The organism is Thalassospira tepidiphila MCCC 1A03514, assembly GCF_001662875.1.
Lineage (GTDB): Bacteria > Pseudomonadota > Alphaproteobacteria > Rhodospirillales > Thalassospiraceae > Thalassospira > Thalassospira tepidiphila.
Genome location: NZ_JPVZ01000001.1, coordinates 57672 through 115342 on the forward strand (window position 1 = coordinate 57672; position 57671 = coordinate 115342).

The 57671-nt window shown below is 55.3% G+C and carries 55 protein-coding genes (1 of these 55 only partly in view); 37 read left to right on the forward strand and 18 right to left on the reverse strand.

Translation table 11 applies throughout. The features are described from left to right. Positions 1–102 precede the first annotated feature (102 nt). Positions 103–861: a bifunctional 2-polyprenyl-6-hydroxyphenol methylase/3-demethylubiquinol 3-O-methyltransferase UbiG gene (ubiG, locus tag TH4_RS00255; protein WP_064779488.1), complete on the forward strand. Its 759-nt coding sequence runs from the start codon at positions 103–105 to the stop codon at positions 859–861. Between the two features lie 15 nt (positions 862–876). Here the strand turns inward: ubiG and TH4_RS00260 are convergent, their stop codons facing one another. Continuing rightward, a complete protein-coding gene (locus TH4_RS00260; protein WP_064779489.1) occupies positions 877–1311 on the reverse strand; it encodes a DUF1178 family protein in 435 nt (144 codons plus the stop codon). A gap of 125 nt (positions 1312–1436) precedes the next feature. Between TH4_RS00260 and TH4_RS00265 the strand changes: the two genes are divergently transcribed. Then, on the forward strand, positions 1437–1961 hold the full coding sequence (locus TH4_RS00265; RefSeq protein ID WP_064779490.1) for a class I SAM-dependent methyltransferase: 525 nt from the start codon (positions 1437–1439) through the stop codon (positions 1959–1961). 149 nt (positions 1962–2110) lie between these two features. Further along, on the forward strand, positions 2111–4024 hold the full coding sequence (locus TH4_RS00270; RefSeq protein ID WP_064779491.1) for a PhoX family protein: 1914 nt from the start codon (positions 2111–2113) through the stop codon (positions 4022–4024). A gap of 81 nt (positions 4025–4105) precedes the next feature. On the opposite strand, the gene TH4_RS00275 is transcribed toward TH4_RS00270, so the two are convergent. Beyond that, positions 4106–4648 (reverse strand): YHS domain-containing (seleno)protein, encoded by a 543-nt coding sequence (locus TH4_RS00275; protein ID WP_064779492.1) that lies wholly within the window; start codon positions 4646–4648, stop codon positions 4106–4108. Positions 4649–4873: 225 nt separating this feature from the next. Here TH4_RS00275 and TH4_RS00280 point away from each other — a divergent pair, with 225 nt between their 5' ends. Continuing rightward, positions 4874–5257 (forward strand): VOC family protein, encoded by a 384-nt coding sequence (locus tag TH4_RS00280; RefSeq protein WP_064779493.1) that lies wholly within the window; start codon positions 4874–4876, stop codon positions 5255–5257. Positions 5258–5277: 20 nt separating this feature from the next. Here the strand turns inward: TH4_RS00280 and TH4_RS00285 are convergent, their stop codons facing one another. Further along, positions 5278–6102 (reverse strand): carbon-nitrogen hydrolase family protein, encoded by an 825-nt coding sequence (locus TH4_RS00285; RefSeq protein ID WP_064779494.1) that lies wholly within the window; start codon positions 6100–6102, stop codon positions 5278–5280. Positions 6103–6336: 234 nt separating this feature from the next. Between TH4_RS00285 and TH4_RS00290 the strand changes: the two genes are divergently transcribed. Both TH4_RS00290 and TH4_RS00295 read left to right on the forward strand, forming a co-directional pair. After that, the gene (locus tag TH4_RS00290; protein ID WP_008891707.1) at positions 6337–6996 is read left to right on the forward strand and encodes a GntR family transcriptional regulator; all 660 of its coding nucleotides are present in this window, start codon (positions 6337–6339) and stop codon (positions 6994–6996) included. 152 nt (positions 6997–7148) lie between these two features. Then, entirely contained in the window at positions 7149–8486 is a 1338-nt protein-coding gene (locus TH4_RS00295) for an NAD(P)H-dependent oxidoreductase (RefSeq protein ID WP_064779495.1), read from the forward strand. An 85-nt stretch (positions 8487–8571) separates the two neighbouring features. Here the strand turns inward: TH4_RS00295 and grxC are convergent, their stop codons facing one another. The 3 genes from grxC to TH4_RS00310 form a co-directional block, all read right to left on the reverse strand. Continuing rightward, a complete protein-coding gene (grxC, locus tag TH4_RS00300) occupies positions 8572–8829 on the reverse strand; it encodes a glutaredoxin 3 (protein ID WP_008891709.1) in 258 nt (85 codons plus the stop codon). 126 nt (positions 8830–8955) lie between these two features. Continuing rightward, positions 8956–9723 (reverse strand): ComF family protein, encoded by a 768-nt coding sequence (locus TH4_RS00305; protein ID WP_064779496.1) that lies wholly within the window; start codon positions 9721–9723, stop codon positions 8956–8958. Positions 9724–9783: 60 nt separating this feature from the next. After that, entirely contained in the window at positions 9784–10695 is a 912-nt protein-coding gene (locus TH4_RS00310; protein ID WP_064779497.1) for a LysR substrate-binding domain-containing protein, read from the reverse strand. Between the two features lie 131 nt (positions 10696–10826). Here TH4_RS00310 and TH4_RS00315 point away from each other — a divergent pair, with 131 nt between their 5' ends. The 7 genes from TH4_RS00315 (at position 10827) to TH4_RS00345 (ending at position 17625) form a co-directional block, all read left to right on the forward strand. After that, a complete protein-coding gene (locus TH4_RS00315) occupies positions 10827–11444 on the forward strand; it encodes a glutathione S-transferase family protein (protein ID WP_064779498.1) in 618 nt (205 codons plus the stop codon). Between the two features lie 122 nt (positions 11445–11566). Beyond that, a complete protein-coding gene (locus TH4_RS00320; RefSeq protein WP_064779499.1) occupies positions 11567–13672 on the forward strand; it encodes a pyridoxamine 5'-phosphate oxidase family protein in 2106 nt (701 codons plus the stop codon). A 97-nt stretch (positions 13673–13769) separates the two neighbouring features. Next, positions 13770–14669 carry a methyltransferase domain-containing protein gene (locus TH4_RS00325; RefSeq protein WP_064779500.1) on the forward strand — a complete coding sequence of 300 codons (900 nt, stop codon included), beginning with the start codon at positions 13770–13772 and terminating at the stop codon, positions 14667–14669. Positions 14670–14692: 23 nt separating this feature from the next. Continuing rightward, the gene (gene sfsA, locus TH4_RS00330) at positions 14693–15406 is read left to right on the forward strand and encodes a DNA/RNA nuclease SfsA (protein ID WP_064779501.1); all 714 of its coding nucleotides are present in this window, start codon (positions 14693–14695) and stop codon (positions 15404–15406) included. A gap of 110 nt (positions 15407–15516) precedes the next feature. Beyond that, complete coding sequence (gene map, locus TH4_RS00335) at positions 15517–16323, forward strand: type I methionyl aminopeptidase (RefSeq protein WP_063088941.1); 807 nt, start codon at positions 15517–15519, stop codon at positions 16321–16323. A gap of 152 nt (positions 16324–16475) precedes the next feature. Next, positions 16476–17192 carry a RadC family protein gene (gene radC / locus TH4_RS00340; RefSeq protein ID WP_064779502.1) on the forward strand — a complete coding sequence of 239 codons (717 nt, stop codon included), beginning with the start codon at positions 16476–16478 and terminating at the stop codon, positions 17190–17192. Between the two features lie 37 nt (positions 17193–17229). After that, on the forward strand, positions 17230–17625 hold the full coding sequence (locus TH4_RS00345) for a VOC family protein (RefSeq protein ID WP_064779503.1): 396 nt from the start codon (positions 17230–17232) through the stop codon (positions 17623–17625). A 166-nt stretch (positions 17626–17791) separates the two neighbouring features. On the opposite strand, the gene TH4_RS00350 is transcribed toward TH4_RS00345, so the two are convergent. Together TH4_RS00350 and TH4_RS00355 are read right to left on the reverse strand one after the other, a co-directional pair. Next, positions 17792–18655: a MipA/OmpV family protein gene (locus TH4_RS00350; protein WP_245227655.1), complete on the reverse strand. Its 864-nt coding sequence runs from the start codon at positions 18653–18655 to the stop codon at positions 17792–17794. A 129-nt stretch (positions 18656–18784) separates the two neighbouring features. Beyond that, complete coding sequence (locus tag TH4_RS00355; protein WP_064779505.1) at positions 18785–19999, reverse strand: AraC family transcriptional regulator; 1215 nt, start codon at positions 19997–19999, stop codon at positions 18785–18787. A 692-nt stretch (positions 20000–20691) separates the two neighbouring features. Here TH4_RS00355 and TH4_RS00360 point away from each other — a divergent pair. From TH4_RS00360 to TH4_RS00380, 5 genes are all read left to right on the forward strand, one after another. Beyond that, positions 20692–22326, forward strand: coding sequence for a peptide ABC transporter substrate-binding protein (locus TH4_RS00360; protein WP_064779506.1), 1635 nt, complete (start codon positions 20692–20694; stop codon positions 22324–22326). Between the two features lie 78 nt (positions 22327–22404). Continuing rightward, positions 22405–23328: an oligopeptide ABC transporter permease OppB gene (gene oppB, locus TH4_RS00365; protein WP_064779507.1), complete on the forward strand. Its 924-nt coding sequence runs from the start codon at positions 22405–22407 to the stop codon at positions 23326–23328. 2 nt (positions 23329–23330) lie between these two features. Continuing rightward, positions 23331–24236 carry an oligopeptide ABC transporter permease OppC gene (gene oppC / locus TH4_RS00370; RefSeq protein ID WP_120224564.1) on the forward strand — a complete coding sequence of 302 codons (906 nt, stop codon included), beginning with the start codon at positions 23331–23333 and terminating at the stop codon, positions 24234–24236. Positions 24237–24255: 19 nt separating this feature from the next. Then, complete coding sequence (locus TH4_RS00375) at positions 24256–25230, forward strand: ABC transporter ATP-binding protein (protein WP_064779508.1); 975 nt, start codon at positions 24256–24258, stop codon at positions 25228–25230. Next, on the forward strand, positions 25227–26240 hold the full coding sequence (locus TH4_RS00380) for an ABC transporter ATP-binding protein (protein WP_280806643.1): 1014 nt from the start codon (positions 25227–25229) through the stop codon (positions 26238–26240). Before TH4_RS00375 ends, TH4_RS00380 begins: the two co-directional genes overlap by 4 nt. An 89-nt stretch (positions 26241–26329) precedes the next feature. Here TH4_RS00380 and TH4_RS00385 read toward each other — a convergent pair whose 3' ends face one another. Then, positions 26330–28090 (reverse strand): HD family phosphohydrolase, encoded by a 1761-nt coding sequence (locus tag TH4_RS00385; RefSeq protein ID WP_064779509.1) that lies wholly within the window; start codon positions 28088–28090, stop codon positions 26330–26332. A 352-nt stretch (positions 28091–28442) separates the two neighbouring features. Here TH4_RS00385 and purB point away from each other — a divergent pair, with 352 nt between their 5' ends. Both purB and TH4_RS00395 read left to right on the forward strand, forming a co-directional pair. Next, on the forward strand, positions 28443–29753 hold the full coding sequence (purB, locus tag TH4_RS00390; RefSeq protein WP_064779510.1) for an adenylosuccinate lyase: 1311 nt from the start codon (positions 28443–28445) through the stop codon (positions 29751–29753). Between the two features lie 163 nt (positions 29754–29916). After that, the gene (locus TH4_RS00395) at positions 29917–30537 is read left to right on the forward strand and encodes a YbhB/YbcL family Raf kinase inhibitor-like protein (protein WP_064779511.1); all 621 of its coding nucleotides are present in this window, start codon (positions 29917–29919) and stop codon (positions 30535–30537) included. A gap of 53 nt (positions 30538–30590) precedes the next feature. On the opposite strand, the gene TH4_RS00400 is transcribed toward TH4_RS00395, so the two are convergent. Then, positions 30591–31490, reverse strand: a complete 900-nt coding sequence (locus tag TH4_RS00400; protein WP_064779512.1) for a LysR substrate-binding domain-containing protein — start codon at positions 31488–31490, stop codon at positions 30591–30593. A gap of 99 nt (positions 31491–31589) precedes the next feature. Between TH4_RS00400 and TH4_RS00405 the strand changes: the two genes are divergently transcribed. Then, positions 31590–32513 carry a DMT family transporter gene (locus tag TH4_RS00405; protein ID WP_064779974.1) on the forward strand — a complete coding sequence of 308 codons (924 nt, stop codon included), beginning with the start codon at positions 31590–31592 and terminating at the stop codon, positions 32511–32513. A gap of 52 nt (positions 32514–32565) precedes the next feature. Here the strand turns inward: TH4_RS00405 and TH4_RS00410 are convergent, their stop codons facing one another. The 3 genes from TH4_RS00410 to TH4_RS00420 form a co-directional block, all read right to left on the reverse strand. Continuing rightward, a complete protein-coding gene (locus TH4_RS00410) occupies positions 32566–33261 on the reverse strand; it encodes a CTP synthase C-terminal region-related (seleno)protein (protein ID WP_064779513.1) in 696 nt (231 codons plus the stop codon). A 122-nt stretch (positions 33262–33383) separates the two neighbouring features. Then, entirely contained in the window at positions 33384–34061 is a 678-nt protein-coding gene (locus TH4_RS00415) for a response regulator (protein WP_008891727.1), read from the reverse strand. A gap of 165 nt (positions 34062–34226) precedes the next feature. Beyond that, positions 34227–34544: a DUF1476 domain-containing protein gene (locus TH4_RS00420; RefSeq protein ID WP_008891728.1), complete on the reverse strand. Its 318-nt coding sequence runs from the start codon at positions 34542–34544 to the stop codon at positions 34227–34229. Positions 34545–34708: 164 nt separating this feature from the next. Between TH4_RS00420 and TH4_RS00425 the strand changes: the two genes are divergently transcribed. The 5 genes from TH4_RS00425 (at position 34709) to purL (ending at position 39822) form a co-directional block, all read left to right on the forward strand. Next, positions 34709–35488, forward strand: a complete 780-nt coding sequence (locus TH4_RS00425; protein ID WP_064779514.1) for an NRDE family protein — start codon at positions 34709–34711, stop codon at positions 35486–35488. Positions 35489–35710: 222 nt separating this feature from the next. Continuing rightward, positions 35711–36475, forward strand: a complete 765-nt coding sequence (gene purC / locus TH4_RS00430; RefSeq protein ID WP_008891730.1) for a phosphoribosylaminoimidazolesuccinocarboxamide synthase — start codon at positions 35711–35713, stop codon at positions 36473–36475. A 124-nt stretch (positions 36476–36599) separates the two neighbouring features. Next, positions 36600–36839 (forward strand): phosphoribosylformylglycinamidine synthase subunit PurS, encoded by a 240-nt coding sequence (gene purS / locus TH4_RS00435; RefSeq protein ID WP_008891731.1) that lies wholly within the window; start codon positions 36600–36602, stop codon positions 36837–36839. A gap of 86 nt (positions 36840–36925) precedes the next feature. After that, positions 36926–37615 (forward strand): phosphoribosylformylglycinamidine synthase subunit PurQ, encoded by a 690-nt coding sequence (purQ, locus tag TH4_RS00440; protein ID WP_064779515.1) that lies wholly within the window; start codon positions 36926–36928, stop codon positions 37613–37615. Continuing rightward, complete coding sequence (gene purL / locus TH4_RS00445) at positions 37612–39822, forward strand: phosphoribosylformylglycinamidine synthase subunit PurL (protein ID WP_064779516.1); 2211 nt, start codon at positions 37612–37614, stop codon at positions 39820–39822. The genes purQ and purL overlap by 4 nt, the downstream gene beginning before the upstream one ends. A 75-nt stretch (positions 39823–39897) precedes the next feature. On the opposite strand, the gene TH4_RS00450 is transcribed toward purL, so the two are convergent. Further along, the gene (locus tag TH4_RS00450; RefSeq protein ID WP_064779517.1) at positions 39898–41082 is read right to left on the reverse strand and encodes an Mrp/NBP35 family ATP-binding protein; all 1185 of its coding nucleotides are present in this window, start codon (positions 41080–41082) and stop codon (positions 39898–39900) included. A 332-nt stretch (positions 41083–41414) separates the two neighbouring features. On the opposite strand from TH4_RS00450, the gene hflK reads away from it, so the two are divergent. The 4 genes from hflK to TH4_RS00470 all read left to right on the forward strand — a co-directional run bounded on the left by hflK (position 41415) and on the right by TH4_RS00470 (position 45428). Next, positions 41415–42542, forward strand: a complete 1128-nt coding sequence (hflK, locus tag TH4_RS00455; RefSeq protein WP_064779518.1) for an FtsH protease activity modulator HflK — start codon at positions 41415–41417, stop codon at positions 42540–42542. Further along, positions 42542–43414, forward strand: coding sequence for a protease modulator HflC (gene hflC, locus TH4_RS00460; protein WP_064779519.1), 873 nt, complete (start codon positions 42542–42544; stop codon positions 43412–43414). The genes hflK and hflC overlap by 1 nt, the downstream gene beginning before the upstream one ends. 115 nt (positions 43415–43529) lie before the next feature. Further along, positions 43530–43721, forward strand: a complete 192-nt coding sequence (locus TH4_RS00465; RefSeq protein ID WP_008891737.1) for a DUF2065 domain-containing protein — start codon at positions 43530–43532, stop codon at positions 43719–43721. A gap of 213 nt (positions 43722–43934) precedes the next feature. Further along, positions 43935–45428 carry a DegQ family serine endoprotease gene (locus TH4_RS00470; RefSeq protein ID WP_064779520.1) on the forward strand — a complete coding sequence of 498 codons (1494 nt, stop codon included), beginning with the start codon at positions 43935–43937 and terminating at the stop codon, positions 45426–45428. Positions 45429–45506: 78 nt separating this feature from the next. Here the strand turns inward: TH4_RS00470 and serB are convergent, their stop codons facing one another. After that, complete coding sequence (serB, locus tag TH4_RS00475) at positions 45507–46397, reverse strand: phosphoserine phosphatase SerB (RefSeq protein WP_064779521.1); 891 nt, start codon at positions 46395–46397, stop codon at positions 45507–45509. A gap of 206 nt (positions 46398–46603) precedes the next feature. Between serB and miaA the strand changes: the two genes are divergently transcribed. The 4 genes from miaA (at position 46604) to ilvC (ending at position 51240) form a co-directional block, all read left to right on the forward strand. Then, the gene (gene miaA / locus TH4_RS00480; protein WP_064779522.1) at positions 46604–47572 is read left to right on the forward strand and encodes a tRNA (adenosine(37)-N6)-dimethylallyltransferase MiaA; all 969 of its coding nucleotides are present in this window, start codon (positions 46604–46606) and stop codon (positions 47570–47572) included. Between the two features lie 152 nt (positions 47573–47724). After that, positions 47725–49488, forward strand: coding sequence for an acetolactate synthase 3 large subunit (locus TH4_RS00485; RefSeq protein ID WP_008891744.1), 1764 nt, complete (start codon positions 47725–47727; stop codon positions 49486–49488). 106 nt (positions 49489–49594) lie between these two features. After that, positions 49595–50104: an acetolactate synthase small subunit gene (ilvN, locus tag TH4_RS00490; RefSeq protein WP_008891745.1), complete on the forward strand. Its 510-nt coding sequence runs from the start codon at positions 49595–49597 to the stop codon at positions 50102–50104. Between the two features lie 116 nt (positions 50105–50220). Next, the gene (ilvC, locus tag TH4_RS00495) at positions 50221–51240 is read left to right on the forward strand and encodes a ketol-acid reductoisomerase (protein WP_008891746.1); all 1020 of its coding nucleotides are present in this window, start codon (positions 50221–50223) and stop codon (positions 51238–51240) included. Positions 51241–51317: 77 nt separating this feature from the next. Here ilvC and TH4_RS00500 read toward each other — a convergent pair whose 3' ends face one another. Then, the gene (locus tag TH4_RS00500; protein WP_064779523.1) at positions 51318–52511 is read right to left on the reverse strand and encodes an MFS transporter; all 1194 of its coding nucleotides are present in this window, start codon (positions 52509–52511) and stop codon (positions 51318–51320) included. A gap of 222 nt (positions 52512–52733) precedes the next feature. On the opposite strand from TH4_RS00500, the gene TH4_RS00505 reads away from it, so the two are divergent. Then, a complete protein-coding gene (locus TH4_RS00505) occupies positions 52734–53642 on the forward strand; it encodes a pseudouridine-5'-phosphate glycosidase (RefSeq protein ID WP_064779524.1) in 909 nt (302 codons plus the stop codon). 65 nt (positions 53643–53707) lie between these two features. Here the strand turns inward: TH4_RS00505 and TH4_RS00510 are convergent, their stop codons facing one another. Beyond that, positions 53708–54352: a pyridoxamine 5'-phosphate oxidase family protein gene (locus TH4_RS00510; RefSeq protein WP_064779525.1), complete on the reverse strand. Its 645-nt coding sequence runs from the start codon at positions 54350–54352 to the stop codon at positions 53708–53710. Between the two features lie 89 nt (positions 54353–54441). On the opposite strand from TH4_RS00510, the gene pdxR reads away from it, so the two are divergent. Further along, complete coding sequence (gene pdxR / locus TH4_RS00515) at positions 54442–55992, forward strand: MocR-like pyridoxine biosynthesis transcription factor PdxR (protein ID WP_245227657.1); 1551 nt, start codon at positions 54442–54444, stop codon at positions 55990–55992. A 118-nt stretch (positions 55993–56110) separates the two neighbouring features. Then, entirely contained in the window at positions 56111–57589 is a 1479-nt protein-coding gene (locus tag TH4_RS00520; RefSeq protein ID WP_064779527.1) for a cryptochrome/photolyase family protein, read from the forward strand. A gap of 37 nt (positions 57590–57626) precedes the next feature. Here TH4_RS00520 and TH4_RS00525 read toward each other — a convergent pair whose 3' ends face one another. Beyond that, a protein-coding gene (locus TH4_RS00525) for a CYTH and CHAD domain-containing protein (RefSeq protein ID WP_064779528.1) crosses the window boundary here: on the reverse strand, positions 57627–57671 show its end. 1503 nt of this gene lie beyond the right edge of the window; 45 of the gene's 1548 nt are visible here — the last part of the coding sequence; its start codon lies off the right edge, out of view; its stop codon occupies positions 57627–57629.

A 57671-nucleotide genomic window follows, 5' to 3' on the forward strand; every position in this document is an offset into this window, starting at 1 on the left:
AAAATAAAAACCTGCATCAAGAACAAGTTGCTTCGACACGTGAGCGCGCGTAAACAATTCAGAAGATAACTTGATTTACTGACACGCCTTCGGAGCCACACCATGTCGGACGCATCCGCACCCACCAGCCGCACCGCCAATGCCGATGAAATCGCACGTTTTTCTGCGATGTCTGAAAAGTGGTGGGATCCAAATGGTGTGATGAAGCCGCTGCACAAATTCAATCCGGTGCGCCTGCAAATCCTGCGCGACAATATCTGTGCGCATCTTGGCCGCGATCCGGAAACGATTGAGCCGCTTAAAGGCATCGAAATCATCGATATCGGTTGTGGGGCTGGTTTGTTGTCCGAGCCGCTTGCGCGCATGGGGGCAAAGATGACCTCGATTGACGCGTCCGAAAGCAATATCGAAGTCGCCAAAATCCATGCCGCACAATCCGGTCTTGAAATCGACTATCGCTGCGCAACACCGGAAATGCTGGCCGATGAGGGCAAGCAGTTTGATATCGTTTTGAACATGGAAGTCATCGAACATGTCGATGACCCGCAATTCTTCATGCAGGCCTGTGCATCGGTGCTCAAACCGGGTGGCTTGATGTTTGTCGCCACACTGAACCGCACGATCAAGTCACTGGCCCTGGCCAAGATCGGCGCGGAATATGTTCTGCGCTGGCTGCCTGCGGGCACCCATGACTGGCGGAAATTTGTCAAACCATCGGAAATGTCGGGCTATCTGCGTGGTGCCGGTCTGGACCTTCAAGATATCACCGGGGTGGCTTATAACCCGTTCAACGACACATGGTCGCCCGCCCCGCGTGATCTTGATGTGAATTATATGGTGATTGCCAAAAAGCCTGACTGATCTTCTTGGATCGCGTCAGTTCTTTTTGGTTCCGTCATCCCACGGCAACGCCATGACATCGATGCCTTCATCGACCAGCTCGGCTGTTTCCTTAAGCGACGCCTGACCATAAATGCCGCGCTTTTCGGTTTCGCCGTAATGGATTTTGCGGGCTTCTTCGGCAAACTTGTTGCCGACATTTTCGCAATTGCTTTCGACCTGTTTGCGAATTTCGGCAATTGCGGCCTGGGTCGCTTCGGCGATTGCCTTTTGCTGTTGTTTTTCAGCAGCGGCTTCTTTTTGCCGCGACGTGCGCAAACGCGGCGCCATCAGGGCCTTGCCAACATTTGACGTTCCACACACCGGGCAGGACAAATCCCCGCTGGCGGCCTGCGCGTCATATGTTGCGCCGTCCTTGAACCAACCTTCGAATTCGTGATCATGTTCGCATTTAAGCTGAAATAGAATCATGATGGTACGTGTATAAGCCAAACCAGTAGCAAAACGATAACACTATCAGATACAGATCATATGGCGCGCATCGGCGGGGATCGCCAGCCTGCGGGCGCCACACTCAATAACCAAGATTTACAAAAATGTCATCCCAATTGCCATCAAGCTGGGTCACACAGCACTGCCCCACGCCACACCCTGCCCGCAATCGCGCGCTTGACCTTGCCTGCGGCAAGGGACGGCACAGCTTCTGGCTGGCGGATCAGGGCTGGCAGGTGACGGCAATCGACCGCGACCTCTCGCAAACCGATACCGATACGAACCCTGCGATCAACTGGATCGAAGCCGATCTTGAAACCGGCAGCTGGCCATTGGGCGATAAACAGTTCGATCTGATCGTTGTTACCAATTACCTGCATCGGCCGCTGTTTGAATATCTTCGCGACGCCGTCCGACCGGGCGGCACCCTGATCTATGAAACCTTTATGGTCGGGAACGAGGCATATGGCCGTCCGCGATCACCGGATTTCCTGCTGCGCGCCGATGAACTGGCAGACACATTTTCCGACTGGACGATCACAGCCCATCAGCAAGGACCGGTGCGCGCCATAAGCGACAATGAAATTACGGCGATAAAACAATCTATTGTAGCGCAGAAGCCTGGATAAGGCCGATCAGTTGAACAACACAGATGACTGAAACAAATCCGTAACATACTGTTTTTGCAAAAAGAAACACAACTTTCACAATTAAAATGTGTCGTTTCTGGCATCTTCCCTGCTGCTGTTTCAGGCATAGGCGTTAAGAGAGAAAAGCCATGAACGATAAATACGAAATCATCGAAGATAGCGACGATATCCCGTCCAACCCGACCAACAATCCGTGCATCGACGATCTGATCAATGCACGCTTTTCCCGCCGCGGCTTTTTCAAAGGCCTGATGGCGACGTCGGCTGTTGTGGGCGCAGGCATTGCGACTAGAGGCGTTGCCAAGGCGCAGTCGCCATCCACCCTAACCTTCAAATCCATCCCGCAGAAAATCACCGAAACCCATGCTGTTGCTGACGGTTATGACGCCAGTGTGCTGATCCGTTGGGGCGACAAGGTTGTCGCCGATGCACCGGCATTCGTTCCGGGTCAGGTCGATGCCAACGCGCAGAACAAGCAGTTCGGTTATAACTGCGACTATGTCGGCTACATGCCGCTTCCGGTTGGTTCCCAGAATTCCGACCATGGCCTGCTGTGCGTCAGCCACGAATACACCAATGCCGAATTGATGTGGTCGGGCCTCAAGGACGCGATGGACGCATCCGAAGAACAGGCACTGCATGAAATTGCTGCCCACGGTCATTCGGTCATCGAAGTCAAGAAAACCGGTGGCAAATGGCAGGTTGTTGACGGGTCCGATTATGCCCGCCGCATCTCCCCGATTGACACCGAAATGCAGATTACCGGCCCGGCTGCTGGTCATGACCGCCTTAAAACCAACACCGACCCGACCGGCACCCGTGTTATCGGGACGCTGAACAACTGTGCGGGCGGTAAAACCCCGTGGGGTACGGTTCTGATCGCCGAAGAAAACTTCAACGGTTACTTTGGCGGCGATATCGCCAAAACCAGCGAAGAACGCAACTACAAGCGTCTGGGCATCAGCCAGGACAGCTGGTACTCGTGGGTTAAATATTTCGACCGCTTCAATGTTGAAAAAGACCCGAACGAGCCGAACAAATTTGGCTGGATGGTTGAAATCGACCCGTACGATCCGACCTCGATGCCGAAAAAGCGCACCGCCCTTGGCCGCTTCAAGCACGAAGGTGCCACCGTCATCATCAACAAGGACAACTCCGTTGTTGCCTATTCCGGTGATGATCAGCGCTTTGACTATCTCTACAAATTCATTGCGGCAAACAAATACAATCCGAATGATCGCGCCGCGAACATGGACCTTCTGGAAAACGGCACCCTGTTTGTCGCCCAGTTCCACGAAGATGGCAGCCTTGACTGGATGCCGCTGATCTTTGGCGAAGGCCCGCTGACCGCTGAAAACGACTTCCACAGCCAGGCGGATGTTCTGATTGAAGCACGCCGTGCGGCCGACCTTCTGGGCGCAACCCAGATGGACCGCCCCGAAGACGTCGAACCGAACCCGGTCAACGGCAAGGTCTATGTCATGCTGACCAACAACTCCAAGCGCAAGGAAGGCAACGCAGCAAACCCGCGTGCGGCCAACCCGCATGGTCACGTGCTGGAACTCACCCCTCCGGGTGGTCGCGGCAAGGATGCCGATCACACCGCTTCGCGCTTTACCTGGGACATCATGATTGCTGCTGGCAACCCGGCGGTTGCCGATGACAAGGCGGTTTACCATCCGGCGGCAGAATCCTGGGTTTCCTGCCCGGACAACATGGCAATCGACCATCGTGGTCGGTTGTGGATTTCCAGCGACGGCGCACCGAAGTCCGACATTCCTGATGGCATGCATGCCACCGACGTTGATGGTCCAGGCCGTGCGCTGACCAAATTCTTCTTTGCGTGCCCGGTTGGTGCGGAAATGTGTGGTCCGGAATTCACCCCGGATGGAAAGACGCTGTTCCTCGCCGTTCAGCACCCGGCAGACGGTTCGTCCTATGACGCGCCAAGCACCCGCTGGCCGGACTTCCAGGCAGCAATGCCGCCGCGTCCGTCGGTTGTGGCTGTGACCAAAAATGACGGCGGTGAAATCGCGGGCTAATCCCCTGCGTCACTGTCCTGAAATGCAAAACGCACCGGCCAGTTTGCCGGTGCGTTTTTGCTTGTCTGCGCGCCCCCAATATTACTTGATCGGGGCTGCCATATCATAGGTGCCGTCATTATCTGAAATCGCCATCCAGCTTTTGTCCGACGCGGACTTGCTTTCAAGATCGGTCCAGTTGCCTTTGGCGGCACTGATATTGCCTGAAATATCCTCGTTCCAGAAACCAACGACGGCGGGGGTGATATTCAGATAAAGTTTCCCGTCGACAATCCGCCACAGGTTCGGATTGGCCGGCACTTTGCCGCCCTTTACAACCCCATATGCGCAATGACCGTCAAAGGCCGGCGCGTATTTCGCCGGATCGGCCAGAAACATGTCGCGGTTTTCCTCAGACGCAAATGCCCAGGTCGCACCATTATATTCAGCCGTAATGTCGGCCCGGCCCGGAACGGCATGGGGCTGCATCATGCCGACATCCTTTTGCGGCAAGTTGAAATAGGCCACCGCGTCATAGCCGCTGATCGCAAAGCCGGTTTCATCGACGTATTGCTCGCCCGCAAAAGCGGCACCCGACAGGCCAAAAACAAATGCGGTACCGATCAAAAACTTTTTGAACATCATCCCTGTTCCTCCGTTTGAAAATCCCTGATGAACCGAGTTTGCCCGGGAAGGGCTTCAAAGCGAAATGACGTTGCGACACTGTTTCGTGAGATTGCGTGAGCCTGTGAAAAACCGCTCAACGCTTCCTATATCAATCAAAGAGAATTACCCCTTGACCTCAACTATAGTTGAGGAATTACCAAGATGGGAAATCGGAAAACAGACATCCCAAAACAAGGATAAGCCATGACTGCTTCATTTCTCGAACACGTGAATTTTACGGTCGCCGATCCGGCGAAAACCGCAGAAAACCTTCACAACTGGTTTGGCTGGCACACCCGCTGGCACGGGGAGGCCATCCATGGCGGGCTGTCCTACCATGTTGGCAATGACACAAGTTATGTCGCGATCTATGCCCTTGGCACACCAAAGGACGGCCAGGAAAACTCCTATGCCACCATTGGCGGTCTGAACCATATCGGGATTGTCGTCGATGACCTTGATGCGACCGAGGCAAAGATCAAGGCCGACGGTATCGAGACCTTCAACCACGCCGATTACGAACCCGGTCGCCGGTTCTATTTCCGTGATGAAAACGACATCGAATTCGAAGTGGTCAGTTACGCCTGACCACTTCGATCAAGACCTGGCTAACAGGGCTTATATTCCCGATCATTGCCAAGTGATGGCACCATCCGGCGGATTTCATCAACGCGCGTCAGATCAATCTCGGCGGTGATGAAACCCGGATCGGTGCCACCATCGGCCAGAACCTGCCCCCACGGATCAATGATAAGGGAATGACCAAATGTCTGGCGCCCCCCCGGATGATCACCGCACTGGGCCGCCGCAATCACAAAGCATCCGTTTTCAATCGCACGCGCCTTCAAAAGGGTATGCCAGTGCGCCTGCCCAGTTGTGCGGGTGAAGGCCGCCGGAATGCTCAGGATATTTGCACCCGCCTTGGCGTAATCGCGAAACAGATGCGGGAACCGCACGTCATAACAGATCGTTATCCCGACCTTGCCAAATTCGGTTTCGGCCAGTCGGGCCGCATTGCCGGGACGGAATGTTTTGCTTTCGCGGTAACTTTCGCCATTCGCCAGATCGACGTCAAACATGTGGATCTTGTCATAGGACGTGATGACCTTGCCATCCGGACCAATCACGAAACACCGGTTCGCAACGCGATCTTCATCCGGCACTTTGACATGCAGCGATCCGACAATCAGGGTCGATCTCAGTTCTTCGGCCAGGTCGCAAAAGAAAACCAGACCGGGATGCTCATCTTCGGGAAAGGCAGCGGCGCGGACATTTTCGCCGCCAAACGACATCATCGACACGTTTTCAGGAAAGGCGATCAATCTGGCCCCGGCAGCATGGGCATCGCGGGCATAGGTTGCCGCCCGTGCAAGGTTATCAGACATCACATCGCGTGAATTGACCTGCACGCAGGCCGCAATGAAACGGGTCATGACGCAGTCTCCTTTTTATCATTATCCGTCTTCATGATGCGGCTCATCCCAGCCTGCCGCAATAGACAATTGGGATAGCGCAGCGGCGAACAAGGCCCGCAAAAAGACCTCCGCCTTAGCGCACACATTGCGCATTTCCCCATCAACAACCGACATCACGCACATCCCAAATTCAGTCTTTTCATCCTCAAAATTAGTGTATACAGTATTCCGTACACCTAACGAGGATCGAAGATGGAACCTCTTTCCGGCCGAAAAAGTCTGACTGACGAAGTGCATGACCGTTTGGTTGATGCCTTGTGTTCCGGTGCTCTCCCTCCCGGGACACCTTTGCGTCAGGAAGCTATTGCCGAGGAACTCAATGTCTCGCGGCAACCAGTGTTGCAAGCTCTGGGGTTGCTGCGTCGTGACGGACTGGTCGAACCGATGGGACGGCGCGGATATCGCGTTGCGCCTGTCGACAGCGACCTTGTCCGTCACGTTTATGACCTGAGAGAAGCATTTGACGGGCTTGCAGCCCGTCTTGCTGCTGAAACCAAGGCACCGGATCGGGAATCGGCTTTGCGGGCTGCCATTATACAGGGACACCACGCTCTGGGCAGCGGCGACACCGCAAACCTTGTTGCAGCCGACGTCGCATTCCATCAAACGATCTACCGTTTGTCGGGTAACCCCCTGTTGCCCGAAGCATCAGCCGCAGTCTGGCTTCAGATCAGACGCGTGATGCATGCCTACCTGCAGATCGGGTACCCCCGTGATCCGATCTGGACGGAACATCAGGCCATCGCCGATGCAATCTGTGTCGGCGATGGTCCTCTTGCCGAAAAACTGGCGCGCGATCATGGCCGCAATGCACGTGATCGCCTGATTTCCCGAATGGAAAAGCCAAGCTGACCTTCCCCTCGCTGCCACCAACAGCCCGCCTTTTCCTCGACCCTCGCACCACCAATCCTCATCGACTTCAAAAAATCTGCCAATGACCCGTCCGCGTCGCCAAAGGCAGAACCATATAAGAACGACAAGTTTCCTGTCTGGGAGGAACATCCATGAACCTTGATACAAAGCTCCGCAAACGGGCCGATGAAGGCAACCCTGTCCGGGTTGGCATTATCGGTGCTGGCAAGTTCGGATCGATGTTTTTAAGTCAGGCCGGCCATCATCCGGGCTATCACGTTCTGGGTATTGCCGATCTTAGCATTGATCGCACCAAGGCCGCCCTGCGCCGTGTCGGATGGTCTGATGACCAGTTCACCGCAAAGGATGCTGCATCGGCCTATCGCGACGGCACCACATGGCTGACCGAGGATGCAGATGCCCTGGTTGCCGCCGACGGTCTTGAAGTCATCATTGATGCCACCGGAAGCCCCGCCGCCGGTATACGCTTTGCGCTTAAGGCCATCGAACACGGCCGTCATATCGTCATGGTCAATGTCGAGGCCGATGTGCTTGCCGGTCCCCTGCTTGCCAAACGGGCTGAGGCCGCAGGCCTTGTCTATTCCATGGCCTATGGCGATCAACCGGCGTTGATTTCGGAAATGGTCGATTGGGCACGTGCGATTGGCCTGCCGGTAACGTGTGCTGGCAAGGGCACCAAATATCTTCCAATCTATCACCATGTCACGCCTGATGATGTCTGGCATCACTATGGCCTGACACCCGAACAGGCACAGGCGGGCGGCATGAACCCGCAAATTTTCAACAGCTTCCTGGATGGTACCAAATCGGCCATCGAAATGGCGGCCGTGTCCAATGCCTGTGATCTTGTGCCACAGGATTGCGGATTGCAGTTCCCGGCCTGTGGGGTGGATGATTTGCCCCGCCTTCTCTGCCCGCGTGAAAGTGGTGGCATCCTCGATCGCAAAGGCACGGTCGAGGTGGTTTCAAGCCTTGAACGCGACACCCGCCCGGTGTTTCGCGATCTGCGCTGGGGCGTTTATGTGACCTTTGAGGCCCCCAGCGATTATGTCGCGCGCTGCTTTAACGAATATGGCCTTCTGACCGATCCAAGCGGACAATATTCGACCATGTATAAGCCCTATCACCTGATCGGGTTGGAACTTGGCATTTCGGTGTCGTCTGCCGCCCTGCGCGGCGAAGCCACCGGCACCTCACGCGCCTGGTCGGGCGATGCGGTTGCCACCGCCAAGCGTGATCTTAAACCCGGTGAAATGCTTGATGGCGAGGGCGGCTATACGGTTTACGGCAAACTGATGCCTGCCCTGACGTCAAAGTCGCGTAATGCCCTTCCGATCGGGCTGGCGCATCATTTGAAAATCAAACGGCCGGTCGCCATGGATCAAACCCTGACCTGGGATGATGTCGAATTTGATGCCAAGGACCCGGCAATTGCCTTCCGCAAGGAAATGGAAACCACCTTCGGCTAACATCACAATCATCAGACAAATAAAAACCCCGGCCAAACTGGCCGGGGTTTTGTATGACAATTGCCGTTAATCAGCCAATTGGCGATCAGGCAGACAGCTTGGCTTCGAGCTTATCAGCAGCTTCCAGCGCCATCAGTTCGTCACAGCCGCCAATATGTTCGTCATTGATGAAGATCTGCGGCACGGTATGACGGCCATTGGCACGGTCCATCATTTCCTTTTTGCGACGCGGTTCCATCATCACATCGATCAGCTGGTATTTCGCACCCTTTTCCTCAAGCAGCTTTCGCGCACGCTTGCAATACGGGCACCATTCGGTGGCATAGACTTCAACTTTTGCCATGTTGCAATCATCCTTCTTCTTGCAGCCGATCATGCCCAAAGCCCCGCTGAACAGGGGATTACAGCATATGATACGGTGCGGAATTACATTCAGATGAGCGCTGTATATCAGAATTAATGTAATGCGTCATCGCACGACACGTGCAACCGTGATCACAGATACGTGCATAACGCCTGATTGCTTTAACGCCCGGACACAGGCATTGGCCGTCGCCCCGGTTGTCAGAACATCGTCAACCAACACAACCCGCGCGCCGGCAAGATTGCGTTTCTCAGCGCGCGCTTCATCGACAACAAATGCCCCGCCAACTTCGCGTTTACGTGAAGACGGCCCAAGTCCGCCAAGGCTTCTTGTATTGCGCTGACGGGCCAAAACCAGTCCGTCCCAAGGCACACCTGTCACGCGCGAAAGCTTTGCTGCCAAAAGGCCCGACTGGTTATAGCGCCGTTTCAAAAGCCGTCGTCGATGCAACGGCACCGGCACGATCAGATCGGCCTGATCCCAGATCCCCCTGCCCGCCTGATAGGTCCAGCGCGCAAGAAGCGGCGTCAGGTCACCGCGATCCGCATGCTTGAACCGCAACAGGTATTCGCGGCTGTTATCATCATACACCAGCGCCGCCCGTGCCTGATCAAAGGCCGGTTTCTTTTGCAGACAATTGCCACACAAAATCTGTCCGCTTTCATCAGGATCACCCCCGATGTTAGCGCTATCATCAAGTTCAAACGGATAGCCGCAACAAGCACATTGCGGGGCCGTGATAAACCTTAAACCTGCCCAACACTCGGCACAGACAGCATGGGTGGTATCGGTCACATCGCCACAGCCCCCGCACCGCGGTGGTAAGATGGCGTTAACGCCCATGGTTGCGACGGTGCGGACCCATTCGATCATCTGCAATGCTATCCACGATCACCTTAAGGAACGGGCAGCATAGCACACGCAAGGATTGAATTAGCCAAAATCAAATAACGGATTTTTCCGCAAGGTGTCCGCCGCCAGATCAATAAAGGCCCGAACCTTTGCCGGGGCATGGCGGCCCTCGGGATGGACCAGATGAATTGGGACCGGATCGGGATCATAATCGCCAAGCACGGCCACCAACCGCCCGTCCGCAAGATACGGGGCCGCCTGATAGGACAGCATGCGCACAATTCCCCAACCTTCAAGGGCGGCATTTCGGGCCGCCTCAATCGAATTGGTTTGCCATCTGGCATCCGGGGAGAAGCCGATCTTGCGCCCGCCATCCGGGGATCTGAATTGCCAATCAAGCCGCGCGGACGATCCGGTCGTGGCAATGATGCGATGCGCGGCAAGCTCAGACGGCTGTTGCGGCGTTCCGTATTTCTGAAAATACACTGGTGAAGCGCAAAGTATCTGGCTGACCTCTCCAACCCGCACGGCACTAAGCGATGAGTCGGCAAGATCACCGATACGCACCGCAAGGTCGATGCCTTCCTCGACAATATTGACGATGCGATCAAACAGCAAAAGGCGCGCGCGCATGTCGGGATATTCATCCAGATATGCGCCAACAATCGGGGCGACATGCATCTGGCCGAACTGAACCGGGGCGGTGATGGTCAACATACCGCTTGGTTTGGCATAGGCCCCACCAGCGGCGGCTTCGACTTCTTTAAGGTCGGCCAGCAACCTTTTGCAGTCTGCATAATACCGTGCACCGGCCTCTGTCACCGTGACCGACCGGGTTGTGCGCGTCAGAAGGCGTGCGCCTGTCACATCCTCCAGATACGCGACCGCGCGGGTGACCGCAGGCGGACTTTGACGCAATGCGCGCGCAGCAGCGGCGAAGCTGCGCGCCTCGACCACATGCACAAACACATTCATTGCTTCGAAACGGTCCATCTTACGCCCCGTGATTATTCCACTTAACGGAATACTAAATTTCCAAATAACGGAATTCCATCATTAAATAGAAATAATCACAATATCCTCCGTTTTCGCCCCATGCGAACCAGTAACTCGGAGGATGTTTCATGAAATTGCATTATTTCGCGCTGTCGGGACACGCCCATCGCGCCCACCTTTTCCTTAGCCTGCTTGGCATTGATCACGAACTGGTTCATGTCGACATGGTCAATGGCGAACACAAGTCCCCGGAATTCCTTGAACTGAACCCGTTCGGGCAGGTTCCTGTGCTTGAAGATGGCGACCTTGTCATCGCGGATTCCATCGCAATAATGGTCTATGCCGCCAAAAAGGTCGGCGCGACCAAATGGCTCCCCGAAGATGCGGCAGATCTGGCACTGGTTCAGCGCTGGCTTTCGGTTGCTGCGGGTGAAATTGCCTACGGCCCGTGTGCAGCACGTCTGTTGACGTTGTTTGGCGCAAAGTTTGATGCAAACGATGTCATTGCCCGTGCGCATGGCGTGCTGAAACTGATCGATGATCGCCTGTCAAACCGCGACTGGATTGCGCTTGATCATCCGACCGCCGCCGATATCGCGCTTTACAGCTATATCGCCAACGCCCCCGAAGGCAATGTCGCGCTTGATACCTACACGCATGTCCTTGCATGGCTGAACCGTATTGAAGCACTGCCGGGGTTTGTCCCGTTTGAAATGTCTTCGGTCGGTCTTCGGGCGGCTTCGTGATGATGTGGGCCGGTCATTGATCCCTGCGCGTAACGCGCAAGAACTTTAAGCGCGCCGGCCCCGTCTGACCTGCCTGCCCCGCTTCTCCTCGATACCGTCTTTCCAATGGACAGGAGCACGAGATGAACACGGCCAACACTACGACATCCACGCCAGTAATGCCGCCAAAAGACAGTGAGGCCTGGCACCAAGGTGAAATCGAGATGCAGGAACGCGTCGCTGTTCGCCAACAAATGGCGGATGTCGGCAAACGGGTTCTGCGTGATCACCTGATCGATCAACATCGCCAGTTTTATCCGCAACTGCCCTTTGCCGTGTTCGGAACTGTCGACGAGAACGATGATGTCTGGGCAACATTGCGCGCCAATCATCCCGGTTTCCTGTCGGCATCTGATCCCTATCACCTGTCCGTCAACTTGCCACGCGACGCTGATGACCCTGCCGATGCCGGGATGGGCGACGGCAAACCGATTGGCATGATCGGCATCGAATTGCATACGCGTCGCCGCAACCGGTTGAATGGACGCATTACCGCACAGACTGATACGAAATTTGACATTCGGGTCGGGCACAGCTTTGGCAACTGCCCGCAATATATTCGTCTGCGCGATTTCGAATTCGTCCGCGACCCGATGTCGGCACCGACATCCAAACCCGAAATATCCCGCGAACTTGATGACCGGGCGCGAGCACTGATTGCTAAGGCCGATACCTTTTTCGTTGCGACCTATGTTGATCGTAACGGCGGGCACCGCGAAGTTGATGCATCCCATCGTGGTGGCAAATCGGGCTTTGTTCATGTTGATGCCGATGGCACGCTGACAATTCCTGACTTCGCCGGAAACCAGTTTTTCAATACGCTGGGCAATATCCTTTGCAACCCCAAGGCGGGACTTGTCTTTACCGATTTTGCGACCGGTGATGTCCTGCAAATTACCGGTGACGCAGAAGTCATCACCGAAGGCCCGGAAATTAGTGCTTTCAAGGGTGCCGAACGGCTGTGGCGTGTTTTCCCGCGCAAATCAGTCTGGCGGGCATCGGCATTGCCAATCCGCTGGCGCCCGCAGGAAGAAGGCATGTCCCCCAACAGCCTTCTGACCGGGGATTGGGAAAGTGCCGAGAAGAAGCTCGCCGCGATGAGCGCCGCGCAACAATGGCGCTCGTTCAAAGTTGTACGGATGACGGAAGAAAACCATCTGATCAAATCCTTCCACCTCGAACCGGTTGATCAGGGCGGCATACTGTCATTCAACCCCGGCCAACATTTGCCAATCCGGGTGAACGTGGCGGGCCATGACAAACCGTTAATCCGAACCTATACACTTTCCAGCGCACCGTCAGATGCGCACTATCGGATCAGTGTCAAACGCGAAGGCATCGTATCCGACCATCTTCATGACAACCTGAATGTTGGCGACACGCTTGAGGCACGCGCCCCTGCTGGTGATTTTTCCCTGCTCCCGGATATCAAACGACCGATGGTTTTGATCGCAGGCGGGATTGGCATTACGCCCATGATGTCGATGATGCGCCATGCGGTTTACGAGGGATTGCGCACACGCAATTTCCGCCAGATCTGGCTGTTTTATGCAGCACGGAGCATTGCTGACCGTGCCTTTGATGGAGAAATTGTCGAACTGGTCAAAGCCGCCCAGGGCAACATCCGGATCATCCGGGTTCTTGGTGATCCCGATGGCGCAACACCGCGCAAGGATTACGAAGCCTCGGGTTATATCGACATGAACTTGTTGCGGGCCGTTTTGCCATTTGATGATTTTGACTTCTACCTGTGCGGCCCGCCCCCCTTCATGCAAGGCCTTTATGACGGGCTGCGCGGGCTGAACATCGCCGACAAACGCATTCACGCAGAGGCATTTGGCCCCGCGTCATTAACCCGCAGCCGGGATAGCGATGACGACGTTCCCGAATTGCCCGGCGCAAGCAGCAAGGCCACCAAGGTCGAGTTTGCCCAATCAAACCAGTCGGCAGTATGGCAACCGGATGCAAACAAGACGTTACTCGAACTGGCCGAGGATGCCGGTCTCACGCCTGAGGCAAGTTGCCGGGGCGGGAATTGCGGCACATGCCGCACCAAAATCACCCAGGGCAGCGTGACCTATACAAACCGGCCCAGCGCAAAAGTCGGCGCAGACGAAGCGTTGATCTGTTGCGCTGTCCCTGCCGAACCGGAAGATGGCGAACCAACACCACTGGTTCTGTCGATATAGGCTGAATGGATTTCAGGTTCTTCGATTGCAAGGGCGGGATCAAAGCTCTATCTAGATCGTAACTTTTACAACGATTTTAGCCGGAGCTTCCCGCCCCATGGCCGATCCGATCACCGTCTTTGATCGAGACATCCTGAAACTCCGCCGCGACCGCGCGGCGACCAAGGCACAGGATTATAATTTCCTGTTTGCCGAAACCGCCGAACGCCTTGCCGATCGCCTTGATGACACCACGCGCACATTCCCGCTGGCGGTTGATCTTGGCTGTCATAGTGGCGAATTGGGCCAGATCATCGGCACCCGCGGCGGCATCGAAACGCTTTATCAGTCCGATATTTCGCGGGGCTATGCCAAGGCCGCACAGGCCAACAACGGCAAAGGCACGCTGGTCGCGGACGAGGAATTCCTGCCCTTTGCCGAAGGATCGCTTGATCTGATCCTGTCCAACCTGTCGCTTCACTGGGTCAATGACCTGCCCGGCATGTTGCTTCAGGCGCGTCGTGCGTTGAAACCCGATGGGCTGTTTCTGGCCTGCTTGCTGGGTGGTGAGACGCTTAAGGACTTGCGCGAAGCTCTGATGACGGCGGAGGCCGAGGAAGAAGGCGGCGTATCCCCGCGCGTTTCACCGTTCGTCGACGTCAAGGATGCCGGGGCGCTTTTGCAGCGCAGCGGCTTTGCCCTGCCGGTGGTCGATGCCGATGATATCTATATCGACTATCCCGATGCGCTGAAACTGATGCGCGATCTGTCAGGGATGGGTGAAAGCAACCTGATCGCCAAACGATCCAAGAAATTCACTAAACGCAGCACCCTTGCGCGGGCAGCAGCGATTTATCACGAACGCCATGCCCGCCCTGATGGCCGCATCCATGCCAAGTTTCAGGTGATCTATCTGACCGCCTGGGCCCCGGATGAAAGCCAACCCAAACCGCTGCGCCGTGGAACGGGTCAGGTCAGTCTGGTTGATTTTCTCGGTGATGATGCGAAGAAGCAATAACTTCCCAAATTGAAAGGGCGCAGATGCAGCTCCCAAGCCCCCTGATCCACGGCAAGCTGATCAAACGTTACAAACGGTTTCTCGCCGATGTTGAGCTTGATAATGGCGAAGTGATTACGGCCCATTGCGCCAATCCCGGCGGGATGATCGGGCTGAAGGAGCCGGGCATTGATGTCTGGCTGTCGCAATCAGACAATCCCAAACGCAAACTGAAATACAGCTGGGAGCTCTGCCAGATCGGCGATGCATGGATCGGCATCAATACCGCCCACCCCAACGCCATTGTCGAAGAGGCAATCCTTGCCGGGAAAATTCCCGAACTGGCGGGCTATGAAAGCCTCAAGCGCGAGGTTAAATACGGCAAGAATTCGCGGATCGACATTCTGCTGTCAGATCCCGACCGCGGCCTTTGTTATGTCGAGGTCAAAAACGTCCACCTCAAACGCGACGAAGACGTTCCGGGTTTGGCCGAATTCCCAGATGCCGTCACCGCACGTGGTGCAAAGCACCTTGATGAAATGGCCGATATGGTTGCCGAAGGCCATCGGGCGGTGATGTTTTATCTGATCCAGCGCACCGATTGTGATCGCTTTACCTTGGCCACCGACATCGACCCGCATTACGGCGAACGGTTCAAGGCTGCGCGTGCCAACGGGGTTGAGGCGATTGCCTATGATTGTTCGATTGATACCAGTGCGGTGACGGTGCGCGACACATTACCGATCACCGGCTTATAAGCATCAAACCCCGCGCATATCAGCCAATCCTTGCCAATTCTGGCCGGTGGCTTTATGTCATTGGGCTATACATCGAATATAGATATTGCCGAGTTTAAGGAGATTTTCGGGTGGCGAACGGAACAGTCAAAATTCACGGCCCCGAAGCATTTGAAGGCATGCGCGCCGCTGGCAAGCTGGCAGCTGAAGTGCTTGATATGATTACCCCGCATGTGGTTCCGGGTGTCACCACCGGTGAGCTTGATCGCCTGTGTGATGAATATATCCGCGATCATAATGCGATCTCGGCCTGCCTTGGTTATCGCGGTTTTCCGAAATCCACCTGCACATCGATCAACCATGTGGTCTGCCATGGTATTCCGGGCGACAAGAAACTCGCCAATGGCGACATCATGAATATCGATGTCACGGTCATTCTGGATGGCTGGTATGGCGATACATCGCGCATGTATATCGCTGGCACGCCCAAGGTCATGGCGCAGCGTCTTGTCGATGTGACCTATGAGGCGCTTTGGCGCGGCATCAATGCCGTCAAACCGGGGGCAACCCTTGGCGATATCGGCCATGCCATCCAGTCCTATGCCGAAAGCGAGCGTTTTTCGGTGGTGCGCGATTTCTGCGGTCACGGGCTTGGTCAGGTGTTCCATGATGCGCCAAATATCCTGCATTACGGCAAGCCAGGCGAAGGTCTGGTGCTTGAGCCCGGCATGATCTTTACGATTGAGCCGATGATCAATCAGGGAACCTATGCGTGTAAAATTTTGCCCGATGGCTGGACAGCCGTGACGCGAGACCGCAAACTGTCTGCACAGTTTGAACATTCGCTCGGCGTGACGGATGACGGGTTTGAAATATTTACCCGATCCCCGGCCGGTCTGGAAAAGCCGCCCTACGATCTCAGCAAAGCTGCCGAGTAACGGGCACCTAACAAGGGGAAGCAGATTTGAGCGAAAAACAGGATCGCAAAGCTGCTTCCACTCCTGCCCAACAGACCACATCAGAAATAGATGATGGCACGCGGGTCTTTTTCGATCAGGCCCGCACAGCGCATGCAGCAGGTACAGCTGCCATGTCTGGCACTGACGCACCTCATTCCCCCGACGCCAAATCCGCAAAACCCCATTATCACGGCCATCGCCAACGGCTGCGTGATCGGTTTATCAAGGGGGGTGCCACCGCCCTTGCCGATTACGAGTTGCTTGAACTGATGCTGTGTATGGCGATGCCGCGGGGCGACGTCAAACCACTGGCAAAATCGCTGATCGCGCAATTTGGCAGCTTTGCCAATGTTCTGGCTGCCCGCCCCGAAGACCTTAAAACCGCCAAGGGACTTGGCGAAGCCGGGATTGCCGCCATCAAGATTGCCGAGGCAAGTGCCCTGCATCTATCACGTGAACGGGCGATGGAATTGCCGGTGATCGCCAGTTGGGAACAGCTTATTGATTATTGCCGGGCCCGGATCGGGCACCTTAAGAACGAAGAACTGCACCTGCTGTTTCTTGATCGCAAGAACCGGCTGATTGCCGATGAATGCCATCAACGTGGCACAGTCGATCACACCCCGGTCTATCCGCGCGAAGTCATCAAGCGTGCGCTTGAACTGCATGCCTCCGCCCTTATTCTGGTGCACAACCATCCAAGCGGCGATGCCACCCCGTCAAAGGGTGACATCGACATGACCCGCAAGATTGTTGATGCGGCCAAGGCGATGGACATCACCGTTCATGATCACATTATCATCAGCCGGGCGGGATATAATTCCTTTAAGACGCTGGGCCTGATATAGCTGCCATCCCTGATCCATTTCCCACCACGAGATAGCCATGCCCCATATCGGTTTGTTCGCCCTTGTCGTGCGCGACTATGACGAAGCCATCGCATTTTACACCGAAAAAGTCGGCTTTGAGTTGATTGAAGATACCGACATGGGCTGCGGGAAACGGTGGGTGGTGGTCTCCCCGAAGGGAGCTAGTGAAACACGTGTTTTGCTGGCGAAGGCAGGCAATGACGACCAAGTCAGCGCGATTGGCAATCAAACCGGCGGTCGGGTTGGCTTTTTCCTGAACACAGATGACTTTGAGCGCGATCACAAACGCATGGTTGATGCAGGGGTTCATTTTCTTGAAGCTCCCCGCGATGAGCCCTATGGCACGGTCGCCGTGTTTGAGGACCTCTATGGCAACAAATGGGATTTGCTGCAACTGAAGGTATCAGGGTGAAACTGGCTGCTATCCCGATACCCGCCACCGATCGGGAATAAAATCGCGGAAAAGGTAACGGACCGGCAGTTGGTTGCAATAGTGGGGGATGCCGGTCCGTCTCGTCGGCAAAGCCTGATTGCTTGCCGACAAGTTCGAGGTAAGATGACAGGGAGACGGTTCAGGGTCAGAAGGTGTAGACCAGCACCAGCCCAGCACTGAGCACATAGTCCTCATCAATGATCGGACTGTCGGTATATTCGTCGAGCAGGAATTTCACGTCAGTGGTCCCGACGACGGCAAAACTTTCGGTCACCGGATAGGTCACACTGAAATCAAGATGCGGGATAAAGGTGGCGTCGGGGGAATAGAAGCCACGATCACTGCGCACTTCATTACGGCGCACGCCGACGTTGTAGTCAACCAGGTCTTCGCTTTGCCAGGTCACACCACCGCCGACATTGAAGCTGAACTTCTCGTATTCGGTTGGCAGGTAATAAGCAACATCCACCTCATGCCCGCCATGAGCATTGTTGAGATCGGTCTGATAGCTTGCCTGAAGCTCGCCGTGCCAAACACGCAACGATCCGCCGATACCGGCTTCGTATGCCATATCGCGTTTTTCAAGCCCGTTCAGATAGCTTGAGTCACCCGGATCAAATGGCTCCATACGAAGTCCGCCAATGACCGAAACGCTGGCAAAATCATTCATCCAGACTTTGGCATCAATGCCGTCAATACCGATACGAAGACGTTCGGCATCATAGGCCAGTACCGGAAGCGCGTCTAAATCTGTACTATCGGCCCCGCGATAGGGATTGCTGCTGATCTGGCCGAAGGCACCGATCTGCCAATTGCCGCCAAGCCAGGGTTTAAGTGGGTCTTCGGTCTGCGGATTTACCTGTTCGCGGATGATTTCCCTTTGTCCAGGCGTTGCCGTCTGGGCGTGCGCGCTGCTGGCAAGCATGATGATGATGGCTGCCGTACAGATGCCAAGTCCGCCCAGCACCATTGCATCCCCCAAACGACGAGAACAAAAATGCGATACCATAATGTCTAAACATCCCAATTGTGTTGTTGATGTCGCGACATTGCCCGAGCGTGCGAAAGAAGGCGTCCGGTTTTATAGCCTTGTACTTACAATCCGTGCCAAACAGGTACTAATGCGCATTCATACGCCTTAACTATTTGATTTTGCGAAATTGTTCTGACGATAGTTACTTGGTGTATGACCGGTGATTTTCTTGAAAGCCTGATTGAAGGTCGATTTCGAATTGAAGCCGACCTCGGTTGCGATATCGAGGATCGTGCGATTTGGTTCCTCGACCAGCAGGCGAGAAGCCTCGTCAACCCGGACTTCATTGACGAAATCAAAGAAGCTTTTGCCCAGATGCTGGTTCAAGACAAAGGAAAGCTGGTTGGGCGTTGCCCCGACAGCAGAAGCCAGTTTGGGCATGGTGAGCAATGGATCAAGCATCACTTCACGGTCTGCGACGATCCTTGCAAGGCGGGTGCGAATGCGGGCGATGCCGGGGTCATCAACAATTGCACGCGACATCGGGGTCTGCTGGGCGTCGGTCCCTTGGCCGGTTTCCTGACGTTCAGGCAGATTGTCCTGGGCGCCGTCTTCGGTTTCCGCTTGCACAAAGATCGCCGGGTTCTGCGCGATAACCTGACACATGCGGAAGAACACAACCACAAACCCCACCTTGACACCAAGCGACAGCCATTCCGCGTGAAAGACAAACAGATCCAACAAATTGGTCAAGGTGAAGACGGTAAACAGCACCGTCATCCCGACAAGAAGCTCGATAATCCAGCGACGCATTCGTTCACTGTCGGCTTGGAGTTGCCAATTGGCTTGTCGCAAATAACGCCGCGCGAGCCGCCATATCCCCGTCATGTAACCGACAAACGACACGCAAAACAGGATGACAATCGCCAGGAGAACCAAATTGGCAAGCCCTTGCGATGAAAACGCAATCTGCAACCCGACATCACGCACATGATCCTGATTGGCGACCATCCGCGTACTTTTTAGGTAAACCATAAGCCCGATCGCTGCGGTCACCGGGATCAATACCAGAAAATGCCGGTAGGGCCGGGAAACCGGATTGCCGGAAACTTCCCGAAAATACAAATATATCGACGGTATAAAGGCAAAAAAGAATGGCGCAAAAACCGGCACAAGATACAGGTTCACAATCGGACTGATGAACGGGTCGAACGTATCGTCGATAAAACTCATACCAACCGAAAATCCGAACACCATGAGCCAGCGATTGGCGCGAAAAGAGCGCTTTCCTTCGTCCATCAACAGGACAATCAGGAAAATCGCCTGCGATACGCCAAGAACCGAAACGATCAGAAAAAGAATGTCGAATGTTTCAATCATTCCTGCGCCTTCAGTGGCGGTTTCTGTTGGTGGGATATGCTTGGCCGAGCAGAACGCAAGAGCCGCAACGAACTCTACGGAAATACGCGACTATCAGCCACGCTGCAACCAAGACTTCCTTGAGGGGACTCAGCAACATGGGTGCAGGCACTTCGATCAAAACAGCCCGATTCATGCAATACCGCCTTGATCGCACTGTTCTTCAAGCGCTTATTTTCACCCATGTTCTTGGTTGGCTCCACGCGTTCGTAAAATCGCGATCAGATATCACCACCAGGCCTGCAAAAGAGTTCGCTGTCCAATATCTGCTGTTTTCAAATCCGTCCTGCGACCGCCATATGGGCCGGGTTTCTTGCGATTCGGTCGCATCTTGTGATGTGCGAGGCGGTCGAATGGGAACGGTGTCAGCGCAGATCACCACTTTTGCGCGATCATCCACCGAAACCATACCGTCCTGACGGTTTTCGGACGATTGGTGTTAAGAATGCCAAACACCGTAACAAATTCGACATAAATCCCCATACGCACAACAATTAACGATTGAAAACGTTTTCCCGCGCAAGCATTAATCTATCTTCCCCGTTGTGTAGAATCTGCCTTGCAGTAAGCGCATACCCGGATCAGTATTTTCACGTACGTACTTTCTGGGAGGTACGTAACGAAAAATCAAAATGACAAGGGAGACATTTTAGATGTCAGACAACGCGATGACTGCAAAAGGTCTCGTGAACGGGTTGTTAAAATCCTCACGTGCTTTTGTGTTGGGTACCGCCTTGATTGCCGGTTCGATGACGATGTTGTCGACCAGCCAGGCGCAGGCTGAAAAGATCCTGCGAATTGGTAACGACGGCGAACCGCAGTCAATGGATCCACATTTCATCTCTACCGTTCAGACCAGCCGCATCTCCGATGATATGTCGCTGGGTCTTCTGACATATGGCCCGGATGGCCAACCGGTTCCCGGTGCGGCCGAAAGCTGGACCGTTTCCGAAGACGGGATGACTTACACCTTCAAAATCCGCGACCATAACTGGTCGGATGGCACCCCGGTTACGGCACAGGACTTTATCGCCGGCTGGGAACGTCTTCTTGATCCGGCACTGGGTGCGGAATACGCATCCCTGCTTTACATCATCGAAGGTGCTGAGGAAGTCAACACTGGCAAGGATGGCGCGAAACTCGCAGCCAAGGCCATTGATGACCATACCCTCGAAGTCAAACTGACCGCACCTGCCCCCTATTTCCTGGCGCAGCTGACCCACCAGACCGCTTTCGCCATTCCGCGTCATGTCGTTGAAAAATACGGCAAGGATTGGGTAAAGCCGGAAAATATCGTTGTGAACGGCGCTTATAAACTTGTCGAATGGGTGCCAAACGTTCACACCAAACTGGTCAAGAACGAAGAATTCTATGACGCTGCAAACGTTCCGATCGACGAGGTGATCTATTACACCTACGAAGATCGCACGGCGATGCAGAACCGTTTCCGCGCCGAAGAACTGGACGTTGCGCGCGACATCGCATCCGAACAGATTTCCTGGCTGCGTGACAATTTGGCCGACAGCCTGCGCATCGCGCCCTATGCCGGCATCTATTACTACGCGATCCGCACCGACAAAGAGAAATTCCAGGACCCGAACGTCCGCAAGGCACTGTCGCTTGCGATCAACCGCGAAGCAATCACCGACGCGGTTCTGAAAACTGGCGAACTTCCGGCTTATTCCTTTGTTCCGCCGGGAACCGGTAACTATACCGAGCCTGCATATGTTTCCTGGAAAGACCTCTCGTATGGTGACAAGGTCGCCGAAGCCAAGAAACTGATGGAAGCAGCCGGTTATACCGCTGAAAACCCGCTTAAATTCACGCTGCGTTACAACACATCTGAAAATCACAAGCGTATCGCGATTGCGGTTCAGAACATGTGGAAACAGATCGGCGTCGATGCAGAGCTTTTTAACACCGAAGGTAAAATCCACTATGCCGACCTGAAAGTCGGTGACTTTGAAGTCGCCCGTGCTGGCTGGATTGCCGATTACAACGATGCGCAGAACTTCCTGTTCCTCGGCGAAGAACGCACCGGCCCGCTGAACTATGCCGCGTTTGATAACGCCCGCTACAACGAATTGATGCTGGCTGCCGAGAATGAAGGCGACCTGAAAAAGCGTGCTGAACTGATGCATAGCGCAGAAGCCATCATGATGGAGGCACAGCCCTACATCCCGATTTACTACTATGTCTCGAAACAGCTGGTCTCACCAAAGATCAAGGGCTGGATCGATAACGCCCCGGATCGTCACCTGACCCGCTGGCTCGACATCGCCGAGTAAATCCTGCCTTCGTGTCGCAGGCTGTGTGGTGTTCCTCCCGCCCGCAGCCTGTGACCACCCCGACGGGGATGAGAGAAAATGTTATCTTACGCCATTCGGCGCCTGCTGATCGCGATCCCGACATTGTTCATCGTGATCACAGTCGCCTTCTTCATGATGCGTATCGCACCGGGCGGCCCGTTCGATCAGGAACGCGCATTACCGCCGGAAATCGAAAAGAACATCAAGGCTGCCTATGACCTTGATAAGCCGCTGGTCGAACAATACGCGATCTATATCGGCAAGCTTTTCCAGGGCGATTTCGGACCATCAATTAAAATCCGCGACTTTTCGGTTGCCGAACTGATCATAGCAGGCGCCCCTGCCTCGATGCAGCTGGGCCTGAGTGCGATTGCCATTGCGCTTGTGTTTGGCGTCGCGTTTGGCACCTATGCCGCCATTCGACAAAACAGCGCGGTTGATTTCGTTGTCATGGGTGTTGCGATGATCGGCATCGCCATTCCGAACTTTGTCATGGCGCCGTTATTGTCGCTGGTATTTGGGCTTTATCTGTCGATCCTGCCGACCGCCGGCTGGGGGGATGGGGAACTTGAATACAAAATCCTTCCGATCATCGCACTTGCCCTGCCCCAGATTGCCTATATCGCACGTCTGACCCGCGGGTCGATGGTCGAAGTTCTGCATTCGAATTACATCCGAACCGCACGCGCCAAGGGCCTTCGCGAGACGCTTGTCGTCAATCGCCACGCCATCAAGGGCGCGCTGTTACCGGTTGTTTCCTATCTTGGTCCGGCAACGGCGGCCGTCATGACCGGCTCGGTCGTGATCGAAAGCATCTTTGGCGTGCCCGGTATCGGCACCTATTTCATCAAGGCAGCGCTGAACCGCGACTACCCGCTCGTGATGGGGGTGGTGATTGTCTATGCGGTGATGATCATTCTGCTGAATTTCCTGGTCGACATGATTTACGGCCTTCTTGATCCCAAACTGAAGTCACGCTGATAATGAATAAATCTGAAAAAACAGCTCTGCTGCAATCAGCCGGTGCGGCCGAAGAAATCGAAGGTCGCAGCCTCTGGCGCGATGCCCGCATCCGGCTATTCCGCAACAAGGCCGCTGTCGGCTCCATGATCATTCTGGGCATTATTACGTTACTCGCGATCTTTGCCCCGCTTCTAAGCCCCTATGCCTATGACCAGATCGACTGGGGCTATATCCAGGAAGGTCCGAACTGGGAGAACGGCCATATCTTTGGCACCGATGGCAATGGCCGCGATTTGTTTATTCGGGTGCTTTACGGCGCACGTGTATCGCTCGCGGTCGGGCTTCTCGCTACCACGGTTTCGCTGATCATCGGCGTTACGTACGGCGCAGTTGCCGGATATTTCGGCGGCAAGATCGACAGCATCATGATGCGGTTTGTCGATGTGCTTTATTCCCTGCCCTTCATGTTCTTTGTCATCATGTTGATGGTGGTGTTTGGCCGAAACATCTTCCTGATCTTTGTTGCGCTTGGCGCGGTTGAATGGTTGACCATGGCACGTATTGTCCGCGGTCAGACATTGTCGCTACGTCGGCGCGAATTTATCGAAGCTGCCCATGCAACGGGTGTTTCGAACTTCAAGATCATTTTCCGCCACATCATTCCCAACGTTCTGGGCCCGGTCATTGTCTATATGACCCTGACAATCCCGCAGGTGATCCTGACCGAAAGCTTCCTGTCCTTCCTTGGACTGGGCGTGCAGGAGCCGCTGACAAGTTGGGGCGTTCTGATTTCCGAAGGGGCCAAGGTGATCGAGGCATCAACATGGATGCTGATCTATCCGGCTGTGTTCCTGGCACTCACCCTGTTCTGTTTTAACTTCATCGGTGACGGTCTGCGCGATGCGCTTGATCCGAAAGACAGGTGAGGGAGGGCAAGGAAAAACCATGACCACAAATCATATTCTGACTGTCGAAAACCTGACCACGCGCTTTCAGACCCCGGATGGCGAGGTCGAGGCCGTCAATAACGTCAATTTCCACATCGATCCGGGCGAAACGCTTGGTGTTGTCGGGGAGTCCGGATCGGGCAAGACACAGATTTTCCTGTCGCTGATGGGATTGCTTGCCAAAAACGGCGCATCCACCGGGTCGGTCCGATACAAGGACAAGGAAATCCTCAATCTGCAGCCCCGCGAATTAAACAAAATTCGCGGTGTGTCGATGTCGATGATTTTTCAGGATCCGATGACATCGCTAAACCCGTTTCTGAAAATCTCCCGGCAGATGACGGAAGTTCTGGTCGAACATCGTGGCATGTCGGAAAGCGACGCTTTGGCGCGCGCAATCACCATGCTTGACCGTGTCGGAATTCCCGGCGCGGCCCAGCGCGTTCACATGTATCCGCATGAGTTTTCCGGGGGCATGCGCCAGCGCGTGATGATCGCCATGGCGCTGCTATGTGACCCGGAAGTTCTGATTGCCGATGAACCGACCACCGCCCTTGATGTGACGGTGCAGGCACAGATCCTTGATCTGTTGCGCGATCTGCAAACGGACTTCAACACAGCCACCGTCATGATCACCCATGATCTGGGTGTGGTTGCGGGTCTTTGTGACCGGGTGATGGTGATGTATGGCGGGCGTGTTGTCGAAACCGGATCGGTTCGCGACATCTATTACGACAGTCATCATCCCTATACCGAAGGCCTTTTGAAATCGATGCCAAGGATTGATCGCGCCGATGAGGAAAGCCTGTTTGCCATTCCGGGCCAGCCGCCCAACCTGCAAAACCTTCCAAAAGGCTGCGCCTATCAGGAACGTTGCGAATATGTGTTTGATCGCTGCTGTGCGGAACGCCCGCTTTTGAGGGAATTTGGCAATGGCCGGGCCAGCGCCTGTTTCCGGGAGGATGACAAATGAGCGTGATGAACAAATCCGCTAAAAAAGACGCTTCTCCAATCCTGTCGGTCCGCGATCTCAAGGTTCATTTCCCGATCCCGTCAAAGGGCCTGTTCGCCCCTGACCGGCAACTCAAGGCCGTGGATGGCGTCAATTTCGATCTTTATCCCGGCGAGACACTTGGTGTTGTCGGGGAGTCTGGCTGCGGCAAATCCACGCTTGGTCGCGCGATCCTGCAATTGATCCCGCCAACCGATGGACAGGTTGCCTGGCTTGGCAAGAACATCGTCGGCGCACCACATCGTGACATGCAGCCATTGCGCCGGGACCTGCAGATCATTTTTCAGGATCCGTTGGCCAGCCTGAACCCGCGCATGACGATTGGCGAAATCATTGCCGAACCGCTGGTCACCCATAAGCCGGAACTCGGCAAGGAAGAAATCAAGGCACGGGTCAAACGCATGATGGCGCGCGTTGGCCTGTTGCCGCAAATGATCAACCGGTATCCGCATGAGTTTTCCGGTGGTCAGTGCCAGCGCATAGGCATTGCGCGCGCAATGATCCTGGAGCCCAAACTGATTGTCTGTGACGAGCCAGTCTCCGCACTTGATGTTTCCATTCAGGCCCAGATCGTCAATCTGTTGCAGGAATTGCAGCGTGAATTTGACCTGTCGCTGATTTTCATCAGCCATGACCTGTCGATCGTGCGCCACATCTGTCACCGCATCATGGTGCTGTATCTGGGTAATGTCGCCGAACTTGCGGACCGTGACAGCATCTATGCCGCACCACGACATCCCTATACCAAGGCCCTGATTTCCGCCGTTCCGATCCCCGATCCCGAGATCGAACGCAACAAGGAACGCATCGTTCTGACCGGTGATCTGCCAAGCCCGCTGTCACCACCATCAGGATGCGTGTTCCGAACCCGCTGCCCGTTTGCCAAGGATAAATGCGCACAGGAGCCACCGGTACTGGAACGCGTTTCAGACAGTCAGGAAGTCGCCTGTCACTTCCATGACAGCATCTAGTTCAACAAGAACCTCCCAAGAAACTGCACCCGAACTTTTAAGACCGCCCTTGTGGCGGTCTTTTTTTCTATCCGCATGCGGAAAGCTGTCTAGTCAGGATTGGAGACGATGAACTGTGCGATATCGACTTCGTCGCGCTGATCTTCACGCAAATACTTGCGTCCGTATTCCTGATAGGTGCCGCTTGTCAGGAAAAGCTCGAACAGATCGCTGTCGATCTGCCCTTTGTCGCGCATATCGGCCAGGATCGAGATACATTCAGACAATGTTTTCGGCCGCTTATACGGGCGATCCACCGCTGTTAGCGCCTCAAACACATCGGCAATCATCATGACCTTTTCGAGGATCCCCATATCATCGCCGGTCAGACCACGCGGATACCCGGAACCGTCCATTTTTTCGTGATGATTTCCGGCAATATCGGGAATGCGTTGCAGTTCCTTGGGATATGGCAGCTGGGCCAGCATATCCTGGGTAATGACAACATGATCGTTGATCACCTGACGTTCTTCCGATGTCAGGGTGCCGTGCGGGATCGAGAGGTTATAGAGCTCGCCCCGGTTAAAACCGTTATAGATGTCGGTTTCGCGATCCATCAAAAGCTTTTCAGTGCCGGTTGCGCGCAGTTCGGCCAGTTTCGCATCATCAAGGCGCTGTTGTTCCGACCACGACAAGCCGATGGTGCGATCAAAATACCGCGTCCATTCCTGCTCTGCGATGTCATGCAGGGCAAAGATGGTGTCGGTATCAAGTTCGGTATCGCCAATATTGGCATCCGCCACCATGGCAAACTGGGTTTCAAGTTCGGTCACCCGGCGGGCAAAATCGGCCTCGCACTGAAGTGCATCCTCGCCATCAAGCTTGCGTTTGAGCATCTCGATCTCGGCGTCACGACGCAGCACTTCAAAACGCGTGCGGACTTCGTGAATACGGTTATGGATGGTTTCAAGCTTGGTGGCTTTTTCCATGACATGATCAGGGGTAACGATCTTGCCGCAATCATGAAGCCAGGCCGACAGGTCAAGCTCGTACCATTCCATATCTGTCAGATAGAAATTGGAAAATGTGCCATCCCGGTCATCCACAGCCGCCTGCGCCAGCATGCGGGCTATGATCGGAACCCGCGAACAGTGGCCTGCGGTGTGTGGTGATTTGGCATCAATCGCCTGCCCCAGCACGCGGACAAAGCTTTCCATCAGGTCGCGCTGTGCCACTAGCAAGCGACTGTTTTCAATCGCAACCGCCGCCTGACTGGCGAGCGCATTGATGATCGGCTCAATCGCCGGATCAAAGGAAATCACATTGCCCGCATCGTCCCGCGCGTTGATCAGCTGCAAAACGCCGATCACAACGCCGCTGGTGTTTTTAAGCGGCACAGTCAGGAAGGATTTCGACCGATACCCTGTTTTGGCATCAAATGCGCGGGTGCCGGTAAAGTCAAAGCCGTCTGCACTATAGGCGTCATCAATATTGATCGCCTTGCCCGTCAGCGCGACATAAGTCGCGATATTGGCGTAGTTCGGGCGGCCTTCGTCGTCATAAAGCGGCAAGGGTGGGAATGGTTTCTCGGTTTCGCGGCCCGAGACAAAGAACGTCTCAAGCGTATCATTGACCATGATACGGAAATGAAGTTCGCTTTCGTCCTGATTGACGACATAAAGCGATCCACCATCGGCGTTGGTGAAGTTGCGCGCAGCCATCAGGATTTTCTGGTTAAGCTCTTCGCGCCCCTGCTGTGCCGACAGGGCGATACCCAGTTCGACCAGTTCCGCCAGATAGTTTGCGTCTGTATTGCGGACCTGTGTCACATCTTTCTGATGATTGTTGGCCCCGTCGCGTTCACGCGCCATAAAAATTCTGCCCACTTCGCATTCGGATTAACCGCGTCGCCGAATATACTTTGTGCCTGTTTACAGGATATATTCTCAATAAGTTGCTATTTTTCTAACAGCGCACAAGTTTCCGAGCGGTAAAATCACCTCACAATCCTGCCATACCCGTCTGCAGGGTTGCCAATTTGCCCGGAATGGACTATCCGCCCTCACAACCCTGCCATACCCGTCTGCAGGGTTGCCAATTTGCCCGGAATGGACTATCCGACCCCGTGAAAGCGTGCCGGCGCCGTGATCGTGCAATCAACTACGCATTCCGATCATCGAGATCTATTTCCGGCACCCAACCATCTTGCCCGGAGGCGACCGCATGATCCCCCGTTATTCCCGTCCGCAGATGACATCCATCTGGGAACCGGCGAACAAGTTCCGTATCTGGTTCGAAATCGAAGCCCACGCTGCTGACAAACTGGCTGAACTGGGTGTTATCCCGGCTGAGTCCGCCAAGCTTGTCTGGGAAAAAGGCGACAAGCCCTATACCCAGGACCGCATCGACCGCATTGACACCGTCGAAGCCGAAGTCAAACACGATGTGATCGCGTTTCTGACCGAACTGGCCGAACAGGTCGGCGAAGAAGCCCGCTTTGTCCACCAGGGCATGACCAGCTCGGACGTGCTTGATACCTGCTTTAACGTGCAGCTCGCCCAGGCAACCGACATCCTGCTTGAAGATATGGACAAGCTTCTGGCAGCCCTTAAAAAGCGCGCCTATGAAACCAAAGACGTCCCCTGCATGGGTCGTTCGCACGGCATCCACGCAGAGCCGGTAACCTTTGGCCTGAAGCTTGCGACCTTCTATGCAGAATTCAAACGTAACCGTGATCGCCTTGTTGCCGCACGTGATGAAATCGCGACCTGCGCAATTTCCGGCGCGGTTGGCACATTCGCCAACATCGATCCGAGTGTTGAAGAACATGTTGCCGCCAAGCTTGGCCTGAAGCCGGAACCGGTTTCGACCCAGGTGATCCCGCGCGACCGTCATGCCGCCTATTTCGCAGCCCTTGGTGTCATCGCGTCGTCGATCGAACATCTGGCGACCGAAATCCGTCACTTGCAGCGCACCGAAGTTCGCGAAGTTGAAGAATTCTTCTCCAAGGGGCAGAAAGGCTCCTCGGCGATGCCGCACAAGCGTAACCCGGTTCTGACCGAAAACCTGACCGGCCTTGCCCGTCTGGTGCGTTCAATGGCGATCCCGGCAATGGAAAACGTTGCCCTTTGGCACGAGCGCGACATTTCGCACAGCTCGGTCGAACGTAACATCGGCCCGGATGCAACCGTCACGCTTGATTTCGCCCTGATGCGTTTGACCAACGTTGTTGAAAACCTGGTTGTCTATCCGGAACGCATGGACGAGATCCTGAACCAGATGGGTGGTCTGGTCTTCTCGCAGCGTGTTCTGCTGACGCTGACCCAGTATGGTGTTTCGCGCGAAGACTCGTATCGCATCGTTCAGCGCAACGCGATGAAGGTCTGGAACCGCGAAGGCGATCTTCTGTCGCTTCTGAAAACCGACGAAGACGTCACCAACCGCATTCCGATGGACAAGCTCGAAGCGCTGTTTGACCTTGGCTACCACACCAAGCATGTCGACACGATCTTTGCCCGTGTCTTTGCCGACTAAGCAAAATACCAAAGCCTGCTTTAAAGCCCCGGTCGTCTGGCCGGGGCTTTTTTCGTTTTAACGTGCGGCGATACAGGCCTTTGACATTGCGCATCATTGATGCTGAGCTATATCGAACACAGCTAACACATCAAAAAATGTCAATTACAGGAAAGGCATAGCAATGAAACTGAGCATCAAAGGATGGGAAGACGGCGCGCCGATCCCGGCCAAGTTCGCGTTCGGTAAAATCCCGGCAGAGGGCCGGTTTGAAATATCGGACAATATCAGTCCCGCCATTTCCTGGAGCGACATTCCCGAAGGCACCAAATCCTTCGCCCTGATCTGCCATGACCCGGATGTCCCGTCATCGGGTGAGGACGTCAATATCGAAGGCAAGGAAGTCCCGGCAAGCTTGCCACGTGTTGATTTCTACCACTGGGTTCTGGTCAATATCCCGACCAGCATCACAAAGCTTGAAGAAGGTGTCGCGTCCAATGGTGTGACGCCAAAGGGCAAGATGCCCGGCGCCAAGCCATATGGCACGGCGGGCCTGAACAACTATACCGACTGGTTTGCCGGCGATACCGATATGGGCGGTGATTACGGTGACTATGACGGCCCCTGCCCGCCATGGAATGACTCGATCATTCATCACTATCATTTCACGGTCTATGCGCTTGATACCGACAAGATCGACCTGCCAGAGCCCTTTACCGGCCCGGATGCCCTTGCCGCCATTGAGGGCCATGTCCTGGACAAGGCAAGCTACATGGGCACCTACACCATGAACCGCGATCTGTAATCCGCGCCGTACCGCTTTTACAACCCCGGTCGAAATCTTTCGGCCGGGGTTTGTTATTTGATGGCAAGGTCGCTGGCTTCTGCCAACAGCCAGTCGCGGAATTCCCTGACCGGCGCGCGCAGATCGCGGTTCTTCGGCCAGACCAGATAATAGCCTGACGGCACTTTGACGACCTGATCCGGATACAGGTGGATCAGCTTGCCTTCGGAAATGTCTTCCTCGGCCAGAAGCGGGTTGGCCAGAACGACGCCCTGCCCATGAATTGCCGCCTCAATCGCCATGGATGTCTGATCGATTTCCACGCGCTTTATGGCGCGAATGTCGGGCGCCGTCAGGGTTGAAAACCGGCCCAGCCATTCTTCCCACCACGGATGCAGGATATCATTCAACAACGTCGCCCGCGCAAGGTCATCGGGGCGATCCAGTCCCAACCTGTCGCGATAGGACGGCGCGCAAAAGGCCGCCGCCTGCCCCTGATACAGCAATATGGTTTCGAGGCTTTCATCGACGCCATCGAAATAGCGCACCGCCAGATCGACCGGATCATGATCAAAATCCAAAAGCACCGACGATGATCCGACATGAAGCGAGGTTTCGGGATGGGCGATCAGAAACCGCGACATTCGTTTGGAGAACCATTTTGCCGCGAAGCTTGGCGGCATAACGAACCGCACCGCATGATTTGACTGATCGCGCAGTTGATGGCTGGCATCGCGGATCTGCTGCAAGGCCGGGGCAATGCGCGCTGCATAAGCCAGACCATCCGCCGTTGGCGTAATCTGGCGAACTGTGCGCGTAAACAACTCCACCCCAAGCCAGTCTTCAAGCTTGCGGATTTGCTGCCCCACCGCACCGGGCGTGACATTCAATTCATCCGCCGCCAGCGCAAAGCTTTTCAGGCGCATCGATGCCTCGAACGCTGGCAGTGATTTAAGTGGCGGATATGATCCCATAACGCAGTTTTTCTATTTCATAATCCAGATAGTATGATTTGTGAAAAATACCGGGAATTTAGACAATGGGCCATGATTTTTCCAAACTGGTCCGCCACCATGAAAAACAAAGCCTATATCGTGTTCGGGTTTCTGGCCCTTGCCTGGGGCATGACGTTTCTGTTTAACAAAAGTGCTAGCACCCTGATCACCCCGACACAGATTGCCGCCGTTCGCGTGTTTATGGGGTTCCTGCCGGTTTTTGCCGCAGCCCTGATCGGGCGCAAACTTAAATGGCGGCACTTGCGCTTTACCCACCATTTTATCGTGATGTCGGTTCTGGCGGGCAGTCTTTACTATTTCAGCTTTGCCAAAGGCATTCAGCTTTTGCCATCCAGCCTTGCCGGGATGCTGAGCGGCGCCATTCCAATGATTTCCTTTATCACCGCTGCGGCCTTTTTGCGCGATGAGCCTGTCAATCGTCGCTCGCTTCTTGGATTGGGGGTTGGCTTTATCGGGGTCGCGATGATTGCGCGGCCCTGGGACGCAAGCGTTTCGGCAAGCGATCTTGCCGGGGTTGGGTGTATCGGACTTGGGTCCCTCTGCGTTGGCCTGTCCTTTGTCTATGCCCGCCGGTTCTTAAGCCCGCTTGGCATTTCGCCCCTTGCACTTTGCACCTATCAATTGGGTATTGCCGCGCTGACATTGCTGGTTACCACCGACTTTGACGGCGCCAGCGCGATCTTTGACAATGGCTGGATCGCCCTTGGCCTGTTCTTTGGGCTTGGCCTGTTTGGCACCGGCTTTGCGTATTTGTGCTATTACTTCGTTGTTGAAAATCTTGGCGCGGTCAAAGCGGCAAGCGTGACCTATATCCCGCCGATTATCGCCGTTCTGACCGGCTCGCTGATTTTAGGGGAAAGCGTTCAACTGCTTGATCTGATTGCACTAGTGGCAATCCTGACCGGGGTTGTCGTGATGCAATCGGGACGCACCCCACCGATGCAACGCTGCCTGGCAAATCTGCCATCACAGCAAAGCTGATAAATCAGTCCCCTGCACACATCACGTGTGCAGGGGACCTTCAAAAAGGCTGTTAGCCCGCCACGGCACGGACGAATGCATTGATCAATGGATGATCTTCACCCCGAAGGGCGGCACGTTCGGGCTGAAACGCGGTTCCGATGAAGAACGGATGCCCGCGAAGCTCAACCGCGCGCGGATCGCGATCCTGATCCCAGGCCACAATCCGAAGATCCCGGCCGTCAAGCACATGGGCGTATTCCGGATTAAACCCGAATGAGCAGCGATAGGTTTCCGTCAAATGCGCTGTGCCACAAACCTTGCGGATCACACTGTTTTCCGCAAGGTCAATCCCACCATCCTGATCAATCAACGCACAGCTAAGCGGCGCGATCAGGGGCAAATCCGTATCCGGGTCGATTTCCGCATTTGCCGCATCAGCAAGACCAAGAACATTACGGGCATATTCCAGGATCGCGTGCTGATACCCGCCACAACTACCCAGAAATGCAATGCGGTTTTCTCGCGCACGCCGAATGGCGGCAAGCGCACCGTCAAAGCTTTGATAGGGGCTCGCCGGCACGCACCATATCCCGTTATAGCCATCAAGGGCTTGGGCATCAGGGCAATCAATGTCGGATGTCGCGACCCAGTGAAATGTGACGGTAATTCCAAGATTTTTGGCGGCCAGTTCCAGGGCCTTCGGGATGGCCTGATGGGCGGTAACGTTCGGGTTGTAATCGCCGACAAGTGCGATGGTGACGGTCATATGTTTTTCCTCGTTTCGTTTTCAATGACGAGGGAGAAAAGCCGGTTCAACCAACAAAAAACGGCCCGTGAAATCACGAGCCGGGATTTGAGCGCCAAACGGAGCTGCCTTTGTCGAACCTACTACAAAGTTCCGGACCGCGCCATATCTTCAAGAGCCATTTTCACGGCCTGCGCACGGTTCGAGACGTTCAGTTTGCGATAGATGTTTTTCAAATGGTACTTCACCGTGATTTCGCGCAGATCAAGGTGACGGGCAATGTCCTTGTTCGGACGTCCTTCTGACAGCAGTGCGAGAACTTCACGTTCACGCGGTGTCAGACGGCCAAAATCGCCCTCACTGCCAAAGCCACCGGCAAGGCGACCTTCGCCATCACCCCCGCCTGACATGTTGTCATTCATGTCGTTCAGAATCGACGACGGCAGGTATTTGTCACCAGCCAGAACCAGCTGCACAGCATTTGCCAGGGCCTGCCCACGCAGGGTCTTGGGAATAAAGCCATGCGCACCGGCCTCAAGCGCCTTGCGGACATCTTCACTTCGATATGCGCCAGAAAGCAGAACCACAAAGGTCGAATCTGCCACCTTCTCCAAGGTGCGCTTCAAACCTTCAAGTCCATTCATCCCCGGCATGCGCAGATCAAGCAGCACCAGATCGAATGTATTATTGGCTGCTATCAGCTCGAGTGCGGGGTCCAATGCCCCTGCTTCGGCCACTTCACAGTCATCGAAATACTGTTGGAACAGTAGCGAGATTGCCTCACGAACAAGATCGTGATCGTCCGCCAAAAGGATACGCAATGCTGTCGCCTTTCATCTACCTAATCGGCTCCTTCACCTACCTGCGAAGGATACCACACCAAAAGGTTGCACCTACTCAATTTTTCGGTCTGGGGAGCTCAGGATACGTAAGGCTGCACATATTAGCAAACGAGAAGTTTTCCAAGCAGATGCACTAGCGCGCAATCACGACAGTACTTCTGCACGCGCAACCGGACGTAGTTCTTCGAGCTTTACATTCAATGCAGAGGCTGTGACGTCGATATTTTTGCGTCCAAAATCGGCCAGCAACAGGGCAACAACACCGTTTTCACGCGGGTTGGCAACAACCTCGCCAATGATCTTGCGCGTGTAATCCTGACATTCTTCGGGGGACATGCCCATCTGTTCGCCAGCCCACTGGATCAGCATTTTATAAAGATGGGTTTCGACGCGAAAATCCTGTTCAAGATCAAAGCTGTACTTTGCTTCAAACCCGCGTTCACGATCATTAAAGCTGCTCATAATCGATTCCTTCTGTAAGCTGGTCACATTGTCATCGGAGCCAAACCGGTCAAGCCATTGTCTGTCATAGCATTTTATATGACAATAAACGACACCGATTTCACCCCGTTGCCTGATACTTTTGAATTTGACAAAGTGCGGTTCCGCACGCTTTGATCTGGCTCATGTGTACAGTCATTATTTTACGCCGCCCCGACCATGACTGGCCGGTGATCATTGGCGCCAATCGCGATGAAATGAATAACCGTCCCTGGAAGGCGCCTGCGCGCCACTGGGAAGACCGTCCTGATGTCATCGCAGGTCTGGATGAAACCGCCGGGGGAACCTGGCTTGGTGTCAATGAGGACGGCGTGGTTGCCGCCGTGCTTAACCGCTATGGCACGCTGGGCCCTGCAGATGGCAAACGATCCCGCGGCGAGCTGCCGCTTGAGGCACTTGACCATGCCGACGCGATTGACGCCGCACAAGCCCTTGCCGAACTTGATGGCGATGCCTATCGCCCGTTTAACATGGTGATCGCCGATAACCGGGATGCCTATTGGCTGGCAAACCGCGGTACGGGCAAGATCGAAATTACCGAGATCCCCGAAGGTCTTTCGATTCTGACGGCCCATGACCTTAATGACACGCAAAACAGTGCGCGCACCAAACGCAATCTGCCGCGCTTTGTCAGCGCCCCGGCCCCGCACCCCGACGCCGATGACTGGTTTGCCTGGCAGGCGCTTTTGGCTGATACCGGAACAGAGGCCCCGGACCCGGATCACCATGACATCCGTGCCGATGCAATGCTGGTGCGCAGCAATATCGGATTTGAGACCATCTGTTCGTCGCTGATCGGGCTTCCGGCGATTCCCACAAGCGAACATGAACTGCCAAGGCGCCCGGTCTGGCTATTTGCCGAAGGCCAGCCCGACAAAACACCGTTCCATCCGGTCGACGTCTAACACCAGATGGCGATCAACGTCTTTTCAGTTCAACAGGTTACCGCCACAATTCGGGCCCTCTGCGATACAGATGCTGACGGTTGCAAATTTCGATTATCAAGTTTGCATAAATAGAGCTTAAGCGACAATTGAGTTTCTCGCCAAGCACTGCTATACGGAGGGCGCGAATTTCAGGGTGCCTGCTGCGTCGGACGGCGGGCCTAGATGTGAAAGATCCCGCCAATGTCCAGAAAGCAGCCCATCTACGAGGGTAAAGCCAAGGTTCTTTACGAAGGTACAGAGCCCGGAACGATCATTCAGTATTTCAAGGACGACGCCACGGCGTTCAACGCCCAGAAGCGCGGCACCATTGCCGGCAAGGGTGTCCTGAACAACATGATCACCGAATTCGTCATGACCCGTCTGGCAGAAATCGGCATTCCGACTCACTTCATTCGCCGCCTGAACATGCGCGAACAGCTTTGCAAGAAATGCGAAATTGTTCCGATCGAAGTCGTGGTCCGCAACATCGTTGCCGGTTCGATGGCCAAGCGTCTTGGCCTCGAAGAAGGCGAACGCCTGCCGCGCCCGATTGTCGAGTTCTATTACAAGGACGACGCGCTGGGTGATCCGCTGGTGTCGGATGAACACATCCTCGCTCTGGGTTGGGCAGGTGCTGAAGAGCTTGAGGAAATTGTCGGCATGACCCTTCGCGTCAATGACTACCTGTGTGGTCTGATGCGCGGCATCGGCCTGAAACTGGTTGATTTCAAGCTTGAGTTCGGCCGCGTCTGGGAAGGCGACTTCCCGCAGTTGGTCCTGGCTGATGAATTCAGCCCGGATAACTGCCGTCTTTGGGATGCGATCACCAACGAAAAGATGGACAAGGACCGCTTCCGCCGCGATCTCGGCGGTGTCGAAGAGGCCTATCAGGAAGTCGCACGCCGTCTTGGTGTCCTCCCTGAGTCCGCCGAAATAGAGCAGCTTAAAAAAGACGAAACCAAATAACACCCCAAGGCCGCGCTCGCGCGGCCTTTTCTTATGGCTGGTCGGCCATGTGTGTCGGACAGCGTTTTGTTTGCAAACAGAACCCCGCGCGAGACCCGCGCATGCGAACTTAAAGGAGCTTCTCGTGAAAGCACGTGTTCATGTCACCCTGAAGAACGGCGTTCTCGACCCGCAGGGCAAAGCCGTTCACCACGCCCTTCAGGGCCTGGGTTTTGATGGCGTCAATGACGTCCGTCAGGGCAAATTCATCGAACTCGAACTGGATGGCACCGATGCCGCCAAGGCCGAAGCCGAGGTCAAGGAAATGTGCGAGAAGCTTCTCGCCAATACCGTGATCGAAGATTACAGCATCGAGCTGGCCTGATCGCCCGTGGCGGGCGGGGTCTTGTCACGGCAGGGCCTTTGTCTATCGGGATTAAGTAACCGACACTAATCAAGAGACGGTATTTCATGAAATCCGCTGTCATCCTGTTTCCCGGCATCAACCGGGAGAATGACGCCATCGCAGCACTGAAGCAGGCCACCGGCACCGAGCCCACCCTGGTCTGGCATGGCGACACCGAGCTGCCAAAGACCGACATCATCATGGTCCCGGGTGGCTTTTCCTATGGCGACTATTTGCGTTGTGGCGCCATGGCGGCCAAGTCGCCGATCATGCGTGCGGTTGCCGAACGTGCCAAACAGGGTGTAACCACCATTGGCGTTTGCAACGGCTTCCAGATCCTGACCGAGGCAGGCCTTCTGCCCGGTGCACTGATGCGCAATGCCAGCCTGAAATTCATCTGCAAGAACACGCATCTGAAAGTCGAAAACGCCGAGACGCGCTTTACCAATCTTTATAGCGCGGGCGAGATTGTCGAATATCCGGTCGCCCATCACGACGGCAACTATTTTGCCGACAGCGACACGCTTGACCGCCTTGAAGGCGAAGGTCGCGTTGTTCTGCGTTACTGCGATGTGGATGGCAAAGTGGATCCGGCGACCAACCTCAATGGTTCCCAGCGCAATATTGCCGGCATCATCAACGAGGCGGGCAACGTCCTTGGCATGATGCCCCACCCCGAGAACGCAATCGATCCGCTGCATGGTGGCACCGATGGCCGCAATCTGTTCAAAAGCATGGTGGAGGCAGCATCGTGAGCTCCAACGATTTCAACAGCACCCCGATCACGCCGGAACTGGTCAAGGAACACGGCCTGAACGAAGAAGAATACAAACTCGTTCTCGAAATCATGGGTCGCGAACCCAACATCAACGAGCTTGGCATTTTCTCGGTCATGTGGTCTGAGCACTGCTCCTACAAGTCGTCGAAAAAATGGCTGAAAACGCTTCCGACCAAGGCTGACTGGGTCATTCAGGGTCCGGGCGAAAACGCCGGTGTTATTGACATTGGTGATGGTCAGGCCGCCGTCTTCAAGATGGAAAGCCACAACCACCCGTCCTTTATCGAACCCTATCAGGGGGCTGCAACCGGTGTTGGCGGCATCATGCGTGACGTGTTCACCATGGGTGCACGTCCGGTCGCGAACCTCAATGCCCTTCGTTTTGGCGAGCCCGATCATCCGAAAACCCGCCATCTTCTGAGCGGTGTGGTCGAAGGCATCGGCGGGTATGGCAACTGCATGGGCGTTCCGACCATTGGCGGTGAAACCAACTTCCACGCATCTTACAACGGCAACATCCTGGTCAATGCGATGACCGTGGGTCTGGCCGATACCGATAACATCTTCTACTCAGCCGCGGCTGGCATCGGCAACCCGGTTGTTTATGTCGGGTCGAAAACCGGCCGTGACGGCATCCATGGCGCGACCATGGCATCGGCCGAGTTTGATGATGACAGCGAAGAAAAGCGTCCCACCGTTCAGGTCGGTGACCCGTTCACCGAAAAGCTTCTGCTGGAAGCCTGCCTTGAGCTGATGGCAACCGACATGATCGTCGCCATTCAGGATATGGGGGCTGCTGGTCTGACCTCGTCCTCGTTCGAAATGGCGTCCAAGGGCGGCGTTGGTGTTGAGCTGTGGCTTGATAAAGTTCCGATGCGCGAAGAAGGCATGACGCCCTACGAGCTGATGCTTTCAGAGTCGCAGGAACGCATGCTGATGGTCCTGAAACCCGGTTGTGAAGACGCCGCCAAGGCGATCTTTGACAAATGGGAACTCGACTTTGCCGTTATCGGTACGCTCACCGATACCAAGCGCATGGTTCTGAAATGGCATGGTGAAGTTGCCGGTGATCTTCCGATTGATCCGCTGGCCGAAGCATCGCCGGAATATGATCGTCCGTGGGAGCCGACCCCGAAACAGGATCGCATTGATCCCAACAGCATTTCGGCCAAGGTCAGCCATGTTGACGCGCTGAAAACCCTGATCGCATCGCCCGACCTCGCGTCGCGTCGCTGGATCTGGGAACAGTATGACCATCTGGTGCGTGGCAACACGATTGTCCGTCCGGGCGGTGATGCCGGCGTTGTCCGCGTCGAAGGTACGAACAAGGGCCTTGCCGCGACCACCGACTGTACCCCGCGCTATGTCATGGCCGATCCGGTCGAAGGCGGCAAACAGGCCGTTGCCGAAGCCTACCGCAACCTGGTTGCAACCGGCGCCAAGCCGCTTGCCATCACGGACAATATGAACTTCGGTAATCCGGAACGCCCGCGCATCATGGGTCAGTTCGTTGGGGCCTGCCAGGGCATTGGCGAAGCCTGCATCGCGCTGGACTTCCCGGTCGTGTCGGGCAACGTGTCGCTTTACAACGAAACCAATGGTGTCGGCATCATGCCGACCCCGGCCATTGGCGGCGTTGGTCTGATTTCCGATCTCGGTCACCATGCAACCATTGGCATCAAACGCGATGATAGCGCGCTGATCATGATCGGTGCGGCCACTGGTGAACTAGGTCAGTCGCTGTATCTCAAGACCATCGAAGGTCGCGAAGAAGGTGCTCCGCCACCGGTCGATCTGGGTGCGGAAAAGCGTGCCGGTACGCTGGTGCGTGAACTGATCGAACTGGGTCTGGTGCGCACTTGCCACGATATCGCCGATGGCGGCCTGCTGGTCACCGTTGCCGAGATGTGCCTTGCGGGCAATATCGGTGCAGACCTGCATCTGCCAGAAGCAGGCAGCGAAGTCGCATGGCTGTTTGGCGAAGATCAGGGCCGCTACGTGATCGCCACCCGCGATCCGGACAAGGTTCTGAACGCTGCTGGCAGTGCGAATGTTGCAGCCGTGATTATCGGTCAGGCCGGCGGTGATGCGGTCGTCATTGATGGCGGCGACAAAGTATCGCTTTCCGAACTGCGCGAGCTCAATGAAGGCTGGATGCCATCCTTCATGGCCGAAGCCGTTTAGTCAGGCCTCAGGCAAAACAAAAAACCCCGCCGGAGCAATCTGGCGGGGTTTTCTTTTGCCTGCGCTGAAACGCTCTTATTTAAAGCTGATCTTGGGGAACAGTCCTTTTTTCTTCGGCGCTTCGGCCGGGCCAACGCGTTCTTCGATGGCGGCGGCGATCTTGTCGGCAATCAGGCCATAGGCCTTGCTATGCTCGCCTTCGGGTTCTGTCTGGACAATCGGTTTGCCTTCGTCTGCGCCGAGGCGGATTTTAAGGTCGAGCGGAATTTCCCCCAGGAACGGCACGCCCAGTTCATCCGCCGCCTTGTGCGCCCCGCCATGATCAAAGATGTGATCGACATGGCCGCATTCCGGGCATTTGTAATAGGACATGTTTTCGATCAGGCCGAACACCGGCACATTGACCTTGCGGAACATATTCAGGCCCTTGCGCGCATCCAGAAGGGCGATGTCCTGCGGCGTTGAGACAATCACGGCCCCGGTCACCGGTACGCGTTGCGCCATGGAAAGCTGAATGTCGCCCGTGCCCGGCGGCATATCAACCACCAGCACATCAAGGTCACCCCAGTCGGTATCGCGCAGAAGCTGTTCCAGCGCGCCCATCGCCATCGGGCCACGCCAGATCACCGGTTGTTCTTCTTCGATCATGAAGCCGATCGACATGATCCGCATGCCAAAGGCCGATGGCGGGATCATTTTGCCCTGATGTTCTTTGGACGGGACCGGCTTGGCATCGCGAAGGCCCATCATACGCGGCAGGCTCGGCCCATAGATATCGGCATCCAGCAGGCCGACCTTGAGCCCCTTGGCCACCAGCGACAATGCAAGGTTGACCGAGGTGGTTGATTTACCCACCCCGCCCTTGCCGGACGCCACGGTGACGATGCTACGTACTGTCGGCAATTCCAGCGGCATCTGACCACCACCCTGCGGGCGCTGACCTGGTTGTGCCGGGCGGCTTGGCTGTGATGGCTGCGACGGCTGTGTGCTTTGCTGAGCGGCGGCTTTGGGACGCTCTGCCGTAAGGGCCACACGGGCAGTTGTGACCCCGTTCACAGCAGCCACCGCTTTTTCTGCCGCTTGGCGCAGATCTTCGAGGGCGGGGCCGCGTTCGGGATCAACGGCGATCATAACATTGACAGTTTCATCATGAATATCAATACCTTGCACCATGCCCTTGGCTGTGATTGATTGGCCGTCGACAGGGTCGATTACGCTATCGAGCGCGGCAGTAATCTGTTCACGGTTGAGGGAAGTCATATTGCGGTCTCCAAATTTCGGCTTAAGTCCGTGGTCACACAGAACTTGCAGGCGCGTATCATTGTTTTGCAAGGCAACCTGTCATATAAGGCCTAAGGGCATGCTCCGTCCAACAAGATTTCGTGAGTTTGCATTTGGCTACAATCTGTTGCAGTACCAACCGGCGTATCACAGGTTGGGTACAAAACTAGTGAGAAAAAAGTCTGATTTTCCCGGCATGTCCGGGCTCTATCAGCGAATTTGATCTTGTTGGACGGAGCATGCATTGGGGGCGTACCCCAAGCTCGGTAAACAAAGATAAACACCGAACGGCAAGAAGAGGAAGAAACTCGATGCCTTGGAATAATCAAGGGGGCGGTGGCCCCTGGGGCGGCGGCGGAAACAAAGGTGGCGGCCAGAACCCGTGGGGACAGCGTCCTTCCGGTGGCGGCGGCGGCGGAAACACGCCCCCCGACTTTGATGAAATGATTCGTAAAGGCCAGGAACGTCTTAAACGGCTGTTCCCCGGTGGTGGCGGATACAAGGGCTTTGTCCTGATCGGTATCGCCGTAATCGGGTTGTGGCTTTTGACCGGTTTCTACCGTGTCCAGCCGGGCGAACAGGGTGTAACGCTTCTGTTCGGTAAATGGGTTGGCACCACGGGTCCGGGTCTGAACTACTTCCTTCCGGCCCCGATTGGCGAGGTCATCAAGCCGAACGTCGAACGGACCAACCAGATCGAGGTTGGCTATCGCGGTGCAGGTACGGTGACATCCAACGGTTCGCGTGATGTGCCCGAAGAAAGCCTGATGCTGACCGGTGACCAGAACATCATCGACATTGATTATGTTGTTCAGTGGCGTATCAGCGATGCAGGTTCCTACCTGTTTAACGTGCGTGATCCTGAAAACACCATCAAGCTGGCATCCGAAAGTGCGATCCGTGAGGTCATCGGTAAAACCGACCTTGAAGAAGCACTGACTGTTGGCCGTGTCCGGGTTGAAGAACAGACCCGTACCCTGCTTCAGGAAATCATGGACGGTTATGAGTCCGGTATTTTCATTGCCGAAGTGAAAATGCAGAAAGTGGACCCGCCGCGCGACGTTATCGATGCCTTTAACGATGTGCAGCGTGCCCGTCAGGACCGTGATCGTTCCCAGAACGAAGCACTGGCCTATCGTAACGACATCATCCCGCGTGCAAAGGGTGAAGCAGAACGTCAGGTTCTTCAGGCCCGCGCATACAAGGATCGTGTCACCAAGGAAGCAGAGGGTGAAGCAGAACGCTTTAACTCCATCTACAATTCCTTCCTGACGGCCAAGGATGTGACGACCCGTCGTCTGTATCTGGAAACCATGCAGGAGATCTTGAGCAAGTCTGACAAGATCATCATGGAACAGAACGGCGAAGGTAACGGCGTTGTCCCGTATCTTCCGCTTCCGGAAGTTCAGAAACGTGCGAATGCAGGAGGCAACAACTAATGGCAAGTCCTAAACTTATTGCCGCTGGCGTCGTCCTGGTTATTGCTGCTGTCGTTGGTTCGATGTGCGTGTTTACCGTGCGTCAGGATCAGCAGGCACTCGTTCTTCAGTTTGGTAATCCGGTCCATGCGGTTTCCGAACCGGGTCTGCATTTCAAACTGCCGATCCAGAACGTTGAATATTACGAACGTCGTATTCTGGAACTTGATCCGCCGGTTCAGCAGGTTCTTCTGTCTGACCAGAAGCGTGTCAATGTTGACAGCTTTGCACGTTGGAAAATCATCGATCCGTTGATCTTCCGTCAGCGCGCAACCAACTCTGCCAACTTTGTGCAGCTGTTTGGTCAGCGTCTGAACTCGGTTATCCGTGGTGAGTTGGCACAGGCCCCGCTTGTGACGCTTCTTTCGGACAACCGTGCGCAGATCATGGAGAAAATCCAGTCGACCCTGATCAAACCGGCAGAAGAGTTCGGTGTAGAACTGATTGACGTTCGTATCGGTCGTACCGATCTTCCGCAGGAAACTTCGCAGGCGGTATATAACCGTATGCGTTCTTCGCGTATTGCCGAAGCCGCACAGCTTCGCGCAGAAGGTGAAGAGCTCAAGGCGAAGATCCAGGCAGAAGCTGATCGTGAACGTATCGGCATCATCGCCGAAGCCAACCGTCAGGCCGAAGTCCTGCGTGGTGAAGGCGATGGGCAGCGGAACGTCATCCTGGGTAAAGCGTATGGCAAGGACGCGGAATTCTTCGAATTCTATCGTTCGCTCGAAGCCTACAAAATTGCGCTTGATAACGGCTCGACTATGGTGCTTTCACCAGACAGCGAGTTTTTCCAGTACTTTAATAAGTCTGGCCCAGCGACAAGCCGCTAGACAAAACATAAGGGCGACCTGCATATTGGGCTGGTCGCCCTTTTTGTTTTTATAAATTCGATTTGTCGGGCGACCGTCTGACAGATCACAAAGAAACGCCGGAACGTCCCTGATCATGAAGGAACTTGCAACAGCCATACTTCTGGCCATCGCGTTGGAAGGTATGCTTTACACGCTGTTTCCCGGCGGCCTGAAAAGGGTGATGGAGCTTGTTCAGGAAATTCCTGAATCGCAGTTGCGCATTGGCGGATTGATCGCCGCTGTCGTCGCGATTGGTGGAATATGGGCAGTACGGACCTGGCTTTAGCAACCGGGCTCAGGATCAGGGGAACTGCCGCGCAATCGGTCCTCGTCACGATATTGTGCTTACATTTCCTTGATTTTTCCCAGTGCCGCCCAAATTCTGCCAAAGTCGGGGTTAAGTTGATTACTTAAGCGACGGGTGAAATACAGTCCCGCCGCGCGCTGCTCAATGAGAATGACACATACCGTGAACGCGGCAACGAACAGGATCAGACACATGCTAGACGCATTATACAACCCGGTGCGGGCGAAGGTAACCGCCGCACTGGTGATTGTTCTCCTTGGCGTGACCAGTGTTTCGCAGATCGCGAATGCCCGCCCCGCTCCTGAGAGTTTCGCAGACTTGGCCGAAAAGCTTCTGCCGACTGTTGTAAACATTTCCACAAGCCAGATGGTTGCCGAAAGACAGGGACCGGACTTCCAGTTCCCTCCCGGCTCGCCATTTGAAGACCTTTTCCGTGATTTTATGGACCGCAACGGTCAGGGTGGCCAGGGCGGACCGGCTCCGCAACGCCGCCGTGCGACCGCACTTGGTTCGGGCTTTATCATCTCGGCTGATGGTTACATTGTGACCAACAACCACGTGATTGACGGTGCCGATGAAATCACCGTGCGCCTGCATGATGGCGACACGCTTGATGCCGAACTGATCGGACGTGACCCGAAAACCGACGTCGCCCTGCTTAAGGTCGAACCGAAAGAAGACCTGCCCTTCGTCAAATGGGGCGATTCTGACAGTGCACGTATCGGTGACTGGGCCATGGCAATCGGTAACCCGTTCGGCCTTGGTGGCACGGTAACCGCCGGGATTATTTCCGCACGTAACCGCGACATTAATCAGGGCCCGTATGATGACTTCATTCAGACGGATGCCTCGATCAACCGTGGTAACTCTGGCGGCCCGCTGTTTAACCTTGATGGCGACGTAATCGGCATTAACAGCGCGATCTATTCGCCGTCGGGTGGTTCGGTCGGTATCGGCTTTGCCATTCCGGCAGGCATCGCACAAAGCGTTGTCGAACAGCTCAAGGAGTATGGCCGTACCCGTCGTGGCTGGTTGGGTGTTCACATCCAGACCGTGACCGAAGACATCGCGGACTCGGTTGGTCTTGATGAAGCAACCGGTGCCATGGTTGCCGGCGTCTCCGAAGATGGCCCGGCGAAGGAAGCCGGTATCAAACAGGGTGACGTCATCCTGACCTTTGATGGCAAAACGGTTGAGTCGATGCGTCGTCTGCCGCGCATTGTCGCAGAAACCAAGATCGGCAAGGATGTCGATGTTGTGATCTGGCGCGACGGCGAAAAGCAGACCGTCCAGGTCGAGCTTGGCGAACTTGAGGAAGAAGTCGTCGCGACAAGCGCAGACAGCTCCCAGGAACAGCAAGCACCCGCTGTTGCCGAGGCCAGCATCGATGAACTTGGCATCAAGATCGCCAATGTCGATGAAAGCCTGCGTCAGAGTTACAACCTTGCCGAAGGCACCGAAGGTGTGATCGTCACCGAAGTTTCCGGCGACAGCTACGCCGCCGAAAAGGGTGTTCGCCCTGGTGACATTATCATCGAGGCTTCGCACAGCTCGGTTGATTCGGTCGACGACGTCGTCGATGCTGTCAAAGCGGCCGTTGACGATGACAAACGCACCATCCTGATGCTGATCGAAACATCGGCTGGCCCGCGTTACTTCGGCCTGACGCTTTCGACCGAGGAATAAGCCATCCGGCTTAAGTTGATATCAAAAAAAGGGCGGCCTGATCATCAGGCCGCCCTTTTTGTTTAAACCGTTCGTGCCTTACGAAACGAAGTCCGACTTCGCGTAGCCCTGCAAATACAAAAGTGCGGTCAGATCACCGTGATTGATGCAAATGCGCGCCTGTTCCTGAACCGATGGTTTGGCGTGGAAGGCAACGCCAGTCCCGGCAAGCGAGATCATCTGAAGATCATTCGCACCATCACCAACCGCAATCGCATCATCAACCGTGATGCCTTGCTGCGCAGACAGGCTTTCAAGCGCATCGACCTTGGCCTGACGGTCCAGAACCGGTTTCTGAACCTTCCCGGTCAGCTTGCCATCCTTTTCAATCAGGACATTGGCCTGATCGTAATCGAAGCCAAGCTCGGCCCGAACCGCGCCGGTAAAGAAATCAAAGCCACCTGACACCAGGGCAACAAAGCCGCCATTGGCCTTCATGGTCGAAACCAGTTGCTTTGCCCCGCCGGTATACTCAACCGTTTTCCAGGCTTCTTTCAGCATCTCGGTCGACATGCCTTCAAGAAGACCGACGCGTTCATCAAGGGCTGCTTCGAAATCAAGTTCACCATTCATCGCACGTGCGGTGATCGCCGCCACCCGGTCCTTAACCCCGGCAAACTCGGCAAGTTCATCAAGGGTTTCACCGGTAACAATCGTGCTGTCCATATCGGCAATCAAAAGCTTCTTGCGACGTGTGGCGACCTTCTGGGTGATGGCATCCACCGGAAGCTCCGCCTCGGAAAGCGTCGTGTCGGCAACATCAAGCGGGATCCCGTCAAAAGTAAGATCGCAGGCCTCGCCCTCGGCAAGCCAGGTCACATCCCCGACCAGTGCGCCCGCCCCGGTCAACGCGATTGCCGCGTTATCAATCACGGCCTTGGTCAGCGCATTCGAATTCGGGGCGGCAATCAGGGTGAGAACCAATTTCATGGTCGCGAGGCTCCTTGGCGGGAAAGGCATAAAACATCGTTGTCGCCTTTATCCGAATTGCGCCGGACTGTGGCAAGAGAACTTTCGCATCCCCTGTTGCGGGAACGCATTATTTGCCGTGAAATTGCGTCGTAAATTCCTATGCCTGTCGCGCCGAACCCAATAGACTGGCCGACCTTTGAACACGTTACCCTGAAGGCACCCTGATGTCGGCCATCCAAGCCAGCAGTTCTTTTGCCCCTGTCCTGATCGTCGCTGGCCCGACCGCCAGTGGGAAGTCGGCACTCGCCCTTGATCTGGCGGAGGCCTTTGACGGGGTGGTGATCAATGCTGATAGCATGCAGGTCTATAAGGAACTGCGTGTGCTTTCTGCGCGCCCCGATGACAGTGAAATCGCGCGTGCACCACATCGGCTTTATGGCGTGTTGTCCGGGCGGGAGGCTTGCTCGGCCGGTAAATGGCGTGAAATGGCGATGGCCGAGATTGCCGATTGTCATGCCAGTGGCAAACTTCCGATCATCACGGGGGGTACGGGCATGTATCTGAATGCCCTGACCGAGGGGATCGCGCCGATCCCCGATATCCCTGCGCGGATTCGCGATGAGATCACAAACGAGCTTGAAGAACTTGGTCACGCCGAATTCTTTGCCAAACTCAACGCGCAAGATCCTGAAACCGCCGCCAACCTCGATGGCAGCAATACCCAGCGGCTGATTCGTGCCGCCGAGGTTTTTGCCCATACCGGGCGCGGATTGGCAAGCTGGCACAAGGAACCGGTGATTACCCCGCCCGAGAACATGAAATTCAAGAAACTTTGTTACATGCCGCCGCGCGACGTTTTGTATGACCGCTGCAACCGGCGTTTTGATCTGATGATTGAACAGGGCGCGATTGACGAGGTTAAAGGCCTGCTTGCCTTGGAATTGCCTGAAACAGCGCCGGTTATGAAGGCTGTCGGCGTGCGCGAGATCGCAGCATATCTTGCCGGGGAGATTGATCTGGCCACCGCCAAAGAGAAATCCCAGCGCGAAACCAGACGCTATGCAAAGCGGCAATTAACCTGGTTCAGACACCAAATGTTAGCCAAGGAAATCATCGACGCGCAATATTCGGAAAGTTTGGCAGCAAAAATGCGTCATGATGTTAACCAATTTCTGTTGACCACGCCAAAGTGAGGCGATAGGTTGGCCCTTCCCCCGCCGAAATGGCGGAAAACCGCCGTTTAGGCGGATTTTTCAACTCCAATTCGAGGATAATTGGATCATGTTTCAATCACGCGGTTATCACGCGACACGTTGTTGTCGCTAAGTAAAGAGGCTCGAAAATCATGGCAGAACGTATTTTAAGCGGTTCGGAAGTAGTGTTGCAGGCCCTTGCTGATCAGGGTGTGGAAGTCGTGTTCGGCTATCCTGGCGGCGCTGTCCTACCGCTATATGACGAGATATTTAAACAGAACCGGATTCGTCACGTTCTCGTGCGCCATGAACAGGCTGCTGTCCACGCTGCTGAAGGTTACGCCCGCTCGACCGGCAAGGTCGGCGTTGTGCTGGTGACCTCGGGACCGGGTGCGACAAACGCTGTTACGGGCCTTACCGACGCGTTGATGGATTCAATTCCAGTTGTCTGCCTGACAGGTCAGGTCCCGACTCATCTGATCGGGAATGATGCCTTCCAGGAAGCCGACACCACCGGCATTACCCGCCCGTGCACCAAACATAACTATCTGGTGAAAAATCCGGATCGTCTGGCGCGCACGATGCACGAAGCCTTCCACGTCGCCTCAAGCGGCCGTCCGGGCCCGGTCGTGATTGACCTTCCCAAGGACATTCTGGTTGGCAAGGCACCGTATCTGGAACCGGCACAGGTTCAGCACCGCACCTATAACCCGGTGGTCAAGGGCGAACGCAGCCAGATCGAAGAAGCCATGGAAATGCTGGCATCGGCGAAAAAGCCGATCCTGTATTGCGGCGGCGGCGTGATCAATTCCGGCATGCAGGCCTGCAAGCTTCTGACCGAATTCACCCGCATGACTGGTGCGCCGATCACGCTGACCCTGATGGGTCTGGGGGCTTATCCGGCGTCCGACAAGCAGTATCTGGGCATGCTGGGCATGCACGGCACCTACGAAGCAAACATGTCGATGCATGATTGCGATGTCATGGTCGCCATCGGTGCGCGTTTCGATGACCGTGTCACCGGCAACCTTGATTTCTTTGCGCCGAACTCGCAGAAAATCCAGGTCGACATTGATCAGAGCTCGATCAACAAGAACGTTCCGGTCGATATCGGGATCGTTGGCGATGTTGGCCATGTTCTTGAAGACATGATCAAGATCTGGAAAGCCAAGCAGTACAAGATCGAAGCCAACGCACTTGATAGCTGGTGGAAAGAAATTGAAGGCTGGCGCAGCAAACACTGCCTGTCCTACAAACAGCCGACCGACGTTATCAAGCCGCAGCACGTTATCCGCCGTGTTCATGCGCTCACCCGTGATCGCAAGACCTATATCACCACCGATGTTGGCCAGCACCAGATGTGGGCCGCCCAGCATTTCGGGTTCGAACATCCCTATGAATGGATGACGTCCGGTGGTCTGGGCACCATGGGCTATGGCATGCCGGCCGCCCTTGGCGTTCAGGTCGCCCACCCGGATGCGACGGTTGTGTGCTTCACCGGTGATGCGTCGATCATGATGAACATTCAGGAATGCGCGACGATGACGCAGTATCGTCTGCCGATCAAAACCGTGATCCTGAACAACCGTTATATGGGCATGGTCCGTCAGTGGCAGCAGCTTCTGCACGGGTCGCGCTATTCCGAAAGTTATAGCGAAACCCTGCCCGACTTCGTCAAACTGTCCGAAGCCTTTGGCTTCACCGGCATGACCTGCAATAACCCGGCTGATCTTGATGATGCCATCAAGAAGATGCTGGAAATTGATGGTCCGGTGATTTTGGACGTCGCTGTCGATGACAAGGAAAACTGCTATCCGATGATTCCGTCGGGCAAGCCGCATAATGAAATGCTGCTTGGGCAGGAAACCAACGGCGACGAAGCCATTGATTCCGACGAAGGGATGGTTCTGGTCTGATCCGCACAAACAAACAATCTGTGCGAATTGATCCCATCACATCAAAATGAAAAGGCCGGCGCGGGCGGCACGTTCTGCCCCGACCGAGCCCTAGCGGAGCGAAACCGTGAAAGAAACCGAAATTTCGAAACACACCATATCCGTTCTGGTGGATAACGAGTCCGGCGTTCTGGCCCGTGTAATCGGGCTGTTTTCCGGTCGTGGCTATAACATTGAAAGCCTGACCGTTGCCGAAGTCGACGCCGACGCCCACCAGTCGCGTATCACCGTGGTTACCTCGGGCACGCCCATGGTAATCGAACAGATCAAGGCACAGCTTTCGCGTCTTGTTCCTGTGCACAAGGTCAGTGACTTGACCCTTGCCGGGCCAAGTGTCGAGCGCGAGCTTGCATTGGTGAAAGTGATCGCAACGGGTGAAAAACGTGTGGAATCCCTGCGTATTGCCGACATCTTCAAGGCGCGCGCAGTGGATGCGACCAACAATTCCTTCGTGTATGAAATCATCGGCAGCCCTGAAAAAATCGACGCCTTCATCAAATTGATGGAGCCGCTTGGGCTTTCGGAAATTTCGCGTACCGGTGTGGCAGCGATTTCGCGCGGCACACTGACGATGTGAGTTTGCCCTGCCCGGTGATCCGCATCGGGTACGGCATTGGGGCCTGCCCCATAATAATTATTACCATCCGCCACGCATGAAAATCAGCGTGGTCCAACGTCCAGAGGTATCGAAAGATGCGTGTTTATTACGACCGCGATGCAGATGTTAATCTGATCAAATCCAAAAAAGTTGCCATCATTGGTTACGGTTCGCAGGGCCACGCCCATGCGCTGAACCTCCATGATTCCGGCGTTAAGGAAGTTGTTGTTGGTCTTCGTGAAGGCTCAAGCTCCCGCAAGAAAGCCGAAGCTGCCGGTCTGAAAACCATGACCCCGGCCGAAGCTGCTGCTTGGGCTGACGTTGTCATGATGCTGACCCCGGATGAACATCAGGCTGCGATCTATGCTGATGAGCTGCGCGACAACCTGAAACAGGGTGCTGCCCTTCTGTTCGCACACGGTCTGAACGTGCATTTCGGCCTGATCGAGCCGCGCGCTGATCTTGACGTCATGATGATCGCACCGAAGGGTCCTGGCCACACGGTTCGTTCCGAATACAAGCGTGGCGGCGGTGTTCCGTGCCTCGTGGCTATTGAGCAGAACGCATCTGGCAACGCGCTTGAAGTTGCTCTGTCCTATGCATCGGCAATCGGTGGCGGTCGTTCGGGCGTTATCGAAACCACCTTCCGTGAAGAGTGCGAAACCGACCTGTTCGGCGAACAGGCTGTTCTTTGCGGCGGCCTGACCCAGCTGATCAAATACGGCTTCGAGACCCTGACCGAAGCTGGCTATGCACCGGAAATGGCATATTTCGAGTGCCTGCACGAAGTTAAGCTGATCGTTGACCTGATGTATGAAGGCGGTATGGCCAACATGCGTTACTCGATCTCCAACACCGCAGAATACGGCGACTATGTCACCGGCCCGCGCGTGATCGATCCGTCTGTCAAAGAACGCATGAAAGAAGTTCTTACTGACATTCAGGAAGGCAAGTTCGTTCGTGACTTCGTTCAGGAAATGCATTGTGGTCAGCCGATGTTCAAGGCAACCCGTCGTCTGCATGCTGAACATGAAATCGAAGAAGTTGGTACCAAACTGCGCGCGATGATGCCGTGGATTGCTGCAAACCAGCTCGTCGACAAAGAAAAGAACTAAGCACAGCTTAGATCCTTTTTGCGCAAACGGCCGTCCCGATGGGGCGGCCGTTTTGCTTTGGGCATTTCGGGTTTGGCTTATCCGCCGTGTTTCATCTGTGTGACCGGGAAGCGCAATTCGGTCGCAGCCCAGATCACAACACACAGGACCGACACCCCAGCCCCAAGAACCACAACAGCAGGCCAGCCGCCCATGCCATAGGCAATGGCCGAACTGGCGGAACCACAGGCACCACCGAGAAAATAACTGGCCATATAGCCCGTGGTCAGACGGCTGCGGGCCTCGGGGTTGAGGCGATAGACCTCGCTCTGGTTTGAGATATGCGCCCCCTGAATACCCAGATCGATCAGCACCACACCAAGCGCAAAGGCAATCAGAGACCACTGCCCCCAATATAGCAACCCCCAGCTTGATACTGTGGTCATCAGGAAGGCACCGGTGCTGAGCCGCGCCCAACCCCTGTCGGCAAGCTTTCCGGCAATGCGGGCGGCGAGAATGCCGATTGCACCGATCAGGCCATAAAGCCCGATCACCGCTTCGGACATGCCATATTGGCGCACCAGCATGAACGCCATCGAGGTCCAGAAAATCCCGAACACCGCATATTGCAGCCCGCCAATCAGGCTGCGGCGGCGCAGGACCGGTTCATCACGAAACAGATGCAGGATCGAAAGATACAGCGTGCGGTAACTGGTATGCGAGGTCGGCGGGATATGCGGAATGATCCGGTAACACGCCACCGCATAAATCGCCATCAGGACAGAGGCGGCGATAAACACCGAACGCCATCCGGCAAGCTCCGCCATGATGCCCGAAAAAGTCCGGGCCAGAAGAATGCCCAGCAACAGGCCACTCATCACCGCCCCCACCGCCGATCCACGTTTATCATCCGTCGCCAGGTGGGCGGCGAGCGGCACAAGGATTTGCGCAGTCACACAGGTGATCCCGACCGAAATACTAAACACCACCAGCATCAAAAATGACGGTGCCAGCCCCATCGCCAGCAACCCGACCGCGGTCAGGGCCGAGGTCACGGTCAGTAATTTGCGCCGTTCATGATGATCACCCAGCGGCACCACAGCAATCAACCCGGTCAGATAGCCAAGCTGCGCCACAGTCACCAGAAAACCGGCACTGGTTTCACTCAGCCCATATTCACGGGCAAGCAGTTCCAGCAATGGCTGAACATAATAAAGACTGGCAACGGACAGGCCGCTTCCGACCGCCATAAAGATCAGGAGGCCTGTGGTCAGGGTGGGCTTGGAATGCATTCTAAGATGGGCCTTGAACGGGTTGGTGGTGGGTTTACGATAGCCGCCAAATCAGAGACTTACAATGCGGTGTCTGACACAGGTGCCATGCCGCGATGGCATCGACGGATCCCGTCACGCACAGCAGCCATTCGCAAAACACCCTGCTTTGCGCTGGATTTCAAAGGCCGATCTGTTTAATTCTGGCCTTTAAAACTTTAAACCAGATATGAGCATATCGGAATGTCGGACTATATTGATATCGCCCCCGAGGTCGCAGAGGCCTTTGCCGCAGGCAAGCCTGTTGTTGCCCTTGAATCAACCATCATTTCTCATGGCATGCCCTATCCGCAGAACCTGGAAACCGCGCGTGCGGTCGAACAGGATGTGCGCGATAACGGTGCGATCCCGGCCACCATCGCCGTGATTGGCGGTCGCTGCAAAATCGGGCTTTCCCCCGAAGAGCTGGAATATTTCGCCAAGGGAACCGACATTCTTAAATTGTCGCGTCGTGATATCCCCTATTGCCTTGCCAAAAAGCTTGATGGTGCTACCACCGTATCGGCAACCATGATCCTGGCGGAAAAGGCCGGCATTCGCGTTTTTGCCACTGGTGGCATTGGCGGGGTGCATCGCGACCTTGCCGGTAATTTCGATGTGTCGGCCGATTTGACCGAGCTTGGCAAAACCAGTGTTGCGGTTGTCTGCGCCGGGGCCAAGGCGATCCTTGATATCCCCAAAACGCTTGAACATCTAGAAACGCTTGGCGTGCCGGTTATTGCCTATGGCACAGATGAATTCCCGGCATTCTATTCGGTTGAAAGCGGTCAGAAGGCGCCACTGCGCCTTGATACTCCCGAAGAACTTGCAGCTTTCCTCAATTCGAAATGGGAATTCGGCCTTGAAGGTGGTGCTGTCATTGGCAACCCGCCAGAAGCCGACAAGGCACTGGCGCGTGAAGCCATCGAAGTGGCGATTGAAGATGCCCTGATGGAGGCCAAGGAAAAAGGCATTCAGGGGCGCGATGTGACCCCGTTCCTTCTGGCCCGCGTGACCGAGTTGACCAAGGGCAAAAGCCTTGAAGCCAACATCGCCCTTGTGCGCAACAATGCACGCCTTGGTGCGAAAATTGCCGCTGCCATGGCCGACTGATCGGCGCTGACCATCCTTAAAGACCAAAAGAAACAGGCTGGCAAATCTGCCAGCCTGTTTTGCGTTTAACTGCGCTGATACCCTTTGCCCTCGAACCCGGGCTTGATGCGTGCATCGTCAACCGGTGCGCCCCACGTCGTTGTACAGGGCAGGACACCAGCCCAGACAGACCAGTCGTAGTCTTCTTCGTCATCGACCGGATCGCCGGCACGGATCTTTGCCGAAACCTGGTCCAGATCAAAACCCAAGAACATGGTCGCCTTGAGTTCCTGCTTGTTGGGATGACGGATGTGTTCCCACCGCCCCGGTTCCAGCTTTTCGGTAAACAGCCGGGAATGTTCCATCTTTTCGCCGTCATCACTCACCACTGTTCCTTTGCCGTAAATGACGACCGAACGGTAATTGGCCGAATGGTGAAACGCCGAACGCGCCATCACCAGACCATCCAGATGCGTGATGCACAGACAGGCTTCTGCCCCGTCTGCGATCGCTGCCAGAATGCGGTTCTTTGACGCGCCGTGGATATAGATCCGCTCCCCCACCCGCCAATGGGCCGTCGGGATCATGGCGGGGCGCCCATTGACCACGGTTCCGACATGGCAAATCAGGGCATCATCAATGATGCCATGCACCTGATCGCGGTCATAACTGGCGCGATTGGGGCCCCGGACGACTTTGGTGTGGGGATGGATTTCGTATTGATCAGACATGGCGGGACCTTTTTGTCAAAAAATCAGGCATCGAATTTGGCCCGATCATGGATCAAATTGGACTTTTCAAAAGGTCCATTATAATAAAAGTGACAGAACCAATTTTCACCGGGGTCGCGATGGTGCGCAGTGATTATAGCTGGATTTATCCAAGCCAGTCGGACAATACCGCCGATGATGGCGGCACCACCGCCTATCGCCGCCTGTATCACGGGATCAGATCGGCCATTCTGGATGGCCGATTGCATCCGGGCGAACGCCTTCCGGCCAGTCGGGATTTGGCCAAATCACTTGGCATTTCACGCAACACGGTGGTGACCAGTTTCGATCTGCTGACCTCGGAAGGCTATCTTGAAACCCGGGTCGGCGCCGGAAGCTTTGTCGCCAGCACCCTGCCTGACCGCGATATGCAAACAGGCGACCACAGTCCCGGCAAGGCATCCGAGGCAGCAAATGATCGCCCGATACGGCTTAGTCAAAGTGCCACGCGCATGCTGACCTATCAGCGACGCTTTCCGCGCTTTCGCATTGCCCGTCCGTTTAACCCGGCGACACCGGATCTTGATGGTTTTCCGTTCGATCTTTGGGCGCGGTTGTTGCGTCGGTCATGGCGGGCGCCGGATATTGATCTGACCATTCCAGATGATCCGCTTGGATTGCCGCTGCTGCGTTCTGAAATTGCCAAATGGCTTCGGCAATCGCGCGGGGTTAATTGCAATGCCGATCAGGTGATGATCGTTTCGGGCGCGCAGCAGGCGCTTGACCTTGCCGCACGCGCCCTTGTCGATCCCGGCGACATCATCGCAACCGAAGACCCGGGCTATGAAGGCATTCGGGGCGTGCTGGCGGCAAGTGGGGCTGTGGTTCAGCCAATTACGGTTGATGAGGATGGCCTCGACATCGAAGGCCTTGCGCAAACGCCCTCCCCGGCGCGGATCGTGGTCACCACGCCATCACGGAACTATCCATTGGGTACAACGCTTTCGCTTGCCCGGCGCCTCGCCCTTTTGCAATGGGCGCAGGATAATGATGCCTGGATTGTCGAGGATGATTATGACAGCGAGTATCGCTATGACGGGCCGCCGCTGTCATCCCTGCAGGGCTTGGATACCGACAATCGGGTGATCTATGTCGGCACGTTTTCGCGCGTACTGTTCCCCGGCATCCGGCTTGGCTACCTTGTGCTGCCACCGGCACTGGTTCCGGCATTTCGCGGCATTCGCGGTTTTGCTGATGGTGTTCCGGCGCCGACAACACAGGCCGCCCTTGGTGCCTTTTTCGCCGAGGGGCATTTTGGCAGCCACGTGCGCAAGATGCGCCTGCGCTATGGCGAACGGCGTTCGCACCTTAAAAACCTGATCACGGCGGACGCATCCGATATCCTGTCGGTAATGCCCTCAGACGGGGGATTACATCTTTGTGCCCGTTTGATCGGCGATCAGGACGACATAGAAATGCAGGAAGCCTTGGTAAAGGCGGACCTTGATTTTCGTGCATTGTCTTCGTATTTCCACGATCCCCGGTCAAAAAATGGGCCTGACCCCGTGCGCGGTCTTGTGCTTGGTTTCGCCGGATGGAAAAAAGATGTGCTTTCGGAAAGTTTCAGTGAACTGGTCAGAACCATCAGACGTAAGTCTTAATGTACCCCGAGCCAGAGAGAGCGGCACGACTTCCCTCTAGATGCTGTCACAGTCGTGACGCTCTCTCCCCTCCGGCTTACAATCCCCCCGAAATGCGCCAAAAAACACAGGAAGACAGATGACCGAACGCCCGATCGCCGTGATGTGGTTTCGAAACGACCTGCGACTGGCGGACAATCCGGCCCTTTTGGCAGCCGTCAAATGGGCCAAGGAAAATGACGGTGCTGTCCTTCCGGTTTTCATCCTCGATGACGTGATTTCGGATCAATTGGGTGGCGCAACGAAATGGTGGCTGGAAAAAAGCCTGACCGCGCTGAACCGCGATATCGCCGATCTTGGCGACACAAAGTCTGATCGCGCCCTTCGCCTGTTTTCTGGCGATGCAAAAACCGTTCTGGAAACCATTGCCGATGACAAACCGGTCAAGGCGGTGTTTTGGAACCGGCTTTATGACAAGCCATCGACCCAGCGCGATACCGACATCAAGGCAGCCCTTCAGGGCCATGGTCTGACCTGCGAAAGTCACAAGGCCAATCTTTTGTTTGAACCGTGGGACGTCAAAACCGGATCAGGCACCGATTTCAAGGTCTATAGCCCGTTCTGGCGCGCCTGTCAGAAGCTCCCCACCCCGCGCGAACCACAATCAGCCCCAAACAACATTGCGCTGTTCAAGGGCGAGGTTGATGGACAAATCAACATCACCGACTTTGACCTTTCGCCAAAGCCGGTGAATTGGGCCGGTGGCCTTGAGGAGCGTTTCACCCCCGGCGAACAGGGCGCCAAAGACCAGCTGTTTGACTTCATCGATGATCGTCTTACCGATTATGCCGATCTGCGCGATCGCCCGGACCGTCGGGTAACGTCGGAACTCTCGCCGCATTTGCGCTTTGGCGAAATCAGTCCCTATCAGGTCTGGCATGCCGCCAACCATTATTCCGATGCCAATCCGGGCAAGGGCAAGACCGCCTCGAAATTCATCGCCGAGCTCGGCTGGCGGGAATTCGCCCATCACATCCTGTATCACGCAACCGATCTGCGTTCTGTCCCGCTTCAGGGCCAGTTCACGCATTTCCCGTGGTCAGATGACGCAAAGGGCCTACGCGCCTGGCAAAAGGGCCAGACAGGTTTTCCGATTGTCGATGCCGGCATGCGCGAACTTTGGCATACGGGCTATATGCATAACCGGGTTCGGATGATTGTGGGTTCGATTCTGGTAAAGCACCTTTTGATCCATTGGCGCGATGGTCTGGCGTGGTTTGACGACACGCTTGTCGATGCCTGCCCGGCCAACAATCCGTTTTCATGGCAATGGATCGGCGGATGCGGGGCAGATGCCGCCCCCTATTTCCGCATTTTCAACCCGGTGCTTCAGGGCGAAAAGTTTGATCCCAAGGGCGAGTATGTCCGTCAGTGGGTGCCGGAACTGCGTGACATGCCCGAACAATATATCCACAAACCGTGGGAGGCCTCCCCGCTCATTCTCAAGGCCGCTGACGTGACGTTGGGGAAAACCTACCCCGAGCCCCTGATAGGGCTCAAGGAAGGCCGTGAGCGGGCTCTTGAAGCCTATCAGGATATGAAAAAGGCTGCCGGGTGATCCCGACAGCCTTTCGCATTACCGACGCAGACGGTGCCTATTTCCAGAAAACCTTCTGATCAATGAAATCATGCATGGCGTC

Excerpts from the sequence above, each read along its gene's own strand:
- purC (WP_008891730.1), top strand. The coding sequence starts at position 35,711 with ATGTCCAGAAAGCAGCCCATCTACGAGGGTAAAGCCAAGGTTCTTTAC.
- TH4_RS00350 (WP_245227655.1), bottom strand. The coding sequence starts at position 18,655 with ATGGTATCGCATTTTTGTTCTCGTCGTTTGGGGGATGCAATGGTGCTG.
- TH4_RS00465 (WP_008891737.1), top strand. The coding sequence starts at position 43,530 with ATGAAGGAACTTGCAACAGCCATACTTCTGGCCATCGCGTTGGAAGGT.
- TH4_RS00395 (WP_064779511.1), top strand. The coding sequence starts at position 29,917 with ATGAAACTGAGCATCAAAGGATGGGAAGACGGCGCGCCGATCCCGGCC.
- ilvC (WP_008891746.1), top strand. The coding sequence starts at position 50,221 with ATGCGTGTTTATTACGACCGCGATGCAGATGTTAATCTGATCAAATCC.
- oppC (WP_120224564.1), top strand. The coding sequence starts at position 23,331 with ATGAATAAATCTGAAAAAACAGCTCTGCTGCAATCAGCCGGTGCGGCC.
- TH4_RS00380 (WP_280806643.1), top strand. The coding sequence starts at position 25,227 with ATGAGCGTGATGAACAAATCCGCTAAAAAAGACGCTTCTCCAATCCTG.
- purQ (WP_064779515.1), top strand. The coding sequence starts at position 36,926 with ATGAAATCCGCTGTCATCCTGTTTCCCGGCATCAACCGGGAGAATGAC.
- TH4_RS00375 (WP_064779508.1), top strand. The coding sequence starts at position 24,256 with ATGACCACAAATCATATTCTGACTGTCGAAAACCTGACCACGCGCTTT.
- TH4_RS00275 (WP_064779492.1), bottom strand. The coding sequence starts at position 4,648 with ATGATGTTCAAAAAGTTTTTGATCGGTACCGCATTTGTTTTTGGCCTG.
- TH4_RS00290 (WP_008891707.1), top strand. The coding sequence starts at position 6,337 with ATGGAACCTCTTTCCGGCCGAAAAAGTCTGACTGACGAAGTGCATGAC.
- TH4_RS00470 (WP_064779520.1), top strand. The coding sequence starts at position 43,935 with ATGCTAGACGCATTATACAACCCGGTGCGGGCGAAGGTAACCGCCGCA.
- TH4_RS00280 (WP_064779493.1), top strand. The coding sequence starts at position 4,874 with ATGACTGCTTCATTTCTCGAACACGTGAATTTTACGGTCGCCGATCCG.
- TH4_RS00410 (WP_064779513.1), bottom strand. The coding sequence starts at position 33,261 with ATGACCGTCACCATCGCACTTGTCGGCGATTACAACCCGAACGTTACC.
- TH4_RS00510 (WP_064779525.1), bottom strand. The coding sequence starts at position 54,352 with ATGTCTGATCAATACGAAATCCATCCCCACACCAAAGTCGTCCGGGGC.
- miaA (WP_064779522.1), top strand. The coding sequence starts at position 46,604 with ATGTCGGCCATCCAAGCCAGCAGTTCTTTTGCCCCTGTCCTGATCGTC.
- TH4_RS00285 (WP_064779494.1), bottom strand. The coding sequence starts at position 6,102 with ATGACCCGTTTCATTGCGGCCTGCGTGCAGGTCAATTCACGCGATGTG.
- sfsA (WP_064779501.1), top strand. The coding sequence starts at position 14,693 with ATGCAGCTCCCAAGCCCCCTGATCCACGGCAAGCTGATCAAACGTTAC.
- hflC (WP_064779519.1), top strand. The coding sequence starts at position 42,542 with ATGGCAAGTCCTAAACTTATTGCCGCTGGCGTCGTCCTGGTTATTGCT.
- serB (WP_064779521.1), bottom strand. The coding sequence starts at position 46,397 with ATGAAATTGGTTCTCACCCTGATTGCCGCCCCGAATTCGAATGCGCTG.
- oppB (WP_064779507.1), top strand. The coding sequence starts at position 22,405 with ATGTTATCTTACGCCATTCGGCGCCTGCTGATCGCGATCCCGACATTG.
- TH4_RS00485 (WP_008891744.1), top strand. The coding sequence starts at position 47,725 with ATGGCAGAACGTATTTTAAGCGGTTCGGAAGTAGTGTTGCAGGCCCTT.
- TH4_RS00520 (WP_064779527.1), top strand. The coding sequence starts at position 56,111 with ATGACCGAACGCCCGATCGCCGTGATGTGGTTTCGAAACGACCTGCGA.
- TH4_RS00420 (WP_008891728.1), bottom strand. The coding sequence starts at position 34,544 with ATGAGCAGCTTTAATGATCGTGAACGCGGGTTTGAAGCAAAGTACAGC.
- TH4_RS00450 (WP_064779517.1), bottom strand. The coding sequence starts at position 41,082 with ATGACTTCCCTCAACCGTGAACAGATTACTGCCGCGCTCGATAGCGTA.
- TH4_RS00345 (WP_064779503.1), top strand. The coding sequence starts at position 17,230 with ATGCCCCATATCGGTTTGTTCGCCCTTGTCGTGCGCGACTATGACGAA.
- TH4_RS00360 (WP_064779506.1), top strand. The coding sequence starts at position 20,692 with ATGTCAGACAACGCGATGACTGCAAAAGGTCTCGTGAACGGGTTGTTA.
- TH4_RS00425 (WP_064779514.1), top strand. The coding sequence starts at position 34,709 with ATGTGTACAGTCATTATTTTACGCCGCCCCGACCATGACTGGCCGGTG.
- grxC (WP_008891709.1), bottom strand. The coding sequence starts at position 8,829 with ATGGCAAAAGTTGAAGTCTATGCCACCGAATGGTGCCCGTATTGCAAG.
- TH4_RS00400 (WP_064779512.1), bottom strand. The coding sequence starts at position 31,490 with ATGGGATCATATCCGCCACTTAAATCACTGCCAGCGTTCGAGGCATCG.
- TH4_RS00260 (WP_064779489.1), bottom strand. The coding sequence starts at position 1,311 with ATGATTCTATTTCAGCTTAAATGCGAACATGATCACGAATTCGAAGGT.
- TH4_RS00295 (WP_064779495.1), top strand. The coding sequence starts at position 7,149 with ATGAACCTTGATACAAAGCTCCGCAAACGGGCCGATGAAGGCAACCCT.
- TH4_RS00355 (WP_064779505.1), bottom strand. The coding sequence starts at position 19,999 with ATGATTGAAACATTCGACATTCTTTTTCTGATCGTTTCGGTTCTTGGC.
- ubiG (WP_064779488.1), top strand. The coding sequence starts at position 103 with ATGTCGGACGCATCCGCACCCACCAGCCGCACCGCCAATGCCGATGAA.
- TH4_RS00405 (WP_064779974.1), top strand. The coding sequence starts at position 31,590 with ATGAAAAACAAAGCCTATATCGTGTTCGGGTTTCTGGCCCTTGCCTGG.
- purB (WP_064779510.1), top strand. The coding sequence starts at position 28,443 with ATGATCCCCCGTTATTCCCGTCCGCAGATGACATCCATCTGGGAACCG.
- TH4_RS00500 (WP_064779523.1), bottom strand. The coding sequence starts at position 52,511 with ATGCATTCCAAGCCCACCCTGACCACAGGCCTCCTGATCTTTATGGCG.
- TH4_RS00325 (WP_064779500.1), top strand. The coding sequence starts at position 13,770 with ATGGCCGATCCGATCACCGTCTTTGATCGAGACATCCTGAAACTCCGC.
- TH4_RS00385 (WP_064779509.1), bottom strand. The coding sequence starts at position 28,090 with ATGGCGCGTGAACGCGACGGGGCCAACAATCATCAGAAAGATGTGACA.
- TH4_RS00305 (WP_064779496.1), bottom strand. The coding sequence starts at position 9,723 with ATGATCGAATGGGTCCGCACCGTCGCAACCATGGGCGTTAACGCCATC.
- hflK (WP_064779518.1), top strand. The coding sequence starts at position 41,415 with ATGCCTTGGAATAATCAAGGGGGCGGTGGCCCCTGGGGCGGCGGCGGA.
- TH4_RS00320 (WP_064779499.1), top strand. The coding sequence starts at position 11,567 with ATGAACACGGCCAACACTACGACATCCACGCCAGTAATGCCGCCAAAA.
- TH4_RS00270 (WP_064779491.1), top strand. The coding sequence starts at position 2,111 with ATGAACGATAAATACGAAATCATCGAAGATAGCGACGATATCCCGTCC.
- TH4_RS00310 (WP_064779497.1), bottom strand. The coding sequence starts at position 10,695 with ATGGACCGTTTCGAAGCAATGAATGTGTTTGTGCATGTGGTCGAGGCG.
- TH4_RS00315 (WP_064779498.1), top strand. The coding sequence starts at position 10,827 with ATGAAATTGCATTATTTCGCGCTGTCGGGACACGCCCATCGCGCCCAC.
- radC (WP_064779502.1), top strand. The coding sequence starts at position 16,476 with ATGTCTGGCACTGACGCACCTCATTCCCCCGACGCCAAATCCGCAAAA.
- TH4_RS00265 (WP_064779490.1), top strand. The coding sequence starts at position 1,437 with ATGTCATCCCAATTGCCATCAAGCTGGGTCACACAGCACTGCCCCACG.
- TH4_RS00505 (WP_064779524.1), top strand. The coding sequence starts at position 52,734 with ATGTCGGACTATATTGATATCGCCCCCGAGGTCGCAGAGGCCTTTGCC.